This window comes from Vibrio sp. NC2, assembly GCF_025195005.1.
Taxonomy (GTDB): Bacteria; Pseudomonadota; Gammaproteobacteria; order Enterobacterales; family Vibrionaceae; genus Vibrio; species Vibrio splendidus.
In genome coordinates, this window is record NZ_JANVFC010000010.1 from 115,343 (window position 1) to 171,595 (window position 56,253).

Below are 56,253 nucleotides of genomic sequence, written 5' to 3' on the forward strand. Positions count from 1 at the left end.
TGCTGCTAACCCGTCTGCAATTAAGCGACCAGAGCAAGAGACACAACAAGAGAAGACAAGAAAAGAGAAACGAGCATTCATGTGACTAAGCATGAATGTTCCTGGCTTTTTCACTTGCTCTTTTCTCTACCACTTCGCCTCATCACTTTGGTCCGACTATAGCTCAATCTCTCGTTATTATTTACAGCACTCCATCTAGTGATAAAACAATCACCAATAGTCATTGAAAATAATAAATATTTAACTTGCGCATAACCTTTCCATAAAATACTGTAAGCAAACGTTTCCGTTGCGAGTCAGATCCCAGTTATCCGCTTGTAAGCTACTGATCACGCAAATAAGAGAAACGAGATTCCCAAATACGTTGTTGAGTCATATTGTTTTGCTTTGGTGCCTGCCTATGAAAATTAAAACCTCCCTTTTTAGCCTTGCTTGTTTATCCATTATTTCGTTATTGGTTGTCGTCTCATTCACTGAAATGGCAAACCTAAAGCTGATCAAACTTGAGAAAACCCTGATCAAGGTGAAGTCGCTTGAAGTTTCGATGCTTCAACTAAATCGAACGGAACTAGAGTTTCTGATCAGCCACGACAAAGCCCTCAAGCCTGAATTCGCCAAAGAGTATTCACACTTCCAACAGTTGATGAATAGCTTTTCTGTTTTACTCAAAGAGTCAGACATTGCTGTACCAGAGTTAGACAAGCTGACACGAGAAGTAAAACAATACGACAAAGATTTTTCCTTGATGGTAGACGAGATAGAACGCAACCCTGCAAAGGTCAGTGAGCTGAAATCAGAAATGAAAATGCTGTTTGAAGATATCATCTCGATATTTACCGGCGTTGAAGGTCGTTTAGAACAACAGGTCGAATCGATTCAACAAACCATCACTACGTTTATTGTGAGTTCCGTAATCGCCGTCACTGGATTACTGATTGCACTGTCCTTTGGGATCTCATCGCGTGTCGCTAAGAAGATAGCCTCGTTAAACGCAACCATGTTGCACGTATCCCAACAACGTGACTTTACCGTTAAAGCGGAAGACAGCGGTTCAGATGAAATTGCGGATATTGCCAAGTCATTTAACACCGTATTAGAAGATATTCGTCAACTTGTTGGTCAAGTACAAGGGTCGATCCAAGAGCTCGGCAACATTTCGAACCAGTTGCAACACGACGGCATAAAAGTGGAAAGCGCTTTAAACAAGCAGCAACGACAAACAGAAAATATTGCGACCGCGATAAATCAAATGGGCAGCAATATCCAAAGTGTTGCGACCAATAGTGAAAATGCATCAGCAAATGCACAAACCAGCTTCTCCACGGCAAATGATGGCCTGAACGATGTGGCCTTCACCAGAGACACAATCAATACGCTTTCAACTGACTTAGTGAGTGCGAGTGAAGAAGTGAATCGCCTTTCTGTGCACTCAGAAAAGATCAATACCGTACTAGAAGTGATTAAAGACATTGCTGAACAAACCAACCTACTCGCTTTGAACGCCGCTATTGAAGCAGCGCGCGCTGGAGAGCAAGGTCGTGGTTTTGCGGTCGTCGCCGATGAAGTGAGAACCTTGGCTGGCAGAACACAGCTTTCAACCGAAGAGATCTCAACCATTATTCAAGGGGTTCAAGATCAAACCCAAATGGTGGTTAACACGATTCAAAATTGTTGTGAAAAAGGTAACAGCAGTGTGGACTCTTGTGAGAAGGCACATTCAAGAATCACATCGGTTATCGCAGACATGGAAACCATTCTAAATAACAGTTTAGAAGTCTCCAATGCTATGAAGGAGCAAAGTGAAGTGACGTCAGAGATCATCGAAAACGTAGATGCCATTAAACAGTTGACACTGACGAATGTAACGAGCGCTTCAAAAAACGCCGCTTCTGCAACTTCAGTAGTAGAACAAACAGACTCACTTGAACGCGCTGTCATCAACCTAAAAGCCTAGCTCTTAATCCGCGGCTTACACGCTTATTGCGCTTCAAACGACACTCTACTCAAATTTCAGATAAAAAAACGCTCATGTTGCCTGTATCAACATGAGCGCAAGGGTAGATCTTCGACTACCGTCTCCTACCTTTCTAAACGAAAGCAGAAGTTATAATTAGAATAGTTGGGAGCAATAATCAAAATGCTTTCGCAAGCACTTCAACGATTTCTTCTTTGTCGCTAATAAGAACAGCGGGTAACCATTCGAACCCTGTTCATTCCTATCAAGTTCATATCTATATAGCAGGCTATGTCACTGCCTTGCCTACTACATTTCAAACCATCTCTGGTCGAGCTCTATAACACCTAAAACAAATGCCTAGCGGTTTAAAGTATTTTTGCTTCTAGCCATTTTTCCTTTCTAACCATTTAGCCTTTAAATCGTTCTTACTTATCCGCTTCGCAGCGTCAGTGCATGTAATCAACACAGCAAAGTTATGTGTTGCTACAGAAAGTTAGTAAATAATAATGTATTACAAATAAAAATGACATCTAAAGATTCAATTTTTTGCTGTAGCGCACATTTATTGATGAACAAAACCCTTAAAAATCATTATCAACAGACAAACAAAACAATAAAAATCATACACTTACAAAGACAGGCTGACTTTGTAACCCTTTGTAAATAGTGGTTTTGTCCTCACAACACGATCCAATTCACAGATCATGAGCCTTCAAATCGTTAGCATATTTGTATTATCTTAACTCAAAATAAAAGGCGTAAATATGAAAGCCCCTCGACTCCTACATCTTGCTGCTTGTATTGGTGCTATCACCTTTGGTTCTCAGGCTATAGCCGCTGAATTCGTTTTCTTAGACGAAGCAACATTAGAAGCGAACCGTACTCTTCTTCAATCAGACAATGCTTCTGAATCAATGAAAGACGCGTACACAAAGCTTATTGAAGAAGCCGACCTAGCAATGAACGATGGTCCTTTTAGCGTTGCTGATAAAGGAATGGTTCCGCCAAGTGGCAGCAAGAACGATTACATGAGCATTAGCCCATACTGGTGGCCTGATGAATCAAAAGAAGATGGGCTTCCATGGATTCGCCATGACGGAAAAACAAACCCAGCATCAAAAACTGACGAAACTGACTCAAAACGTATTGGCCACTTCACCCGTTCTGTTCGTGCATTAGCGGTCGCCTACTATTTTAGCCAAGACGAAAAATATGCTCAGCAAGGTATCGAATACATAAGAACTTGGTTCTTCAACGAAGACACCAAGATGAACCCGAACGTGAACTACGGACAAGGTGTTCCTGGTGTAGCAGAAGGTCGCCGCGGTGGAATCATCGATACAAGAACGCTGACTGATCGCATGTTAGATTCAATCGCTATTTTGTCTCAATCACCTACCTGGTCAGAGTCTGACGAAACACAAATCACCCAATGGTACAGCGAATACTTGGATTGGTTGATCATCGATGATTTATCTGGCGGTCCTAAAGGCGAAGCTTACGCAGAAAACAACCACGGTACTTGGTACGACTATCAAGTTGCAGGTGTTTCTTACTTTATTGGTAACGAAACGCTTGCTAAGCAAATGGTTCAAAAAGGCAAGATGCGTATCGACACTCAATTCGAAAAAGACGGCTCTCAGCCTCATGAAATCGAGCGCACGCGTGCTTACCACTACCACTATTTCAGCCTAGATCCATTGATCGGTATGGCTCAGATCGGTGACAAGGTCGGTATCGATCTTTGGAACTACACCAATAAGAAAGGCGGTTCTTTAGACACAGGTATTCAGCTAATGGCTGATTACAACGACCTATCGAAAGAGTGGCCATACACACAGAAAGACGAACGTCGTCGCGTTGAACGTATGACTCCGCTTTACCTGAAAGCTGGCGTAGCTATGGAAAACCCTGAATGGGTAAAACTAGCAACAGAGACCGATTTCAGCGAATTCACAGTCAAGAAGCAGCTAGCTGAAGTGTGGGCTCAACGAGACGTAGAACTACTTTACCCAAAACTATAATCCCAAATACAACAAAGGGCTCAACGTTGGTCCTTTAGTAACCCCTTTTTATTTAGATACAGTGGAAACAATAACAATGATAAAAACGAATAAAGTAACACTTGCAGTATTAGCGACTCTTTTCGCAGGCAGCGTGTCTGCCGCATCACTCGACGCGCGCCAAGAGTACAAACATGGCTCAGAAGACTGGGCAAGTCGTATCAAGATGAGCGGTTCTGTCGATAACCACTTCTTCGGCGCTGAAATGAAGCAAAAAGGTAAGCCTTTCTCTGAGTGGGAAGCGGCAGACAACGAGTTCGAATACGGTTACAAATTCAAGCTTAACGAGCACTGGTTAATTCAACCAAGTATGCCAGTAACGTTTGGTTCTGATAGCGTAACCTACAAACCGCAAGTACGTGTTCAATACTCTTTCGAATCAGGCCTAAAGGCGAAACTTCGCTACCGTCACGAGTTCCGTGACTACACATCTGACTCTTCAAACGAGAATAAGAACCGCAGTAAAGTTACAGGTAACATCGATTACAACTGGAATGCATGGCAGTTCGGCTTTGAAGCTAACTACGCAGAAGACTTCATTGACAACGAGTGGACTGGCGGCGGTGGTGCTGACAACGAGTGGGATTACAACTTTAAAGTGGGCTACAAAGAGGCTGACTGGAGCTGGCGTCCATACGTTGAGTTAGGTAACGTTCAAGACAGCCGTGACCGTCAATTACGTAGCCGTGTAGGTATTACTTACAGCTTCTAATCGATAGCTATATAAATAATCTAAGATAATTACTGTCCTAATTTTCTAAGACCTAAACAAAAGCCAGCTTAATCGCTGGCTTTTCTTCTTTCAAATCAATTCATTTAAATAAGAGCCGAGTACTTAACGCTCCTCACCCTAGTGACTGATCCGATAGAGAAATGCAACGGTCACGTCATCGTTAGGCACAACTCGCTTCTGCTGAGCTAAAAACAATTCCGCAGTTGATACTGCATCAGCAAGCGCATTATGATTGTTGTATTCAGGAAGCCCGTATCTTTCGCGAGTGCCTGCTAGAGTCAAATCCACTTCTTCATGATTGCTGATCGCTTTCTCCATACTCTTTTCGATACACAATGTGTCTAGCCAAAGCAGAGGAATCGCTCGTAAACCGTAACAGCGAAGAAGATATTGGCTAATGAACCTCTCTTCTACCATGCACGCGTGCGCGACAATAATCTTGCCTTTCGCTGCTTCGAAGAACGTCAGCATCGCATCATGAATAGAAGCGCCCTCTTCTAACATTTGCGGCGTAATATGGTTGATCACGGCGGTTTCGGCGTTGATCTGCGAATCGTTATCCAGGTAAATATGCTTGGCGGACGCTAAGTCTATTCGCCCCTTGACCACATCGACCCAACCCATGGACAAAATCAGATCTTGTTCGCTGTCTAGACCCGTGGTCTCAAGATCCAACACGATATAGTCACTGTCTTTGGCCAAGTCCGTCATTTCAGGGCAAGGCTGATCTACGAGATCATGTAACGCTTCTGGCAACTTAACCGTTCCCAGATATTGCTTACGTTTACGTTTAATTCGCTCAAGCGGATGAAAGTAATTTAAAAACGATTTCATTAGCGCGCTCCGAAACGAATTTTCGCCGCTTCTTGAAGGTCAGCAATGATTCTAAAGGCATCTTTCAAGTGTTTACGTTCAAAGCTACCAAAGCTATCTGGATTGATATTGTTGTCGGGCACATCTCCGTTCTTCAACGCTTCAAGTTGATGACCGAATCGGAAAGAGAGAATGAACTGGTAAGCACCTAGAATGTTTTTGAATGCGTCGTCGCTCAGCATGCCTTTTTCATTGGCTGCCGCAAAGCGTTCATCAGTGGCCGACAAGTCACACTCCACTGCGAGACCATAAATACGCGCTAAATCAATAATCAAGTTGATGGCGTATTTCTTCACGTTCAAGGTTTTCTTGTTCTCACCCGATTTCTCTAACACCAAGCTGTTGAAGATACCCAAAGGTGGATTGGTATTGACCGCATCTTTCACGAGCGTACTTAGGAACTCACGGTTGCCGCGAATATTGGTATGCAGCTCATCACGAAGAATGCCTTCGAACTCACTGTTGCCATAAATAGTACGGATCTCTAGAAACACACTGATGTTGAGTAGGCGTTCATACTCAGGGTTGGCAACCCACTTTTTATAGTAGTGCTTCCAAACATTGAGTGGCTGACACCATTTTGGCGTCGCTGCCATGAATTTACCTGGGCACAACGGGTAATCGCAGCTTGCCAATCCGTTGGTCACCATCATCGCTAAGTGTTTGAAGTAAATACGGTCACTGTCTGTCGCATCATCAGCCAGTACAATCGCGCTGTCTTGATCCGACAACATGTGCACTTCATTACGCGCGTGCGATCCGGCTACGATCCAAGAGAAATCACACGGTGGTGGGCCTAATTTATCTATCGCTATTTGAATCAATCGACGAGTGTAGGCATCCATAATCATGGTCATTACCTTACCGACGGTTTCCGGTGCAACCTTGCCTTCCACCAGCGCTTCAAAAATAGCTTGTCGCTCTGGGGTAAACGAAGACATGGTTTTCACACTGCCCGCGTATTTGATTTTCTCGATTAAGAAGATCGCTTGGACACGGTGGTTTTGAACTAAGTGAGACGTGGTGAGGAGACCAACGACCTTATTCTCTTTCACAACGGGCAAGTTACGGATATTGAATTGCATCATGATAGATGCAGCATGCAGCACTAAATCATCCGGTTTCACTGTGAGTGGAGAGTGTGTCATTACCTCTGAGATCAGGCTATCAGTGCTGACACCGTGAGCGATCACTCGCTTAGTCATGTCACGGTCGGTAATCAAACCAACAATGGTTTCACCCTCATAGATCACCGCACATGGTGAGCGTTGATGAAGCATTTCCACCGCTACCGATTGGATGGTTTGCTCAGACTTAACAATGGCTACCTGCCCGCTTGCCACTTCCTCAACTTTACGAATGAATAGGCCTTTCTCTTTATTTGACCACACCACATCCAATGCCGACTTCAAACGAACCTGAGCCTGTGAAGCAAAGTGTTCTGCGCAACTTGGAAAAGCTTTGAAAAGCGTTTGAAGTGCCGAGTGTGGAATCACATAAAGCAAGGTGTTCTCAATTGCGATGGCTCTATAGCCTTTCTCATCGTTAACTTCAGAATCTAAGAATGTAAAACCGAACAAGTCTTCGCTACCTAAACGTGCGCGAAGCACACCGTCCGATTTTCGTTGCTCCATAGAGCCAGTTCGAATGATGTAAAGCGACTTTTCTTTGCCCGATTCACACAGATCAACCACATCACCTTTGCCGAGGTAAGTGATCTGAACATTAGAGGCAAGTTCGCGCAGCGCTTCTTTAGGGATCTTATCGAATGGGTCTATCTGACCGATAAACTGAAGAATATTTGGTAATAAAGACTGAGGCATAATCACACTCACAATAATTTGATTAGTATTATTATATAACTAACAAGGCTGGTTGCTAGTGGTTTTAACAAAACAGCAAAGAATAGGTCAAATATTGGACATCAGTCAGGTTTCCATCAAATTTAGATACAAAAAAAGCACGTATTAAACGTGCTTTTCTGGTGTACCTTTGAGTTCCAATGAACCAGTTCCAACAAAGATTCAAAGTGAAAATCTTTTTAAAACAATTAACTAGCGATTGGTAACCTGTGGTTCGTTTCTAGCAAGTGACTCGCTGACGCTTGACGCGCTTTATCACTGTTCCCCGCCATGATTGCTTCATAAATTTGGCGGTGTTCTTCAATGCAGGTACTTCCCTCTTCAGAAGAGTGAGAAATAAAGTTAACAAACATAGTCGTTAAGATATTGCCGAATGGTAGGTAAAAGTCGTTCCCTGTCGCGTTGAAGATTAGGCTATGGAACTTCATATCAATATCTAGCCAACGCTCTTTATCAAGAATCTCTTCGCTAGATATCTCCACCATTTTTTGGAAAATTTCTGATAATTCAATTCGTTGATCCGCAGTTGCAAATTTAGCGGCCAACGCACAAGCTTCAGGTTCGATGGCACGACGCAAGCCTAAAAACTGATGGCAGAATTGGTCGGTGTCAGCTAAACCGTCCATCCATTCGATCAATTGTGGATCTAAGAAGTTCCAGAACGCGCGGTCAACAACACGAGTACCAATCTTAGGGCGAGATTCTAATAGGCCTTTTGAAGTAAGAAGCTTAACCGCTTCTCTTAATGCTGTTCTACTGATACCAAATTGCTCACACAGAGCCATTTCACCAGGGATAATAGAACCTTGAGGCAAATTGCCCGACAAAATACCACGAGCGATTTCACGTGCAACTTGCACATGAAGGCTTCGCTTAGAGCCTGAAATAGAATTGAAATGACCAGCCATGTGTCTACTTACTTATTAGATATGTATTATTTAATTCGTACTATAACACTGATTTATATCTCTACCAACTCAGTATCAGAATAACGTGAGGTCACTACCAATATAGCCTAGAGCATTATTTTGACAATCATGTAAGTATTAAGCTCATCAAACCAAATATACCCATTTATTCATACAAATAGTTCTTATTTACACATTTTTTGTATGCGTGAACTCACAAAACCACTCTTACTCTCACTATTTATGTCGGTAATGATCAGTTTTTAGATGAACACTCTTGAATATAGCAAGTGTTATTGTATGATTTATTGACGCAAATAATCTACAATATAGGCGACTCTGATGTTTAACGATTTAAAAGGCAAACGCATTTTAATTACTGGCTCTACTGCTGGTATGGGCTTAGCTACTGCACGCATTTTTGCAAAGTACGGCGCAAAGATTGGCATCAATAGTCGTGCTTTCAGCCCAAAAGTCGATGACGTTCTCACCGAACTCACCGCATTGGGTGGCGATGTTGCGTTTTTTCCTGCAAACCTAATGGACACATTAGAGTGCGAAAGGTTAGTCAAAGAGTTCACCGACCATTTTGGCGGCATGGATGTGTTGATTAACAACGCAGGTGGCCTTGGTGGGCGTGCAAGTCTAGAAAATATCGATGACGAGTTTTATGAGCGTGTGATGAACCTAAATGTTCGATCCGCGCTGATGACAACTAAGTTCTCTATCCCGCACTTGCGTGCATCTGCTGCTCTATCGGGGCAAACATCGTGTGTGATTAGCACGGGCTCTATTGCCGCTCGCGAAGGCGGTGGTGTGGGTGCTGGCGTATATGCCGCATCTAAAGCGTGGTTACACGACATTCACCGCAATTGGGTGAAAGAGTTCGCGCAAGACAATATCCGTTTCAACATTGTTTCACCGGGCACTATCGACACCGCATTTCACGATGGCAAAAGCGACGATCTGAAAGCGACCATCGCTAACAACATTCCAATGGGGCGCTTTGGCAATATTGATGAAGTTGCCCCTTCATTTGCTTTCTTTGCATCGCACGCTTGCAGCGGGTACATCACAGGGCAAATCCTAGATGTTAACGGCGGACAAATAACGCCCTAGCTAGCTGACTAATATAAGCTCACGAAGTTATATAGAATCGTTAAGTTATATAAAGTCGTTAAGACCGTCACACTAAATAAGGTCATCAGACCCAAATAGATGAGGGAAAACCTCACACTATATTAGACGTATACACTGACACTAAGCGCCAGATTCGTCTGGCTTTTTTTGTTTTCAAAGTTTCAATTTCAGGTGGTTTAAATGTCAATATTTACATTGGTGGAAGATTCAAGCCGCCGAATTCATGTTCAAGTCGCGAGACAAATTGCTCGCAAAATCTTGTCTGGCGAGTTGAAAGAAAATCAGAAGTTACCTAGCGAAATGGAGTTGTGCGAGATCTTTGGAGTCAGCAGAACTGCCCTTCGAGAGTCCACTAAGCTGCTTTCAGCAAAAGGGTTGATTGAATCAAAGCCTAAAGTGGGCACTCGTATCAAACCAAGAACGCAATGGCACTTTTTAGATCCTCAATTACTGTATTGGATCCAAGATTTAGAAGACACCAAACCCTTTTTATCTCAATTCTTAGGCTTAAGAAAAGCGATTGACCCAGAAGCGTGTGCGCTTGCAGCATCCAACGCTACGGTAGAGCAACGCAAAGAGCTTTCGATCCTTTTCCAAAAGATGACCATTGCCGCAAACGGCTTTGATTATCAAGAGTGGACAACCAACGATCATCTGTTTCACCAAACGATTTTCTTATCGACGGGTAACCAGTTTTACATTCCGTTCGCGAACATTCTTTCGACAATTTTCAAACAGTTTATCGACCACTCTGCCGAAGGCGGTCGCTTCTGTTTAGAAGAGCACAAAGCGATATACGATGCGATTATGTCAGGCAATGCGAATCAGGCTCGAATAGCCTCTCAAGCTTTACTTGATGATGAAAACCAAAAGCTGTCTAGGGTTGAATTAGCCATCGCATAACCAAGATTGACCAGACTGACTCGTGTATCCCAATACACGAGTCAGTCTGTTTTAGCGCCCATTTTTAACCATCCATTACCGTAGTGTTTCATCTTTAAATGTTGAACTCGGGTCCTCTCAGAGAAAACTTACGGTTACACACATAAGGTGTTGTTTGTGTCTACACAATCGTATGTAAGGAAAAATTTCTCTCTCGCCTGGCCCCTAGCCCTAAACGGTATATTGATGCAGTCGATGTTGATGATCGATACGCTGCTGGTTTCTCCTCTTGGTGAAATACCTTTGGCTGCCATGGGAATTGCGACCACTATGGTTGCCTTTGTACTCGGTATTCAAATGGCGCTGGCAAACGGCACTCAGCTAGTATTGAGCCGCGCCGTGGGTTCTGGCATTACCGCTTCATTATCCAAAGCGTTTTGGGCAGGTCTGTTCATCAACTTAGGTATCGCGACAATATTTTGGTTTCTGCTCACCTTTTTAGAACAGCCTTTAATTCAAGCCTTAACCGACGATAAAGCCCTTTACTTAGAAATCAGCCACTACCTTGATATCTCAAAGTATCTCGTCATTTTCACAGCATTAACGCAAGTAATTATCGCCCTATTTAATGCATTAGGAAGAACCAAGATACCGTTTAAAGGGTATTTGATTGAATTGCCGATCAACGCTGTACTTTCTTATGGACTCATTCACGGCTTTTCAAATTTCGAAGGTATTGGTGTTCAAGGCGCCGCGCTAGGCAGTGTTATTGCTATCACCCTTCGCCTTGTGTATCTGGTTCTTTGCGTGTATTTAAGCTCGGCAATTTCACTCAAATTAGACGCCCAGCGATCTGAGTTCATGACAAACGTTCGTCGTCACTTTATCGAGATATTCCCTGTCGCAGCAAATGTAACCATGCTATTGATTGGCGCAACGATTTATCAGTTACTGTATTCGCAACTTAACATCAACGCGTATGTTGCGATTACTTTAGTGATGCCTTGGATCAGGGCTGTCTCTCAATTTATTACTGCTTGGGCTCACTCTTCCGCGATTACTATCAGCCAAGCAATTGGCTCTAAAAAGATGGATGACCTAGTCAAAAACGTCGATACCAGTATTGATATTGCGGTCGTCATTTCTTTTGTGTGTGCAATCTTGTTCGCAGCCTTAAGCCTGGTCATTGGTGACATTTACCCGAACTTGGATGAGTCTACCTATCAAGCATTGGCCGTTATCGCCCCACTCTACATCTTCTTGCCGATTGTCCGTGGCTACAACACGGTTCATGGGAATGTATTAAGAGCACTAGGAAAAACGACCGCAGTCTTCAAAATCAACTTTACTGGTCAATGGGTAATTTCAATTCCATTGTGTGCATTGATCATCTTTGGATTAGACGGTTCTATCTTTTGGGCTTTCGCTATCCAACCATTCGAAGAAGTCGTTAAAGCTTTCCCATTCCGTCATTTGGCTCGAAAGTCTCTTAAAGAGTTTGATGCCGATAAAGCCAAAGAGTTGATGTATGACTAAACTCCGTATCGAGTTGCCGTCCTAAAATCTTCCTACGCTTTCTGAATACAACCTTGTCTTTTGACAAGGTTGTATTGTTTTAGCTGTACCTTTCATTAGTAGGCTTCACGTACACCCTCATAGATACCAAGGTCACATTAATACCAAGGTCACATTAACACCAAGGTCATCTTAAGACTCATATAAAACAAAAAGACCACTCAACATTCGGTTAAGTGGTCTTCGAAAATATTCCTTAAGGACTGCGTCTAGCTAGCCTATTGGTTATGCTATGTGCTATTTACCGTTCAACTTAAGCGCTGAGAAAGTCACACTGTTGTAATCGCCGTTCTTTTTATCGATAGCGAAATCGCCAGTACCGCCACAACCAGGCCCCCATACAGGGTGAGAATCGCTCACGCTACATTGGCCGTATGCGCCCGCTTTGTAGTAAAAATCATCTTCAGCATAGCCCGTTGGTGAATCAAGTTCATCGATGCCCTTACTCAGGTCGATTTCATACTTAACGGTATCGTGACGCTCGGTTTCAAACGTTAGGTACATCATGGTGCCTTTCACTTCCACTTTGTAGCTAAACTCTTCACCAAGAGCAATACCCGCTTCACCCGGCTCTGCAGGGTTTTCCCACGTGTTACCCCACACTGGATAAGCGATATCGGCACGGTTAGGATCTTTTTTCTCTAGGTTACGTTCATAGTTCCAGAATACTGAACCCATTTCTTGGTCAGGAAACTTCTTATAGAAGATCTTTAGTGGTTCATTACCATGCCCATAACCGGTTCCAGCTTTGATTAGCTCGTTGTGTTTTTTAGCATGAATCTGACCAACCACAACAGAATGAGCTGGGTATTTTTCTGGGAACTTAGCGTTAACTGAGACGTGATTCACTTTTAATGTCGCTTCTAATGTTCCGCCAACAGCACTGTATTCACTAGCCGCTGGGTGACTCGACAGTGCCCACTGGTTTCCTTTATCAGCCGTATCGATAGAGAAATCTGCGCCTCTTGGCATTTGTCGTAATTCAGAACGCGCATTCTTCGAGTTTTTCGTCGTAATCGCTTGGTTCTGCACTTCAAATACAAGGTTGCCGTCTTTATCAAGATGGAAGAAATCACTATGTGAGTAGCTCATCATGGCTACCCCTTCTATTTCATCAACGCGACCATCTTCATTAATATCTGAAGGTATGGTTATTTTCCAATTATGCATATCGAATTTATCGGCAGGTACGGGGTAAGAAACACCGTTATTTGCGAAAGTAACCATTGGCACAGTCGCTAATAACGCCACTGCTAATATGTTTTTCTTAAACATGACTCATCCTTTATTGTTAACAGATACTGAGTACACTCTCAGCACAGAAACTACTTTTGAACACGAATTAGTACTAAATATTTTCTCTTCGACTTAAATAAACCAACCAATAAATAGAATTTACATTTCGCCATCTTTTAACTTTTACCAAACATTTGGCGGTGGTTTATATCTATATTCCTCAACATGCTCCGCTATGTTTAAACCACAATAACTAGAACATCGATATGAAATCGTGAGAACATCCTTATATTTGTATTATTTTAACACATACATCAGCATGGGCTTACAAGGTTTGTTAATATGAGAAGTGAGTCATGATTGATTTGATTGGTAAGCCTTAAATTGGGATATTCATAACATTTAGCTATATAAACAGGCCATTATTCGGAACTTTTGATAGATCTCACAGAAATTTAACCCAAGAATAAATATCATATTTGTCATACATTAATTTAATACCATGTAAGGTATTGGTTTGTGAGCCAGGGGTACATTGGATGTATCCAGAATAAAAAATAATAGTGAGACAAAGGTATGAATTCTGTTACAAAAATTGCTGCTGCTGTTGCATGTACTCTTTTAGCGGGCACAGCTGCCAGTGCATCTCTTGATTATCGTTACGAGTATCGTGCTGCGACGGATTATACAAAGACTAATGGTGATACGGCTCACGTAGACGCTCGCCATCAACACCGAGTTAAGTTAGGTGAAAGCTTTAAGCTGTCAGACAAGTGGAAGCACTCTACTGGCCTAGAAGTTAAATTTCACACTGATGATTCATACTATGATGAAGATTCAGGTTCTGTTAAATCAGCGAACAGTAGAAGCTTCTATGATGGCAATTGGTACATCTATGGTATGGAGATTGATAACACAGCGACATACAAAATAGACAACAATTGGTATCTGCAAATGGGTATGCCTATTGCTTGGGATTGGGATGAGCCTAATGCTAACGATGGCGACTGGAAGATGAAGAAGGTTACGTTCAAACCTCAGTTCCGCGTTGGTTATAAAGCAGACATGGGTTTAACGACTGCAATTCGTTACCGTCATGAATATGCTGATTTCCGCAACTACACACAATTTGGTGACAAAGATTCTGAAACTGGCGAACGTCTAGAATCAGCTCAAAAGTCTAAAGTTACACTGACGGGTTCTTACAAAATTGAATCTCTACCTAAGCTTGGCCTTTCTTACGAAGCAAACTATGTGAAATCTTTGGATAACGTACTTCTTTATAATAGTGATGACTGGGAATGGGATGCTGGCCTAAAGGTAAACTACAAGTTCGGTTCTTGGAAACCTTTTGCTGAAATCTGGTCTTCTGATATCAGCTCATCTTCAAAAGATCGTGAAGCTAAATACCGTGTAGGTATTGCTTACTCATTCTAATAATAAAATAGTCAAACTATAAAATAGCCCTCTCCTCTTGTAATTTATTGGGGCATATTTTAATTACTTTATTTTAAATAATAGGATGTTCTAATCAGAATTAGCTTCATCCTAATAAATATTTAACGACTATTCATTATCTATTTCTTATGTGATTTACATATGGATTTAATATCATAAAGAGAATATTTTATGCAGATTTCTAAAGTCGCTACAGCTGTCGCTCTTTCGACAGGTTTATTATTCGGTTGTAACAGTGATGGTTTACCTATTCCGACGGATGGTTCTACCGATCCAGCAACACCAACTTCAGCATTATTAAATGGTTATTGGGAGTTTTCTGATACGGCTGTATTCTCGACAGCTTATTCATCATCAAGTGATGGTGGTTTACCCAACGTTTATCGATTTTCTGCCGATGGCTCGACGTTGTATTTCTATACCGACGATTCAAGTAATGCAGTATCCAACACCGAATACGAAAGATTTGAAACCACTTATACAGAAACAGTTGAAGATGATACTTCAGGCCAAGTAGCCTTTACCTTGTTCAATGATGATGGTTCTGTCAGCACAATCTCAGTAGATGGTAACTACGCAGTTTCTGATGGTGGTGTTTCAATCACCGATACCAATGTCCCTCTATCAGGTACGGACTACGCTGATGATACTAGTGTCACAGGCCCTGCAGACAATGCCGATGAATCCTCAGGAGTGAACAATGCCGCTCAACTTTTGGACACCTTAACAAGTGACACCGGTGAATTAAGACTTAAAATCACGGATTCAAGTTCTACAGTTGGTAATACTATTTCTTCAGGCAAGCTTACTGCCGATTTAACTTACCGAATTAATGAAGACAGCGATGAAGTCGATGTTGGTCAAAACAACGCTTATATCTCTCTATATTCTACGAACAGCGAAAACAAGGTGAGTAATACTTATCACCATGGTGACATTGCTATAGGTGGTGGCCAAATCCAGGCGCGAGATAACACCGGTTCATTGGGTTCAGTTGGTACTTATGAAACTGATGAAAATGGTATATTTACAGCTGATGTTGAGGTCGTTTGGACTGCAGATTCTCATACTTTTACAATTAATGGAACTAACTATGTTGGCGACATAGCTGACGCTTCTTCTGGTGAAGTTCAAGTAATTGCTCTGAGATTAGGAACTAATGGTGATACGACACCTTATGAACTTATTATTGATAATCTAGAAATTTACTCTTTTGATGACACTACTGGTCAGTATGTTAAAGAGTTTAATGATAATTTTAACGACTACTCTGTCGGCATGAGCCTAAAAACAGCACCTTATAACAGCAGTACATCAGAAGCATCTGTAGTGAGCTTAACGGGTGAAGAGCCCGAAACTCCTGACCCAGTAGACAATAAAGTCGCCGCTATTACTGATACTGATACAGGCGACACTGGAGAATTGCGCTACAAGTTTGATTCAGGTATGACAACAGGTACGCATAAAGTTTCTATGTACTATGATGCTGCTGAAAGTGAATCTGCGTATGTCTCTCTTTTTGATACAAAGAATTCAACATCATCCTTAATTGGTGAGTTCAAAATTGATGAAGGGAAAATCACCCTTCGCGGAGAAGCTACTCAAGTAACTACATTTACTCCTGGTTCATGGATTGACCTAGAGATGTCTTGGGACACATCAAGCTTAGATGCTGCAGGCACTTACACCGTTAAGGTAAATGGTACTGAGTATGGCCCTTACACGTCACAAAACACCACACCTGGTGTGGAAGTTACCGCGACAACCATTAAGTTTTCATCGAACAGTGGCACAGCAGATACAACATTGTTCGTCGATGATTACATAGTTTACTCTGACACAGCAGGAACGACTGAAATCTTTTCTGATGACTACGAGAGCTACAGCATTGGCGCAGATTTAAGTGCATCGCCATACAACTCAAGTACATTCTCTACGGTTGTTGCAGAAGACCCTCTAAACGCTGAGTAGTAAGTTAACTTAAGACTCTGTCAAAAATGCCGTCCTTGTGACGGCATTTTTATTCCATTCAACTTACCTAAATCGTTCATTTGTCAGAAGCTAACTCGCAGACGCCCACCTATTAGCTTACTTGGATGTACATACTTAACACTCACTACAAATTCAGCTTATATAAACTCGTTAATATCTGTCGAATCAATGATGCATTAATATTTCATCAAAACAGCATGTTAATTTTTTAAAACCAACACTATTAGCTGAAGAGGCAAATAGAGCTCTGTATTACCCATTTAATGCCTCAAGTTCAATTTCTACCCTGATCTATCATCGTTAACCCATTCTCTAGCATTTGAAACATCCGCAGCCTGTAAATTCGACTTTGAAAATAGAGAAGCATTGGTGCATATTGATACCAATTCATCTTCTGGTTTAATCACACCAAAAACCAACCTTAGACACTCTTAGACACTCTTAGACACTATCCCTAGATTGGTTAACCCTGTCTTACGAATACAGGTCTATGAGCGAATGAAAGACTATACGTTAGATATTAGATTAGGGGGATTGGAAAGAGGATGTTGAAAGCAGAAGTCAAGGTCAGCCACCAGCTTTTAATCTATATGTTTATCTTTAATAACTGATGGTTTCTGCCTAAACAACAGGCACAAAAAAGCCTCCGAACTCTGAGAGTTGGAGGCTTGGGTTTATAAGGTTAGATTACTTTTGGTATTGATCGTGCGATACATCTAGCTGGTAGAAAGTCGCTTGTGAGTAATCGTCTAGGTCGCCGCTGATGTTTTGGTTGTAAACACCGGCCTTGAAGTACATGTACTTGCCGCCTGCGTCGTAGCCGCTGTTGCTCATATCAACCACTTGTACAACATCGTCTTTGCCTTCACGCATTAGCGTTACAGTCATCGTGTTGCCTTTAACGTCAATACGGTAGCTGAACACTTCGCCAAGCGCGATACCATCGTCACCCACTTCAGCCGTCATGTCGCCCACTAGAGGGTAGAAGTCCTCTTTAGTTGCGTCTTGGCTTTCATGTGCGAAGTAAACAGCACCCGTTTCTTGGTTTGGCAGTTTACGGTAGTACAAACGAATTGGTTCATCGTTTTGATCGTGAATCTGACCAATGATAAAGCGACCTACTTCATTCGCATTACCCGTCGTTGTTGCATGGTCGATTTTCAACGTCGCTTCTAGAACGCCGTCAATACCCGCTGCCGACTCTAAGTCAGATTCAGGAGCGCTTGAGAATACCCAGTTATTCTTGTTAACACCTTTAGTGCTAATAGACTGATCACCACGACGCATCATTTCACGAAGCTCTGTACGCGCGTACTTAGTGTTTTTAGATGTACGTACACCTTTCACGTAAGCTTTGAATACTAGGCCGCCGTCATCAGCTGTGTAGAAGATTTCAGGGTGTTGGTAACCGTTTGCAAGATTCCACTCAGAAACGTCATCAGGTTTGCCATTTTTGTCATGGTCAAATGGTTGAGATAGGTACCAATGCGTCATGTCAAAGTTTTCGCTCGGTGCGTTACCAGCAACTGGTGTCGCTGGCAGGCCTGTAGGAACTGGCAGTGCACTGCGTGTGTCGCATTCAACGGTCGTCTCACAAGGGTAAACCGCTGCTACACCGAAGTTACCAGAGCGTAGATCTTTGCGCGCATCTTTACGTGCTTTTTCTGCCGCTTTCATTTCAGCAATAATCACGGCTTCTGCTGCTACCACGTCTGAAGTGATGATATGGCTAGCAGGACATGCGTTGATGCTACAGTTAACCGCCGCTAATCCAGTCACACTGTTCCAACCGTTTTTGGTGTTACCGTGACCAACGTATCTTACGAAGCGTGCTTGCACTGCTGGCTCAAATTGGAAACGCTCTAGGCCGATCGCTTTACCTGAGCTTAGTTGGTTTTCTAGTACCGTTGTCCAGCTTTCGCCATCAACACTCACTTGGATATCAAATTTAGATTGGCGCTGATTACCTTTACTGAAAGATGCCTGAACCGCGTCAAACTCTTGTACTGAACCATAGTCTAGCGTTGCCCACTCGCCGTCACCCGCAGATGACCAACGTGTAGTTAGGTCTTGGTCAACGAGACGATCAGGTCCGTTACCATCATGGCTACTAGCGGAAACAGCAACTGGCGTCAGAAGCGCTTCACCAGTTTCTTTGTTATTTGGAAAATCAGCAGTAGGCGTGCTCGTGCTCGCACAACCAACCGCAAGTAGAATAGAAGAAGCGAGTAAAGTTTTTAGAGTAATTTGTTTCATATTTAATCCATTATTATAATACAAAGACAGCGTTCGTAAGTGAAAGCTAAATCAGCAAACACGAGCTATAAGGCGATACACCTATCAGTATTTGCGATAACACGAAAATATTACGTAATCTTATAATACAAATAAAACACTTCGTTGGATAAATGAGACTAGGAACACTTTCCGATTTTTCCATACTTTAACTGGATCACATTTCCTATTGATAAAAGACGATATATGAAAATTTCGAATGCAAAATGGGCTATCAAGAGCAAAGAAACAGAGCTGTAATAATAAGTGTTTGTATCAATCTATGCAGAACATTTGTCCTTCCAAACACATCACTGTAAGTGTCCAAAAACAAAAAAGACCACATTGTAGGTATCAATATGGTCTTCTTCATTACCGACATGGCTAATCAAACATCAGAGAACTCAGTTATGCTCTGCTCTTAGAGAACTAAAGCTCACATCAAACACTTCACCCGCATAGTCGCTATCAGGCTTAAGTTGTGGGTAGATGCCCGCTTTAAAATAGAAAGCGATGTCTGTCGATGTCCAATCTGACGTCAACGAGACCGTGTCCCCATTTTTATCTGAGTAATCCTTTCCCCACGGGATTAGGTGAGAGACAGTATTAGTTCCATCTAAATCATGAGTCGCCAAATAGACACCGTCTTGATTGGCGCGAATCGTATACCGCCACTCTTCGTTAGCTGAGTATGTGCCTAATTCGACACTGAACGGGTCACAATGGTTACAATCTTGGTTGTTGCGTTCAAAATCGGAGTTCAGTATCACTCTTACTGGCTTACTCTCTCCTTCCCATAACAACTTCACCAATGCTTGATTGATCTTCCAACCATGGACTTGTCCAAGTACCACTTTTGGATCTTGATTGTTGATGTTCGGGTAATCTTCAACTCGCAAAGTTGCGGTGAGCTGATGGTTAGTTTTATTGGTTCTTGTATCGTCCAAATACCAACTTGTATCTTCATCGCTGGTGCTACAATCCGGTTGAGCACTGCTTTGATACAACTCCCTGAGCTCAGAGCGAATATAGCTAGAGTTTTGTGTGCTAGTGCCATAACCCATATCTGCTCTAAAGTGCATTCTTCCTTCATCGGTATTGAAATAAGAAAGGTCAATATCGCTATGATAGACATCGCTATCATTAGCGAGAAGGTCTTTACTCGATTCACAGCGCTCAGGTTCTAGTTCAGCCGCACTGTCACCCCCACTTCCATACCAAGTGTCTTTACTCGCAGGAATCGTCAACTTCCAATCATTAGTATCCCAATCGTTTGAGCCGTTGACCTGTGTGGTCGTGTATCGCAGTGCCTGAAAGTGAGCCGTGGCTTCACCATTTTCAAATTGATTATAGATACCCGCTTTAAAGTAACTCAGTAGGTGCTGCCAGTAGGTGATGTCTTCGTCGACTTTAACTTCATCGTTCACTTTGATCGAAAGGGTGTTTTCATAAACAGAAAGATCAAACTTAGTGAAGCTATCAAGATCCGCCTCTCCTAAATCATAACGATTATATGAAGTGGCGTAACAATCCGAAGAGTCAGCAGCGCTACTACAGTCAATGGCATTATTTTTCATGACTGCCCAGTAGTGACCTGTGAGGCCATCTCGTTCTTGCTCCCAAACCACACGCAATAGCGGATGAGGGATATAACCCGTACCACTCTCGTCTGTACCTTTATTGTGGATCTGTAGCACGGTCACTTCATCGTAATCAGCCGGTGAACTTGCCATCGAATGTTCGATATCGGGCAAGCTTATTTCTGCATACAAACTGCGTCTCACGCCTGCTTCATTGATATCGAAGTTTTCTCCTTCACGAACTTCAGAGCGCATCTTGTAGTTCGCCATTTTGAAGATCAGATTTTCCGTCTCTTCGTCAGCATAAAAATAATCACTGACATAACCATCGAAGTTACCATCTTTGACTTCAGAGGTTTTATTGCCCTCCTCTCCATTAGGATCAGATACCTGAAGATCTGAGCTGGAAAGAATGTTTTGATACTTGGTAATATCATAGGGAGCAACAACACCAGCGGGCATTCCTGGGTTATTGGTATCGGAAGGATCACTACTGTCACTGGAGCTGCTTCCACCGCAGCCGTACGTAAACGAAGCGAGTACTACGACGAAGATTGGCTTATTCACATTTATCTCACTTATCCATAAGAATAGAGTGACAATGTATATTTGTACTATTTTATGTCAATTATCTATTTATCAGAATGTGAGATGCGGCAAATGAAGTGGAATGAATGAGTATTGCGTAGAGTTAGACTCAAGAAAAACGCATAAAGGCCACTCTAAACTCGCAAGTTATTGAGTGGCTCTCAGATCAACAACTAAACTTAGTATGTTGATTTTTAAATATAAATATTAGAAAAGTTAAACCTTAAAGCTGCTCATCAAGTCACTAACGCTGCCGTTAAGTGTTTTGATTTCTGCTGATTCAATCAGCTGATCTTGGCTTAGCTTATTAAGCTCCTCAACAAAGCTTTCAATCTTATGCATGTTCTTAGCGATGCTCTGAATAAGGGCGTTTTGCTCAACAGACGAACCCGAAATGTCATTGTTAAAACGACTCACCGTTACCATCTGTTCCGTTAGCTTCGCTAACATATTTACCGCTTGAACCACTTGAGCACGCGTCATTTCACAGTTGCTTTTGGTCAACTCAATCGATTTAACCAAACCATCTGATTTAGACTGCAAGCCAGACAGCGCTTCATCAATTTCAGAAGTACTGATTTGAGTTCGGTTGGCTAACGCACGGACTTCATCAGCAACCACCGCGAAACCTCGACCATGTTCACCCGCTCTCGCCGCTTCAATTGACGCATTCAATGCCAGCAAATTAGTTTGTTCCGCAATTCCGCCAATCACAGACACGATAGACTGGATGCTCTGCGTTTCATTGGCCATTGAGCGAATATCATCTGAGGTGGTGCAGACTTGCTTCTCAAGATCACTGATATAGGTTTCCGTCACTGTGTTAATTTGTTTCGTCTCATCACTGAATACAGCAGCCTCTCTTGCTGCTTCTGCCGCCGACTGAGAATTCTTCTCTACTTCGTTTGATGCTTCAGACAAGCCGTTAATTGCAGAGACCACTTGAACCGTTTCATCAGTGTGAACTTTCAGTACATCGCTGGTTTCTTTACAACCTTCACGAATACTCAGTACCTTGGTATCGAGATCCGAGTTCTTGTATTTCACATCCTTAACCATCTCTTGTAAGCCGATAATGAACAAGTTGATGTCTTTGGCGATATGCCCTAAGTCATCATTCCCCTTCTCAGCAAGCCTTTGAGTCAAGTCTCCGTTACCTTGAGATAGGTCGTGAACGATTTTGCGCAGTGAAACAATTGGGCGGTAAAAGCGATTCAGAAGTAAAATCATCAATATCACCGAGCCAAGTACACAAGCCACAATAAGGATGCGCGCACTCGACATCACGCCATTCAACTGATTGAGCGCGAGTTCAGGGTCAATACTGGAGATCATGAACCACCCTTTCTGGCTGCCAATATCCACTTTCTTGGCCATCAAGATTCTCTGGTTACCATCAATCACACCCTCAATGAATTGATCAGGCTGTTCAATGGCACTGTTGAGTTTCATTTGAGTGTCTGCAGAAGATATATTGGTTTGCGGAAGCACGTTTTCGATTGTTGAAGCGACCACCATCCCCTTTTCGTCGATGATAATGCCTTTGGCTTCGTAGATGCTGTCCAGCTGTTCAAGCTGCGTTTCCAAATCGTCAAAGCGTATATCGGCCATGATGACGCGATCTTGGTATGAGTACGTCACACCAATCATAGGCACTTGAGTACTCTTAGTGAAAAACAGGTCACTAAAAGATAAGCCTGATTTCAATTTGGCTTGTTGATACCAAGGTCGAGTGGTTGGATTGTACTTTTCTTTTATTCCAACACCGTTAGGGAAAGACTCTGAAGGGCGAGAGGTATAAGAACGGCCGTCGTCAAAACCCACTACAATCTTGTCTATGCCACCAAGCTTAGCCGCGTAATGCATGAGTGCTTCATTCGGCACTTGGTATGGGGATGTCATGAACTCTTGTGCAACAGAGTTAACGGTATCGATGGTGCGCTGAACGGTACTTTCTATTTGATTGATTTCTATCGTAAGCGAGTGATCAATCTCGTTATAAATCGTTTGGTTTACCTGTTCAGTGGCCAAATTAAGCGTAAACCAGTTCGTAAATGCTAAAGCACTAGAACTGACGATCGCTACCATTAAAATCAATTTTCCTTTAAACCCTAGAGACAATTTTGAATTCATAAAACTCATCATCCATATCAACCTATGTCTATTATTTTCATCCGAATGAAATGGTCATTTTTTACATTTTCGAAGATACGGAAAGCGAAACTTGTTCATGCCGATCCATCGTCACAACCATCAATTCAATTAATATTGTATGTTTAATTAGCCAAGCATTCTGTGAGCGATCTTGATATATTAAAACTGGCTAAAACCGCCCTGTGACATAGGTATCATTTATGAGTTTGGATTTTGTTCGAAGTTAAACATTGACGCATAACACATTCAAATATATCGATTTTTAGATAACTAGCTCATCAATTCTCCGATAACATCTTTTCGAAAACTCTTCTTATTTACCTCACCCAGCTGAGTGAAAAAATGAGTCTTAACTCACACTTCTACCAACTAACCATTCACTAAAGGCATTCAATCTCAAAATTTATTTGTAATACAATAAGCCTTAAGTTATGGTGTATTTGAATCATAACTTAAGTTCTTTCTGGATGCTTTTGTTCAATTCAAAGTGATAATTGAAGCAGCCGCTTTAAGGTCATTGAACGCGTTTAACGTAGAAACTGTCGGGGGATCTCGTTATTCGTTTTTTCACTTACTATTGCTCATTTGTTTGTCCAGACGGCTCGTCCGAACATGCCCATACAGTCACCAGCTGTGTGGGCTTTTTTTACTTTCTTTTCAGACCCGATACTCGAGCAGTGTTAAGCCATCACCAACAATCATGTAAGTGTGCTGGTTTTAAGCTTACGAGGAACTGTGGGTTAACGAATTGGTGCTATAAGGTTTTGAATTTGCCGTTAGAAATAGATATAGATATAGATATAGATATAGAAAAAAATAGGAATTGAGGCAGTAACAGAGTTAGACAAAGTTTTGATTAGGTGTAGCTGAGGAAATTGAAGTAGAAGTAGAAGTAGAAGTAGAAGTAGAAGATTTTAACGAGGGAACAAAGGTTGGATATGGCAGATAAAAACGAACCTCGCTGAGGTATCGCCGCCTAAAAGACAGGCAATACCCTAGCGAGGTCGTACGTCGATTACTTCTCTAGTTTAGCGAAGTAGTCGAAGATTACTGGTACGTCGTTGTTACCCATGCCAGCATCTACAGCAGCTTGTAGGCTTGTTGCAGTACCTTGAGCGATTAGAGACTCAGTACCTAGCTCTTCACAAAGAGCAAGGAAGTAACCAAGGTCTTTGTTTGCGTTAGCAACAGAGAAACCTAGCTTCTCTTCGCCGTCTACTGCGTAGAACTTACAGAATTGCATGAACGGAGAGTTAGATGGACCTGCAGACATGATGTCAAACAGTTGTTGGCCATCAACACCAGCGCGTTGAGCAACAGCGAAAGCTTGAGACATAGTCGCAACAGTCGTCATACCCATGAAGTTGTTTACAAGCTTAGTCACGTGACCAGAACCTAGAGCGCCTAGGTGGAATACGTTTTCGCCTTGCTCTTCAAGAACAGGTTTAACTTTGTTGAAAGTTTCCATGTCGCCAGCAGCCATGATGTTCAGAAGACCATCTTTAGCGTGTGCAGGAGTACGACCTAGAGGTGCGTCGATCATGCCCGCGCCTTTTTCAGCAAGAGCTGCGCCGATTTTCTTAGTAGAAGCAGGGATAGAAGTACCGAAGTCTACTAGTACTGCGCCTTCTTTGATGCCCGCTAGAACGCCGTCTTCGCCGTAAACGATTTTTTCAACAACAGCAGAAGTTGTCAGACAAAACTGAACGATGTCACTTGCAGCAGCTAGTTCTTTAGCAGAAGTGAATGCAGTTGCGTTGCCGCGATCTGTTACGCGAGCAACAGCTTCAGCGCTTAGATCCATTACGTTTACGTGGTAGCCGCGCTTTTGTAGGTTTTCAACCATGTTGCCGCCCATAAGACCTAGGCCAATGAAACCGATTACAGGTTTAGTCATGTTTAAACTCCAAATATAGTATTGTATGATTATATGCTCATTATAATAACGACGTCTTTCTCGTTACGCAATAGTTTTAGGGCATTGATTTGATGGTTAGACGCAAGTTGTGACGGGGGTTCACTTTACGAGAAAATATGGGTCACGCTTTATACTTACAGGAACTATTTACCACTTTAAAAACCGTCTATTGATGAAATAACATACGTTAAATGTCATACGATTAGTAAGAACAAGCTACGCCTTTACCTATGTATAGTTCATTACCTATGTATAGTTCACTACTCCCTTACTCAGCCAGTGATTAGGCTGTTCACGGAAAAGTAAGTCATAACAATTTCTAGGAAACAGGCGTTGGTGCCCTGTTCTTCTAACGGAGCGATACATGCGAGTCTCTTATACAACTCCTGCACATTTCATTCAGCATAGTGGCTAAGTACATGCCCGGTCTTTGTGTGTATCAGCATCCAGATTTAGCCCTGAGCCACTGACTTGGCATCGAGAAGCTATTTATCACTGGCCAATTAAGTGTTCTTTCAACCTGATCGGTTTGCCAACGTTGTCAACTAATACAACTTAACTGACTTATCCAACTCCAACTTAATTGGCTAGACAAACAAAAAAACTCCGAGCTTTCACTCGGAGTTTTTAGTATCTAACTTCTGTTACTTCAGCGGATTACAGTTCGATTGAAACCGTTTCGCCGTCAACATTTAGCAGTAGCGTGTTGCCTTCAAGCTTGTGAGACACTTCAACTTGCTCGCCTTCGTTTTTATTAGGAACGAGAAGCGTCAGGATGTTGTGCTCTTTCGATGGCTTGAATTCCACTTCCACGTGACGGTGGATCTCAAGATCTTTAAACTCGTATGGGTCAACTTCGCCAAAGCCTTCAACGTTCTTAACTGAAGTGATGTTATCAGCAGACTCGTTGATGAAGTTTACGTCTAGGTGTGCAACTTCGCCGCGGATAGTGAAAGACTTGTCTGCCACTTCGTTTGCGAAAGTTGTGTGCATTAGCCAAGTCATGTCTTTCTCTTCAGAAAGCGTTGCCTTGTCTTGCATTACGAATACTTTACCTTGAACGAACCAGACTTTACGCTTGTAAGATTCAATTTCAGGAACGAAGTACTTGTAAGATGCCGTTGCATCACCTTCAACCATCTTCACATCAGATTCAGTGTCGAAGTCAGAGATAGTGCCGCCCGCTTCGATACAGAAGCGATCTTGGTGGTTTTCGTAGCCTGTGTTCTTGTTCTCGCCGTACTGACCTTTACCACCGAATAGTGGAAGGTTTTTAGAGAACGTTTGACGACGCCATTTCGTGTGCATGTCTACACCGAAACCACCGTAGTAACCTGTCACTGATGCTAGCGTTTCACCGAATGCGTGCAACGTAAATGCGTTTTGGTCACCGTGAGAGTGGCTGATTGAGCCAAACGGAGAACATTTGAATACCATGTGAATATGGTTATCACGCTCAGTCATCTTGTTGTGGAATGCAGCCCAACCCGTGATTGGGAATACTTTCAACAGTGGATCGTTCGATGGTGCTTTCTCTTCAGGTGCATCCCAAAGGAAGTTAAAACGAAGATCGTCGTAGCCGAAGTCCCACCAACCAAAGTTGTAGAATTTGGTGTGTGCTTCAGTATCACGGCCTTTCAGTTGGTTGTAGTACCAAACGTACTCAGGCTTCTGGTTAACACCTGCGTAGTGCTTGATGTTGTAAGCCAGTTTTAAACCTGGGAAATCACCGATTGAAGACTGGTCACAGAAGCTTGCGCGCTTAGAGTGAACAGGCATGCAGTAAAGCGGGAAATCACCTGTGTTTTCGTAGAATGTTTTGTTAAACATGTCTACACCACAGTATGCTTTCAATAGGTCGAATGCTTCGCCTAGGAATGCAGTTTGCGTGTTCCAGTAATCAGGACCTTCAGCCCAACCGCCGTCTACACCGCCCCATGGTGGGTAATGTACTGCGTAGTATTCTAGCGCGTATGCAATGTACTCGCCTGCTTTCGGGTGATCGTGGTAAAGCGCGATACACGTTGGGATGATAGCAGAAGAGATAGAACGAACACCGTGGCTGTTTAGTGGGTTGTTCAATAGATCAACCGTCACTTTCAGGTGGTGCATGATTTCGTCTAGACGCTCAATCAAAGCATCTTGAACTTGCTGGCGTTCTTCATCTGTGAAGTAGCCGTGTAGCCAGTCGTAACCCCAAGCCATAGCAGCAATAACACGGAAAGCCGCTTCATCGTTATAGCCACGAGAAGTCACGCCTTCTGGATCGTACGTAGACAGTTTTAGAGTCCAAGCTTTTGCTTTCGCAATTAGCGCTTCGTCTTCTTTCACAACACCAGCAATCGCTAGGTTACGTGTCGCGTTCAGTGCCATTTGGCAATCAACGTACATTTGACGCCAATAAGGACGCCATAGAGAAGCTTTACCTACCGTCTCAGCTGGGTACGCTTGAGGCTCTTCGAAAGGAGCAGTCTCAAGGAACTTAACGGTAGAGTTGTTGTAGAAATCATCAAACATACAGTGAGCTTGATCAGCTTTCACTTTTGCTTTGAATTCTTCTAACTGATCAGCTTGAACAAGAAGACGCGGACGTGCTTCGCTCAAGGTGTCTAGGAATGATAGGTCGAAGTCACGTGTTTGAACTTCGATAGGAAGTAGGTCTACAAGATTACCTGCTGAAGTATCGTTTTCCAGCTTCATCTTCCTGATTGCATCAAGAGATTTTTGGTCGCTCATTCTAACTCACTTATTTTTCAAGTTGATTGAAAGGAATTAGCAATAATATACGTCTTATTGTAGGACAATTGAATATATTTCGATTCGATTGAACCACTTTGTACAGTTTTCGTGATTTAGGTCAGATATCTTTCACCTGACGGTTTTCCGGTTCCGCAGAATAAAAAAATGCGACGCCCTTTCGAGTCGTCGCATTCTATTATAAACGTTTTCTATGTATTAGCTTTCGGTTACTGCTTTCGCTTGCTTGCCGCCATCATCGACCGCTTTCACAAGTAGAACACCAACACCACCAACAATCACACCACAAAGGATGAAGACTAAACGTCCCCACATTGGGTTCGTCAGAACAGCCATCAACATGATACCAACACCCGCTACCGCAATCAGTTTACCAAGCATTTGACGTTGTTTGTTATCCAACACTTTTTGCTCTGCCGATTCTGCTACTAATGGTGTATCTAAGTTGCCAAAGAACTTATCAACATCCGCTTGACGTTCTTTTGATAGAGGCTTGTAGAACATCGTAGATAGTACGAAGAAGCCACCGGTTAGCGTGATGTGAGCAATCAGACCAATCGCAACTTTAACATCAGACCATTCACGTCCTGTTAGAGTATCAAGACCAAACGCCGCTGCTACCATCTCCGCGTTGATAACAAAACCAACCACATAAGATACGATACCACCAACAACTAGCGTTCCCCAACCAGCCCAGTCCGGAGTCTTCTTGATGAAGAAACCAAGGAATGCAGGAATCGTCATAGGGAAACCGATTAACGCACCTACGTACATCATTGTATCAAACAGGCTCAAACCTTTTAATGAGTTGATGAACTGTGCGATTAGGATAATAGCGAAACCAAATACCGCTGAAGTAATTTTAGATACGGTTACTAGCTCTTTCTCTGATGCTTGACCTTTACGAACGATTGTTTCGTAGAAGTTCTTAACAAAAATACCTGAGTTACGGTTTAGACCTGAGTCCATTGAAGACATTGTCGCTGCAAACATCGCGGCAACTAATAGACCAACCATACCTGCTGGCATGTACTCTTGTACGAAGTATAGGTAAGCAAAGTCGCCCGCTTTTTTACCTGCATTAGGGTAAGCCGCTGATAAATCAACACCTTGGCCTGCAATGAACCAAGAAGGCATGAACCAAATAAACACACCACACAACATCAACACACAAGCAAGCAATGCAGCTTTCTTAGCATTCTTTGAATCTTTTGCTGCTAGGTAACGGTATGAGTTAAGCATGTTGTTCGTGATTGAGAACTGCTTAACGAAGATGAAGAATGCCCAAATCGTAAAGATGCTTAGGTAGTTGATGTTGTTGCCCCAAAGGAACGAACCACCATCTTGTACTGGGAAGTTGTTAACAATCTCACCAACACCGCCACCTTGAACAACCGCTACAACCGCACAAGTTACCGTTACCGCCATGATGATAACCATCTGCATGAAGTCAGATGCGATTACCGCCCATGAACCACCTGTTACCGACATTGCCAATACCACTAGGCCAGTCACCCAGATAGTCATGTTCATGTCGAAACCGAAGATACCCGAAGCGATGATTGCCAATGCGTTTAACCACACACCCGCAGATACCACTGAGTTCGGCATTGAAGACCAAGTGAATACTTGTTCGTTGGTTGCACCAAAACGCATACGAATCGCTTCGATTACCGTAACAACGCGAAGTTGACGGAATTTCGGCGCGAAGTACGCGTAGTTCATGAAGTAACCAAATGCGTTGGCTACGAAGATGACCGCTACAGCGAAACCATCGTTATACGCTTTACCTGCTGCACCGGTGAATGTCCATGCACTAAACTGGGTCATAAAGGCGGTTGCACCAACCATCCACCACAACATGTTACCGCCCCCGCGGAAGTAGTCACTCGTAGTGCTTGTAAATGTTCTAAACATCCAACCTATCGCAATCAAGAATAGGAAATAAATGCCGACAATAATCGTGTTGAGTTCCATCGTGTATCCTTTGTCCGTTTTAATTTGTTACGAGGACTATAGGAAATTCGACTCCTTATTTGTAGTACAATAATCCAAATAAGTGATGGTGATCTTATTTTGATTGATTAAGTTAATTATATATATGACATAGGATGGAATATGGCTAATCCATTAAGGAAATTGTTAGGGTTTTAGGTGAAAACTCAAAAGATCAAACACTAAAAATAAACTTCACCTTAAAAACAACAACTTAAAATAAAAGTAAGACTTTGCACACTTATTAACAAATACAACCAAACACATATAAACATAAAGACCTCAAAAATAATAAAAGAGAATCCGTGACCAAACCCACATCATTCATCACACAATAAACCAGTGTTTTTTACGAAATCGAGCGGGTAATATCATTAGAATTCAATTTAAATATCTAAATATTAAATCCACGAACCCTGTTTGTTTAATCCCAGATTTAGAATACTTAGAGGTGAAAAATCCCGGCTGTCGCATAACTACTTGTCTGATACGGGCAGTCTGAAAATGTGTTTAGAACGATGCTTGGGGATTGTTACGTAGACGTTAAAAATAAGGCGGGTTGTAACGTGGAAGAATAGCTTAACAGACGTAGCAAAAAGACTGACCCAAAATAGTGCTACAGATGGTGCAACAAGCGGTCTAAAAACCCAAAAAGGCATGCACTAGGCATACCTTTTTAAGTCGTTTATCTGAACGTGAGGCTGTTCATCTCAATGTGAGATGGCTCAGATGCACTTTAAATCGTTTCTATTACGCAGTAGCCAAACGGTGGTTAGCATCTTGCAAGTGAGCTGCAGACACAACTCTCGCCTTGTCACAATCACCGGCCATGATAGCTTCATAGATTCTACGGTGTTCATTGATGCATGTGCTTCCCTCTTCAGAAGAATGCACGATGAAGTTAACAAACATCGTAGTCAAAATATTACCGAACGGTAGATAGAAGTCGTTACCTGTCGCATTGAAGATCAAGCTATGGAAACGAGTATCAATGTCTGTCCAACGTTCTTGGTCAAACACTTCAGCTTCATCCACTTCGACCATTTTTTGGAAGATCTCTGAAAGCTCAATACGTTGTTCAGCCGTCGCAAATTTGGCTGCCAGTGCACACGCTTCAGGTTCAATCGCACGGCGAAGACCTAAGAACTGTGAACAGAATTGGTCTACGTCGGTTAGGCCGTCCATCCATTCAATCAGTTGTGGATCAAGGAAGTTCCAGTATGCGCGGTCTACTACACGAGTACCGATTTTCGGGCGGGACTCTAATAGACCTTTAGAGGTCAATAGTTTAACTGCTTCGCGAAGTGCCGTTCGGCTGATACCAAACTGTTCACACAACGCCATTTCACCAGGAATAATAGAACCTTGCGGCAGATCACCAGACAAAATTCCACGAGCGATTTCGCGTGCTACTTGCACGTGCAGGCTACGCTTCGAGCCCGAAATTGAATTAAAAGTGCTAGCCATAAGTTCGCTTATTTATATGTTATGTTTATGTATTATTTAAGGAGCACTATAACAGTATTTCAACCTACAGCCAATTGAGTAAAATCAAAGCGGATAGTACCTATTAATTTATGCAATTAATCAAACACTTAGAAAGCATCTAATTTCTCTTAGCTAGAAACACTGTGTTACACCACTAACAAAACCCTCGCCGAGCATGTAGGTTCGTCATTCTCGTTTTCTCTGCTCGCTTCCAAAAACATCACTCAATTGGGCTAAAATAATGGAACCGAAAAACGGTTAGTTTATTCACTACACAAGTTAACCTAGTTCAAATTAATAGGTTCAAGTCGTCTACGTACTGCAAATTCAGACATAAGCTCTGTAGCTCCCAACGCTAATTCAATTCCATCAGAACCGCACTTCGTTGACCACAGTCCCTACCCCTTCAATCGTGACACTCACTTGGTCCTTGTCGGACAAAGCATAGGTTCTTCCCGGCGTTCCCATGAAAACAAGATCGCCCGGTTTGAGGGTAAAATAATGGCTCAAATAGCTCACAACTTTTCTTGGCTTGTGGATCATGAACGAAGTATTTTCTTGTTGAACCACTTTACCGTTAACACGAGTGGTTAACTCAACATTGTTGTAATCAATGCCGCGCACAATTGTGTTGCCAACCGGGCCAAAGCCATCTGAAGCTTTCGCTCGAAGCCATTGTAAATCCGTGCCTTGCCAGCTTCTTTCTGTAATATCATTGCCCACCGTGACACCAAAGATCGCTTGTTCGGCTTCTTCTTCACTGGCTTGACTGAGCTCTTTCCCAATCACAACCACCAGCTCGCCTTCAAAGTGAACATTTCTTGCTTTTGGTGGCACTTGAATCACTTCGCCTGTGAGAATCAAAGAGGAAGGAAGTTTAAGAAACATCGGCGGTGGTGCATCGGCAGGTGAAGCTAAGTGGCTAGCGAAGTTCATCCCGACGGCGAATACCTTCTCTGGTTGTGTTGGCAGTAGCACTTCAACCGAATCCAGTGGAATCGAAGCCTTCGCGACTGAATATTCGCCAAAGATGTCGCCACGAATTGGCAGCACTACGCCTTTATCTAACTTTCCATAACTGATCTTGTCTTGATATTGATAACGCACGAACTCCCCAGTTTCGACACTGCTATCAGACTCTTCATTTGCTAAAACAGCGTTAGCAAAAACAGAGGTAGAACAAGAGACCGCTAGTATTAATACCAACCCTTTCATTAACTTCATGATTCACTCCCTAACCGTTTATTCCTATCAGTTACTGTAGTCTAAACACAGGTGAGCATTAGCTATTTTCCTTCGCTTGGGTTAACTCTTTGTTCCTTATCCCTTCTAGTAAGCAGTTCAATTCTGTTTCCTACACGCATAAAAAAACCGAGCAACTCACAGTGAGTTACTCGGTTTGACTTATTCCCGATGTATTCAGTCGTTGTTGGTATCAACGAACGATTTTGCAATCACGACTGAATTCAATGTGATGCTTCGTTCCCGCAAAGCACCACATCAACACAAGCCATCGTTAAATAACTTGCGTGTCAATCATTTACAGTTGAGCAAATGATCCTTCCCACGAGTATGTCTCACCCGCGAACTCAACAGTGTGAGTTGCTTGCTGCGTGTCTTCAGCTTGGTTTGAGATACCGTAGTGGTAAGTGTTACCAGAAGTAGTCTGAATGCGAACAACAGTCCCGACACTGTTATGGCCCACAACAGACACTGATTTAACTAGACCACGAGCGCCTACAGAGGCTTCGATAGACTCGTTAAAGTAACCATGCGTTTCTAGTACAGAAGCAAACACGTGGTTTTGACCAGACTGACGTAAGATGAACGCAGGCTCACTCTTAAGGTTGAAGTCTGGATCGTTAGCACCAGTGCGAGCAAAAATCACTTCGCTGCCCGCATTCGCGCTAGTTACTAGGCTGTAGTAGCTGCTGTCATGTAGCCAGCTTACTAGAGAGCCTTCTTCATTCACTTTGCCTGAAGCCACGTTCCATAAGTGCTGGTAACCGTTGTCTTCACCTAGCGGCTTAAGCGTTTTTTCCATGTTGTAATCAAAGTCAGTACGGATGATCTGACCAGAGTGGTGAACGGGTAGGTCGTACTGGTGCTCAGCGTCCGCTTCGATGCGGTATACGTCGATTACAAGTGGCTTCTCGAACTCAGGAAGTTCAGCAAGAATCACGCTGCGTTGCATGTCTACGCCTGTGTAGTACTCAGGAATTGTGCCGCTCATGCCTTGCAGTGACTGATTGTCTGCTACGAAGAAGTGCTTCTGACCAAACTTAGACTCAGCCAGTGCTGTGTTGAAGTTGTTCTGCGTTTTCTGATCAACCGTTACTGTGTTGTGAGCAACTGTCTGCTTACAGTAAGACTTGTTCTCTGGGATGTAACGACCGCCAAACTTAGGCTCAACGTTTACCCAGCGACCGAAGCCGTAATCGTGCAGCACTTCGTGGCCACGGTTGAATACGCTTAGGTGCAGGCCATCGTAGTGACCGTGGTCTAGAGCAGAGTGGTACTGGTGATCAGAACCGTGTTGACCAAACCAGATCAACGCCATCGTGTCGTCATCTTGCTCGTCACGGTGACGAAGGATGCTTACGCCGCCTTTTTCGCCTTCAGGACCGTCGGTTACAAACAGGCTACCCCAGTTGAATGCTTTGATGTCGTCTGCTGAATCAACCGCGTCAGACAATGTTTTACCTGAAGCATGAACCCAAACGTTTTGTTGGTGGTTAGCCATACCAAGCAGAGTTTCAGTCTGCTCGTAACGGTGGTAACACACAGACGTTGCCATGATAACGCCTTCATCGTTGATAGAAATTGTCTTCGATGAATCGTTCAGAGCTGGCAATGTACCGTCTGGGAATGCCGTTTTGAATACAGAGTAAGACGTTGTCTTGATCACTGAATCGTTGAATTCATAGATACCAACTTCAGGCTGACGACGTTCAATCGCCTCTGCAAACAGGTAGATTGGACGTAGCGAGAAACGGTGGTAGTAAGGACCTTCCATGTAGTAGCCGTCTGGCGAGAACAGTTGGTCAAGTTGCGCTAAGAAACCGCCGCTTACTTTGTCTAGTTTCAGGCCGTAAAGCGCTTTGTCTACAGATTCTTGGTCGTTGATTGCGTAACCACAGATACCTACCGCTGCCACTGCCCATAAGCCGTGGTTGTGTACGATATCGAAGTCGTGTGCGTAAGTAACAACGAACATTTCGATCATCTGCTTAAGAAGATCGTCTTCGATCAGACGCTTTTGCTCTTCAGAGATAGTGTGGTAGATGCAGCTGTACGCACAAGAAGCGTAAAGCATCCACATGTTCTCGTTCAACGTTTGGTGGAACAGCTTACCTGGAGGGTTAGAGTCACGGCTTACGTTGCTTTCAAGTGTTGGGTATACCGTCGCGTACGCTGTTAGCATATCAACGATGTAATCACGGTATTTTGTTTCCTCAGTGATAAGGAACAAACGACCTGCTAGATCCATATGGATGTAGTTTTGCTTGTGACGGTTGTGCTCGTAACCGCCGCCTTCACCGTGACCTGGTACTTCAATGCCAACTTCCGCCATGTAAGCGTCAGTTTGTTTAATGTCGCGAGTCAGTGCGTTACCTAATAGGCTATCCTTGCCAAGTTCTTTACGAAGTTCAGCTGCTTCATCAAAGTTAAGTAAAAGTGGTTGATAGCTCATTATTATTTCCCCTGCTCTGCAGTGCTAAGTTCTTCTGAATTCGTTTCTTGTAAAGTTGTCTCTACTGAGTAGAAGCCTTTCCAGCTGTATACTTTGCCATTCAGTTCTACTTTGTGTTCAGTGCTGTCAGTCGCGCCAAGTTGGTTGCTGATCATCACTGTCACGTTTGATTTCTCTGTGGTGATCTCAACTACCGAACCGATATTGGTGTGAGCCACGACTTTGATGTCTTTCACAACACCACGTGCATTGACAGATTGCTCGAATTCTTCGTTGAAATAACCGTGCGTTTCAACAACAGAAGCAAACAGTGTTGTTTCGCCTTTGCTGCGTAGAATGAACGCAGGCTCTGAACGTAGATTGAAACTTGGGTCGTTAGCACCAGTGCGAGTAAAGATAACTTCAGCATTATCGTTAGACGTTGCACCTAGCCATGTGTAGTAGGTGTTGTTTTGTAGCCAGCTTACAATTGCTGTTCCCTTCACTTCACCGCTTGCGACGTTCCATAGGTGTTGGTAACCGAAATCGTCACCTAGCGTGTTCAGCTCTTTGTTTGCTTGGTATTCAAAGTTAGTGCGAACAATCTGACCTTGATATTGGTGTGAGTAGTCGTATTGATGCTCGCCTTCGCCGCCTTTCTCAGAATCTAAGCGGTATAGGTCTAACAATAACGGAGATTCTATCTCTTCAAGGTTTAGCATGAACACGCTGCGTTGCATGTCAAAGCCTTGGTAGTGATCGTTAGCAAATGCACTCATGCCGTTGATTTGCTCGTCTTCTACTTTGAAGAAGTGTGGTAAACCGTGTACAGCGTCTGCACGTTCAACGTCAAAGTTGTTCTGACATTTTTCATCAATCGTGACTGCGTTGTGAGCAATCGTTTGACGAGCGTAAGATTTGTTTTCGTCTAGGTAGCGGCCGCCGAATTTAGGCTCCACGTTAACCCAACGACAGAAGCCGTATTCGCGTAGCACTTCTTGACCGCGGTTGAAGAAAGAAATACCCAGCGTATCAAAGTTGCCGTGACCCATGCCGTGTTGGCCGTAGTTCATCACAAGTTGAGAAACGTCGCCTTTCTTATCCTGCATGCGGATAAAGCCTTGCGCGCCGTTGTGACCTTGAGGGCCTTCATTCAATTCAACACTCGGCCAGAAAGGCATGCCGATTTCTTTCTCCGCAGAAGCGGCTTCGTAGGCTTTAGATAGCTCAAGACCACATGGGTGCATCCATACTGCGTCTTGAATCTTCGCCATACCCAGAATATTTTGGTCTACGCCGTTTTCAGAAGAGTAATGCTTGCTGTAAACACTTACCGCAACCTGAACACCCATGTCAGTGATACCCATGGTACGAGAAGCATCATTCAGAGCTGGGAACTCACCGTTCGGGTAAGCCGTCGCAAGCATCGCTTGTACTGTGTTACCAATCACGCCGCCTTTGTAGTTGTAGATATCAACTTCAGGCATATGACGGTGAATCACTTCAGCAAACACACACGTTGGACGAATCGCGTAACGGTGGTAGTAAGGACCTTCCATGTAGTAGCCAGAAGGTGCAAATAACTGAGAAACTTGCGCTAGGAAACCGCCAGTATCATTACGGTCAATGCCGTACACTGACATTTCTAGGTATTCACGTTTGCCTAAAGCAAGACCACAAATACCCACAGCGGCTACAGCCCAAATACCGTGATTGTGAATACGGTCGAAGTCGTGTGCGTATTTAACGGTGAACATTTCTAGCATGGGTTCAAAAATGCGAGACTCAATGTTGTCACGCTGCTCTTGTGTCAGTGTTGAAGCAACACAAGAGTAAGCTAAGCTTGAGAACATTAACCAACAGTGTTCGTTCAGGATTTGGTGGAACAAACGACCTGTAGGGTTGGTGTTTTTCTGTACGTGGTAATCAAACGTTAGATATTTGTCTGCGTACTCTTCTAGTAATTCAGTAACAAAGTCAGCGTATTTTTGCTCTTTAGTGATCAAGAACATGCGACCAGCTAGGTTCATGTACGTGTAATTTTGCTTGTGGCGGTTATGTTCGTAACCCCCAGCTTCACCATGACCCGGGACATCAATAGGTAAACGCATGAATGCTTCTAGGTCTTTCGCGTTCGCTGCAATGGTTTTGCCCATTAAGCTAGAACGGCCCACTTCAAGATGAAGCTGTTCGATTTCAGCTTCAGTCAACAATACTGGTTTAGTCGTCATATTCTTTGTCACCCTCAATAAAGAGTTTATCTGCTTAAACTTTGATTAAATTTTCAAACTCCATATAAAGTAATACAATATGAGCTTTAATTATACCTATTCGTCGCCAAATGATGAGTAGAGTCACATAATTCACCGTAAGCCATTGATGCAGTTAACTAATGCCAGATACCAAGCATTTCTTAAGTTGTTGATTCATTTACGCTATATAAACTATCGCTTGATCAATATCACACAAATTTAGATATATTGTATTACAATTAGGCTCATTCCCTTATGATGGATGCAAGTTAAGTAACACTTAAAAGATTTAAACAGATTAGGAGATACACAATGAACTCTTTCTTTATCCTAGATGAAAACCCATGGGAAGAACTTGGTGGCGGCATTAAGCGTAAAATCGTTGCTTACACTGACGATCTAATGGCAGTACACCTATGCTTTGATAAGGGCGCGATTGGCCACCCTCATACTCACGAAATTCACGACCAAATCGGTTATGTTGTTCGTGGTAGCTTCGAAGCTGAAATCGACGGCGAGAAGAAAGTGCTTAAAGAAGGCGATGCTTACTTCGCTCGTAAACACATGATGCACGGTGCGGTTGCACTAGAACAAGACAGCATCCTTCTTGATATCTTCAACCCTGCGCGTGAAGATTTCCTAAAATAATAACTAGCGCAACCTCAGTTGCTAAGGTAAGCATATGAAATCATTAAACATCGCGGTCATTGGCGAGTGCATGGTTGAGCTACAAAAGAAACAAGACGGGCTTAAGCAAAGTTTTGGTGGCGATACGCTGAATACTGCACTTTACTTATCTCGCTTAACAAAAGAGCAAGATATCAACACGAGCTACGTAACTGCACTCGGCACTGACCCATTCAGTACCGACATGTTAAAAAATTGGCAAGCGGAAGGTATCGACACGAGCTTAATAGCTCAGCTGGATCACAAACAACCAGGGCTTTACTACATCGAGACCGATGAAACTGGTGAACGCAGTTTCCACTACTGGCGTAGTGATGCTGCAGCGAAGTTCATGTTTGATCAGGAAGACACGCCTGCTCTTCTTGATAAGCTGTTCTCTTTTGACGCGGTTTACTTAAGTGGTATTACGCTGGCAATCTTGACAGAAAATGGTCGCACGCAGCTATTCAACTTCTTAGACAAATTCAAAGCTCAAGGCGGCCAAGTATTCTTCGACAATAACTACCGACCTAAACTTTGGGAAAGCCAACAAGAAGCGATTTCTTGGTACTTGAAAATGCTTAAGTACACAGATACGGCTCTGCTGACGTTTGATGATGAGCAAGAGCTATACGGCGACGAAAGCATTGAACAATGTATTACACGTACGTCTGAGTCTGGTGTGAAAGAGATCGTCATTAAACGTGGCGCGAAAGACTGCTTAGTGGTTGAAAGCCAAAGCGCTCAATACGTTGCACCCAACCCTGTAGACAACATCGTTGATACGACTGCCGCTGGCGACTCGTTCAGTGCCGGCTTCTTGGCCAAGCGCTTGAGCGGCGGTAGTGCTCGTGATGCTGCATTTGCAGGTCATATTGTGGCAGGAACCGTGATTCAGCATCCAGGTGCTATCATTCCTCTAGAAGCGACGCCTGATCTGTCTCTATAATTACGCACTTTAACTATTAATCAAGGGTTTGCTTAGTTGAAAGCAGGCCCACATTTAACGTGAGAAAGAATTCATGACGACATTAAATGAACAACTAGCAAACCTAAAAGTAATTCCTGTAATCGCGATCAACCGTGCTGAAGACGCTATCCCTCTAGGTAAAGCGTTGGTTGAAAATGGCATGCCATGTGCAGAAATTACACTACGTACAGAATGTGCAATCGAAGCGATTCGCATCATGCGTAAAGAATTCCCAGACATGCTAATCGGTTCAGGTACTGTACTGACTAACGAGCAAGTTGACGCATCTATCGAAGCTGGCGTTGATTTCATCGTAAGCCCAGGTTTTAACCCACGTACTGTTCAATACTGTATCGACAAAGGTGTTGCAATCGTACCGGGTGTTAACAACCCAAGCCTAGTTGAGCAAGCAATGGAAATGGGTCTTCGCACGTTGAAGTTCTTCCCTGCTGAGCCTTCAGGCGGTACTGGTATGCTTAAAGCACTAACAGCCGTTTACCCTGTTAAATTCATGCCTACTGGTGGCGTAAGCTTGAAGAATGTTGATGAATACCTATCGATCCCTTCTGTTCTTGCGTGTGGCGGTACTTGGATGGTTCCAACTAACCTTATCGATGAAGGTAAGTGGGACGAACTAGGCAAGCTTGTTCGTGACGCAGTTGATCACGTTAACGCTTAATCTGTTTTAGATTTGGTGATAAAGCCTCACTTCGGTGGGGCTTTTTGTTATCTGACGTTTATTGCGCTGACTAACCGTAAAACACGCTCAATCAACGTTCTGTTTCCCCATACCCTATCGCCGTTCTCCCTATGGCCTCGTACAGCTCCGTGACTAAGACAGGCAAGAACGAGTGATGTAAGGCTTTCAAGCGACCTCAGTATGCATCTAGCGAAGGGTTACTGGTGCTCCCTACCGCTTATCCAGCTCCTTATCCATCCCTTTATCCGACAATATTCCTTTTCAATACGTCGTCAAACATTTCTCATAGCATGCACTGAAGACCACAATAGACAAAGTGAGCCGAAAGAGTGTCCCGTCGTCCAGTTTAACGACGACTCAGTGACAAACATTCCAAATACGCGTCTCTCTAGCACGAAAAAATTAATCAATAGCATGGAAAGGCTACAGAACCGCAGACAAACACAAAATAGCGAGGTGAAAACAATGAGCTACACTTGAAATCCTAATACAAGAATTTCCAGAATAGAGTTTCAAATTAACGTGAATGGCGTCGCACAACACACCAATTTGTAGCACATTTGTTACGGTTATAATTAAAATCTTATAGATAAAGTAAAGTAAGCGCTTTTGCTTATATTGTAATACATATAAACATTTAACCCTCACTTTATTTTATATCTAAAACAAAATACGCAACCAATTAAAACCAATTAAAACAATGACTTGATTAGTTACTTACCAATACCTAAAAAATCAATGCGACCTAGATCATACTAAAGACATATTGTAGTACAAATAAATCTTTGAACGCGTTAATCTAAGCCCAGTTAATTATGATATTTAAAAGGCTGAAAAGATGACTATCGATACTTTTGTTGTTCTCGCCTACTTCTTCTTTTTAATCGCGATTGGTTGGATGTTCCGTAAGTTCACCACCTCTACCAGCGATTACTTCAGAGGGGGCGGCAAAATGTTGTGGTGGATGGTTGGTGCAACTGCCTTCATGACACAGTTTTCAGCATGGACGTTTACAGGTGCCGCAGGACGCGCGTTCAATGACGGTTTCGTTATTGTAATCCTATTCTTAGCCAATGCTTTTGGCTACTTCATGAACTATATGTACTTCGCTCCAAAGTTCCGCCAACTTCGTGTGGTAACGGCGATCGAAGCTATTCGTCAGCGCTTTGGTAAAACGTCTGAACAGTTCTTCACATGGGCAGGTATGCCTGACAGCCTTATCTCTGCGGGTATCTGGCTAAATGGTCTAGCTATCTTCGTAGCAGCGGTATTCAACATCCCAATGGAAGCAACCATTGTGGTAACGGGTATGGTTCTAGTATTGATGGCAGTAACAGGCGGCTCTTGGGCGGTTGTTGCTTCTGACTTCATGCAAATGCTTGTTATCATGGCGGTTACGATTACTTGTGCGGTTGCAGCTTATTTCCACGGTGGTGGCCTAACTAACATCGTTGCAAATTTCGACGGCGACTTCATGTTAGGTAATAACCTTAACTACATGAGCATCTTCGTACTTTGGGTTGTGTTCATTTTCGTGAAGCAGTTCGGTGTAATGAACAACAGCATCAATGCTTACCGTTACCTATGTGCAAAAGACAGTGAAAACGCACGTAAAGCGGCAGGCCTAGCATGTATCCTTATGGTTGTTGGCCCACTAATCTGGTTCCTACCACCTTGGTACGTTAGTGCATTCATGCCTGACTTTGCATTGCAGTACGCTTCAATGGGTGACAAAGCGGGTGATGCAGCTTACCTAGCATTCGTACAGAACGTAATGCCAGCAGGTATGGTTGGTCTTCTTATGTCAGCAATGTTCGCTGCGACAATGTCTTCTATGGATTCAGGTCTGAACCGTAACGCTGGCATCTTTGTAATGAACTTCTACAGCCCTATTCTTCGCCAAAACGCGACTCAGAAAGAGCTGGTTATCGTAAGTAAGCTAACCACTATCATGATGGGTATCATCATCATCGCGATTGGTTTGTTCATCAACTCACTACGCCACTTGAGCTTGTTCGATATCGTAATGAACGTGGGTGCATTAATTGGCTTCCCAATGCTGATTCCTGTACTACTAGGTATGTGGATTCGTAAGACTCCTGACTGGTCTGGTTGGTCTACACTAATCGTTGGTGGCTTCGTTTCTTACATCTTCGGTATCTCTCTTCAAGCAGAAGACATCGAGCACCTATTTGGTATGGAAACAGCGCTTACTGGCCGTGAATGGAGCGACTTGAAAGTTGGTCTTAGCTTAGCTGCTCACGTAGTGTTTACTGGTGGTTACTTCATCCTAACTTCTCGCTTCTACAAAGGCCTATCGCCTGAACGTGAGAAAGAAGTTGACCAACTATTCACTAACTGGAATACACCGCTAGTCGCGGAAGGTGAAGAGCAACAAAACCTAGATACTAAACAACGTTCAATGCTTGGTAAGCTTATCAGCACAGCAGGTTTCGGTATCCTAGCAATGGCTCTGATTCCAAACGAACCAACAGGACGCTTGTTGTTCCTACTATGTGGTTCGATGGTACTCACCGTTGGTATCCTACTGGTTAACGCATCTAAAGCTCCGGCTAAGATGAACAACGAGTCAGTTGCTAAATAGCTAAACAGCTAAACAGCTAACAAGTTAAACCAATAATGAAGCCCATGTTATTCGATAACATGGGCTTTTTGTTTGTCTACGGTTTATCAAAATGGAATATGAAACACATCTTTATCAATGTTCACAAATCAATAAAGTTACCTATCTCCTGCCCTCGTTTTATCTTCTTTTACAACCTTTCCAATGGTTTGATCTCTTTCTCTGATTGTTTCTGTTACTTTGAATAACAACACAAACACAACAGATAATTACAATGAAAAAAACATCACTATTACTTGCTTCCATTACTCTGGCACTTTCTGGTGTAGTACAAGCTGACCAGCTAGAAGACATTCAAAAATCAGGTACACTTCGCGTCGGTACTACAGGCGACTACAAACCTTTTTCTTACTTCGACGGCAAAACCTACTCTGGTTATGACATTGACGTAGCCAAACATGTTGCAGAGCAGTTGGGCGTTGAATTACAGATTGTTCGTACCACATGGAAAGATCTACTGACCGATCTAGACAGCGATAAATACGACATCGCGATGGGCGGTATCACGCGTAAAATGCAGCGTCAGTTAAACGCAGAACAAACTCAAGGCTACATGACCTTTGGCAAGTGTTTCTTGGTTGCGAAAGGCAAAGCAGAACAATACAACAGCATTGAGAAAGTGAACCTTTCATCTGTGCGTGTTGGCGTTAATATCGGCGGGACTAATGAGATTTTTGCGGATGCTAACTTGCAAGACGCGAGCTTTACGCGTTACGAGAACAACCTAGACGTTCCGCAAGCCGTTGCGGAAGGTAAAGTTGATGTAATGGTGACAGAAACTCCTGAAGGTCTGTTCTATCAAGTGACGGACGAACGTCTTGAAGCGGCACGCTGCGAAACACCGTTTACCAACAGTCAATTCGGTTACCTGATACCAAAAGGTGAACAACGCTTGTTGAACACAGTGAACTTCATTATGGATGAGATGAAATTGAAAGGCGTCGAAGAAGAGTTCCTGATCCACAACTCTCTTAAGTAACTCTTTACGATTTATACAGTGACAAAAAAGAGGCCAGCAATGCTGGCCTCTTTCGTTATGGTTAAATGGTTCGCTTTTAGTTTAATCGTTAGATTCTAATAGCTAGCCTCCAATTTAGCGTTAACCGTGAGTGATGACATTTTGTTGCACTAACGCATCCAAAATATCCGAAGGCATGGTGCCACTTAAGGTTAGCTGAGGAGCAAGGTCTTCAACCACAATCACCTGTTCCGTAGTGCCTAAACCATCAGACTTGATCGTAAGCTCAATATCATCCCCTTCCACTTTCGCGTCTATCTGTTGTAGTAACGCCGTCATGTCTGGAGATGTATTCTTCAGCTCTGGCAATACTTCGCGCAAGTCGATCTGGTCACCTTCAGATAGGCTGAAATCGGTAATGGTGTCTTCAACGCCATCTTCGATATTAAGCCATACGAACGAATCCATACCATCGCCACCGGTTAGAATATCTGAACCGCCACCGCCAATCAGTGTGTCGTTACCGTCACCACCAACAAGCGTATCATCACCCGCGCCACCTTCCAGTCGGTCATTTCCAGAGCCCGCAGTTAGGTCAGTCGCATTCGCGCCAGCCAATAGCTGAACATCGTCAGTTTCCGAAGCCAGGTTAATATCAACCGCGTCAGACACAATGTTCAGGTTAAGGTCTATTGAAGTTGATGTCGCCGTATCGTTGTTGTCAGTCTCTTCAGAAACCGCCTCAACTTTAAGCGTGTAACTACCCGGAGTTTGAGAAAGCCCTACTGCCTGCAAGCTATCGATCGCATCTGCCGTTGCCACCCAAACACCGCCACCGAGATCGGTCACAGAGCCGACATCACTGGTGATTTGAGCGCCAGCAGGAACATCACTAATATGCAGCGTTAGCTCCTCTGTAATGTCCGTTAAGGCGGCGATAATTCCAACCAAAGGAATGCCACTCGCACTGACTGACTGGCTCGCGGTAATGTTTCTCACATAATTAGACGCAGTATCAATCGACAAGGTTGGCGCATTTGCCACTGGCGTAACCGCGATGTTGTAAACCACAGGTGCTGTCTCTATCGCAATACCAGAAGGGTTTCCGCTGTCTTTGGCGACAACTTCTAACCCAATGCTATTGGTTGGAGACAGGCTCGCATCAAGGTAAACACCATTTGGACTAGTCGGCGTATCAATCAGCGCATTCAGGTCACTCAGAGCACCGACTAAGGTGACTGAACCAGTATTGTTACCGTTGACCATCACTGTCGTCACTGCAGGAAGTGATACGTTCAATGTACCGTAATCCACCGTCAGCGTGACTGTCATGAGATCATCGGAAAATGTATCAACATAATCAGGGTCACTGACATTGATACCACTCAATAGCTGACCAGCATCCTCGTCAACAACCGTAGTGACACTGTCACCATTAACAACAGGCGTATCGTTCACTCCATCGACAATCGCGGTGATCTCTGCAGTATCCGTTAAGAAGTCATTGGCGCCATTGGTTGTACCATCATCCTCGACGGTATAAGTGAACTTAACATCACCGTTGTATTCGTTGGCTGCGGTAAATACCCAGTATGGGCCAGTAATCGCAGCGTCATCAGCACCGCCCACGTTCTCAAAGCGTTGTAATTGGCCTTGGCCTTCATCGAGCACCAGATTAGTCACGGTAATCGTGTCGTTTTCTGGGTCACTCGTTGCGCCAATCAAGTCTTCCTCTTTGATGATCAACTGACCTTCTTCTAGGATGGTGCCTAAATCGATGTCCGTTGCCACAGGCTGATCATTCACATCTGTTACCACAACACTGATTTCGCCGGTATCTGTTAAGAAATCATCAGCGCCGTTGGTTGTACCATCATCCTCAACGGTATAGGTGAACTTAACGTTACCGTTGTATTCATCAGCAGCCGTAAATATCCAGTACGGGCCAGTAATCATAGCGTCATCAGCGCCGCCGACGTTCTCGAAGCGCTGTAATTGGCCCTGACCTTGATCGAGCACCAAACTGTTCACAGTAATCGTATCGTTTTCCGGATCAGTGGTTGCGGAAATCAGGTCTTCCTCTTTAATGACCAGCTGTCCTTCTTCAAGCATGGTGCCCAAATCAATGTCCGATGCCACTGGCTGGTCGTTGACTTCTGTCACCACAAGGCTGATTTCAGCGCTATCGGTTTTAAAATCATCCGCACTATTGGTTGTACCATCATCGATAATGGAGTAATTGAATTTAACGTCGCCGTTGAAATCATTATCTGCAATGAATATCCAGAACGGCCCCGTAATCCCAGCGTCATCAGCACCACCAGCATTTTCAAAGCGCGTTAGCTGACCTTGCCCTTGAGTAAGAGTTACGCCGGTTACCGTGAGGTTATGGTTTTCTAGATCAGAACTCGCTGCAATCAAGTCATCTTCAACAATCACGATTTGACCATCTTCCGCAATCGAGCCTAAATCGACATCAGTCGCGACCGGAGCGTCATTCACTTCCGTCACCTTAATAGTGAAGGTAGCTTGATTGGTTTGAGCGGTATTTGGATCACCCGCGTCAATCAAGCCGTTATTACCACCATCATCGAGCGTTGCATTGATTGTGACTAAACCACTCTGGTTGAGGTAGTTCTGGTCTGGGTCTGGTTTGAAAGTCACCGCTCCATTGGTCAACGCGGTATTGATGTCAGCTTCTTTACCGGTAATCACCAACGAACCGTCTGGCTGCAATACAAACGTCACGTCAGGTGAGCTGGTAAACTCAAACACGCCTTGCGCTCCTGGCAGTGTTTGATCCACTTGTAACGTAAGAACATACGGCGCATCTGGGTTATCAAAGTTAGCGTCAACATCGTAGATACTGAAGTTGTCGATAGCGATGCTAATATCTTCCGGCGTTTCAATGTTGGTCACATTCACAAATGTCGGTTGATCGTTGATAGGATCAATCACTAAATCAACATCGAAGCTGGTTGGCGTACCTAAGTATTCGGTGTTATCAGCATCTGTATCCACAGAACGAACGGTAATCTGCAGTGGACCATTGATACCTAGAGCATTACCCGCATCACTATTATGTTCGCCAGAGTTAAATACGATCTTATCTAGCGACTGAGCTGGAACATCTAGAGTCCAGAGCTGTGTAATTGGGTCATAACTACCCAAGGTGGTTCCGTCAGGGTAGTAGATAGATGCATCTTGAGGAACGCCTGCCACTTCGACTCGAAGGGTTTCAGGTGCATTTTCAGTAAACGTCCCACTTCCTGTTGCAGACAGTTCTTTGTCCAAAATCGTCGCATTGATTTCGATATCAATATTTTGGCCTTCATTGCCTGTCACAGAGTCGGTCGGGTTAGTATCGACATCATCACCCACAGGGAGTACGTGGACTTCAAAGCTCGGCAACGTGCCTGCATTCGTAGGAACACCTAGCAAAGACTCTTGAGTAAAGACTTCGACACCAAACTCAAAGGTACCACTGAAATCTTTCGGCGGTAGAACAGAGATCTCACTTAGATCAAATGACGTTGACACGCTAGGCGGTAATTGGACACTCCAGACTCCCCCACCATTATTCTTCACAGTAAAGTCTGAATTGTTGTCGACTCTGAATTGGAAACCATCCGGCACGTCAGTAAATTTAATCGAAACAAAGGATTCTGAACCATCTAAATCCGTCAAACCAATTGAGATCGGGCTAGTTCCAGACAACGAGATTTCTTGATCTTCGCTACCCGTAATTTCGATAACATCAGGGTCACTACCTGGCCCTGTGACGAGAACATCATCCACGACAGGGACGACGTCGAAACTCACCGACGTTGAAAAAGATTCGCTTGTAGCATCTTCAGTTGTGCTAGAACCTCCCTCATTAAACGTCGCGGTGTCTAAAATATTCCCGCTCACAGTAACGCTAACAGTACTGACATCAACACCATTTACATCATCGTAAGTCGGGAAGTTCTCTTTCGGTCTAAACAGCACACCAGACAAGGCTCCATTCTCAATTTCCGTCTCAGTGAAAGATATTGATGTGCCTAAAGCCGTTCCAGTATCACTGTAAAATTCACCATTACTTGTGTCATTTAAGGTTAGAGTAATATCGGTGAAGCGCTCATTGCCGCCTTCAACACCATTAACTTGGTCTGCAACCGAACCCGAGAAATCAAGCACAATATAGGTGTCTTCATAACCCACAGCTTCAGCCCCCGGTTGGCCATCGATATCAACTGGGTCCAACGAGTCATCTAAAGAACCCGCGATATCGACAGAAATAGTTGGCGCTAAGTCAGTTACTGCGGAGACTTTAATAATGGCGCTGGTATCAAGTACGTTCTCATCACCCGATATCAGGTCTTTGGTGATCACCTTAAATGGCAAGTCAAAGTCACCTGAATAATTTGCAGGTAAATTCAATACCAAATCAGAAAAGTCTGGCACTACACCTTGTACCAAAGTGGACTGATACACATATTCGCCGTTAACGAAGTCAATCTCACCGCTGCCCCCAATGCTTATATTTATGATCGTTTGGTCAGAACCTCCTGGGTTAACAACCACGGTATCATCAATAACGATGGTAATTTGATCATTAAATGCATCGCCACCACTGAAACTAATAATACTTTCAAGAGCATCACCCAGCATGAGTTGAGTGTCTTCAATTGCGTCGATAGTTTGATCTGGTGTCGCAGTTATATCCGCTGCTATTTCGCCACCACCACTGATCTCTTCTGGGAAGGTCAAAATAACGTTACCCTCTCGTGGAACAATCGCAGAATTCTGGTCACCTAATTCGTCCCCCAAGTCTTCAACTTGAGTAAACACCGTCATCTTAATGCTGCTAGTGTTAGTCGAGATACCATCATCATATGGCGCTGTTAGATCTAAGCCTTCTGGTGCGCTAATCGTAAATGCATCTTCATCTGTGACTACCCAACGGCCATCCCCCTCATACACAGCACCAGTCACGAGCAGTTGACTCAACACCTCTTCTGGTAACGCGCCATCAGACGTAGTAGTCAACTGAACCACGACCTCGTTAACGACTTCATTAATAGCAAATTCAGGAGAGACATCTTCTTCTTTATAACGGATAACGTACTCACCATCCAAGGTTTCAACACCGCCACCATCTACGGCTTCGTTATCGCTATTGGTCGTAAATTTGATAACACCTGCGGCATCAGAGGTAATCGTTGCCAATTCTCCACTGCCATCTTCATTGGAGAAAACGATAAAGTTATCGTCAACTCCATCTCCATCTGGATCTTCAGGTTCCACAACAGGCACAACTTGTACTGTGATGGTGCCTGTAATTGCTGGATTAGCAACTACCCGGCCGCCCTCACCAACAATAGCGTCGTCGGTGTACTCGAAATCTCTCTCCTCCATCTCCACGACAGTTGTCAGCGTAAAGTCTACACTCGAGTTTTCTGGTGGTGTCATTTGGATAAAGTTATTCGCCAAAGCAATCTGAGTAAATTGCTCCGGTGTTTGACTAGCGTCTTTAGGAGTAATAGTTAACGTACCTGCACCATCGTTTACAACAGTAACATCACCATTTACAGTAGGTGTGACACCCGATGGAATACCGGAAATCGTAATCGAAGTGAAATGCTCATCAGAATCAATATAGTCTGCACCTTCGGGGTGCCAATCAATGTTGATAGCCGTATCTTCATCACCGTTAGTCGTGTTGACATAAGTTGCTGATGTATCGATTCGAGGTATAACAAGCACTCGAACCTCTTGATCGAAGGACAGTGTATGACCATCATTCTCAGTCACAATCACTTTACCTTGAATATGAATATTCTCGGTTGAAGAATCGACAGGTCTGATGCGGATCCCTGAGGTTTTACCTGCCTCAGTAATATTCGCTTCGTAGATAGGTTTGGATAAGTCAGGACTACCGCCCGGTCCAGTTTCGTAACCAACAAAGTTAAGATCAATAACCGTACCGTCGCCATCTTCGAGAATCACACCATCAGGAATACCTGAAAGGATTACAGTAATGGCTTCAGATCCATCTCCAGTTAGAGGAGAATCTGTTGGGTCATCAGGTTTACGTTCGCCAGACAATACAGTGAAGTCAAGCAGAGCAAAGCTATCGCCATTTTGACTCTCTTCAATGGTAGTTTGAACACCGCTTGTCGCGCCATCTGTAAACGTTGTCCAATCTGTGCCATTCGTTCCACCATAAGGAACATCAGCAACACCTTTAACCTCGACGTTGACCGTTTTTGTACCCAGTATTTCTTCATCGACTTGTTGAGGATTTATTGATAAGTCCGCGGTGTCTTTGACCACACCTGTAACGTCAAAAGTGAAGTTTTCATTACTGTGTTTAGTAGGAACAACTTCCACGTTAGCCAAATCGGAATACGCGATTTCTTGGTAATTGGTACCACTAACTGTAGGCACCACATCAGTTGTACCTAAAAAGTAAAGTACGGCGCCTTCTGTAATATTACTGATACGAACAAACAGTTCTTCAGAGCCATCGGTATCCACCGACCCAGTCATGGTAATGACTTCGTCTAACGTGAATGCGTCTTTGTTGTCTAAAGACCCGACGTAATCTGGATCATCGATATTGTCTTCGTTGATCTGAATTCGACTAACACTGAATGTGCCAGGGTCCGCATCTGCGGTCACATCAATAACAATACTTTGTTCCACAGAACGAGCCGTCGTCTTATCGTTTGCTCCACCGTTGGCTGAATCATCGTATGGGTTAAGCGTCTCTTCCGTAATTGCCGTCGCGTTGAACTCAATCTGCCCTGAGAAATTATCAATAGGGTTAACTACGGTGCTATTGATATCAGCAGATGCGATGATATAAACACCATTAACGGGCGTTAGCACATTGCCATTTTGATCAAGTAACTCAAACTTCCCGTCGCCTTGAACTGCTTCAAGTTCGTAGGTAATCGTCTCAGTATTACTGTTATCTTGCGACTCTGCGTTCAGCTGCAACGTGACATTGTCTTCATCTTCGTTGACTTGATACTGATACGTGCTACTGGTGTCATCCCAAGTCGCAATATCCGCTACAGCTTCAATCTCAATTCTGAAGTTTGAATTAACGGTGTGATCCGTACTGCCATTTTTCTCAATTTCAAGCTCATAGCGAACTCGCCCACCAGTTTCATCCGAACTAGCGTGTTGGTCAGGAACAAAGAACAGGTTGTCTATCGTCGCGATAGTTTGTCTTGGTTCACTCGGGTTTGGAGCGAAGCTTTGTTCGAGTTCAGGAGAGCCAAATATAATGCTCCCATTTGACTCAGGCACTAATTCAATGTAGTCAGCACCATCAAAGTAATAAAAAGTACCTTGGTGACTATCACCTCCGTTCGGGCTTTTAATCGTCAACTGCCCAATAGATTCAGCGTTATCTTGGTCATACAGACTAACTTGCAGCGCAACTTGCGCTGGCGCATTCGGCAAACCATTTTGGTTATCTTGAACATTCTCAAGAGTCGGCTCATCACCTGTTGCGTAAGGTATCGTTGAATCTCTACCCGCGTCCTCGAAGGTCGTCACTTTCAGCGCGATTCTTGTAGAGTCCCTATCAGTAATCGTGATATCTAACGGTGTTTCAGAGGTGTCTAAATCACCATCTGTCGCAATCACGTTAATCGAGAAGTCGATAGTGTCATCACCGTCATGATCTAGATAGCCGTTAGCTCTGAATTCAACCTCACCATTTGAGTTGATGCGTAGACGGCCAAGTTCACGAGTATCAGCACCGCCATTTGTTTGCTCGTAGACTCGAACTTGTTGGCTACCACTGTTTAAATCGAAGCCGCTACTGTATGGCCCATTGTTTCCGCTACGGAAAACAATATCTGCACCATTATTTGAGATACCCTCAATTCGACTCAGTACCGCACCATCAGCCCCCACATCCGTCGCATTAGCAAACATGTCGACTTTAGAGTTGTTGTAACCCTGCCCTTCAAGACGAGTAATCGATTGAGTTGTCACCAACGGAACATCATCAGTAACCGTGATTTTTAAATCGATCGCGTTTGATTGGTCTTGATCAAAATCTTCTGCAACAACAGAGAAATTAAGGTCAATCGCATTTTCATCTGCACCATCAGGGTGTTTAAGTGGTTTAAACAATTCAAATTGGTAGCTATTATCCGAGGTATCGAAAATAATCTCGAACACCGCTTCATTACTCGTTGCAGTTTGAGCAACGTAAGTAAATGTTGTGCCGTTTTGTGAAACAGCTAGCCACTCTAAGCTTTCTCCATCAGAGGTTAAGCCAGTCAGAACCAAATCTTCATCAACCAGCTCATACAGCACAACGCCATCCGCACCTTCATCAACAGTGAACAGTCCATTGATAATGGTATCTTCAGATTGATCGGAACCAATCCCAGTAAGATCGTCTTCATCAACAACCGTTTCACCCGTCGGCGCCGTCATTACGGGCGCATCATCTAGCACCTCGATTGGTAATACATATTGGTTAGAATCGTCGCCATCACCATCAACAGCAACAACATCAAACGGTATTGTGAGTGTATCGAGGTTGCTCGGTGTCGTAGCGTGATTGAGAGGGCCAAGCAAGGTAAACGTGTAAGCACCATCATCAGTCAGCACTAATGTGAAGATTGGCGTTCCGCCTGGGTCAGTTGCGCCTTGGTAGGTGGTCGTGTTAGCAGCACCTGTGATCTCAGTGATCTTAATACCTTCACTGCCCGACGATAGCGTTGCTTCCAAAGTTGATATATTACGTAGTTCGTAAACCTCGACTTGGTCTGCACCTTCTGTGGTTACAAACGAACCTGTCGCTTGTACCAGAGCGCCCAAATCATCTTCATCAACCACAAACGTACTCGCGACAGTGGTGTCAGTAATGGTTGGTACATCATCGGTAATCGTCACCGTCAGAGGCTTCACCGCTGAGTCAGTGTTGTCTTTATCGACTGCGATCACTGGCAAGGTGAAGATTTGATCATTGTTACCTTGTACAGGCAGGTGATCTAACTCTTCCAACAAGGTGAATGTGTACTCTCCTAGAACCACGCTGCTAAAGGTGATGGTGAAGATATCCGTTTGGACACCGCCGCTTTCAACGTAACCAATATAATTATCGCTGTTTAGAGGATCTTCTTTTAACTGAACCACCAAACCATCCGCTTTCAGATCGCCTGATGTGTTGAATTGAGCCGGATCAATACGGAAGTGGCTCACATCATCACTTCCTGCTGTGAAAGTAATGGTTTCAGTTTGGCTAACAGGTAAACCCGGTGAAGAACCATCAATCAGATTTGCTTCAGCCAACGCGACAGTCGGTACGGTGTCGATAGTTGGTGGCGCGCCATCGGCAATAGTTAACGTCACTGTAGACGTCACGATATCGCCGTCTTTATCTTCAGATGTCACCGTAATGGTCTTGACGATATCGCCACTAGAGTGGTCTAGATTGCGGTTAGGTTCAAAACGTACATCCCCTTCGAGATTGATAAACAAGGAACCTTCAGTGAACACAAATTCTTGCTCACCCGTGTCGGTTTGTACCAAGGCTGTTTCAGCTTGATTGTCATACACAAACTTAGTGATTGTCGCGCCATCTGCACTTTGCGCAGGCATCACATCAAATGTCGTTGTGGTTGGTGTTCCCGTGGTTGGCTCAGTAATGTTGAGCGCACCTGACTGCATCAGCTGAACATCATCAGTAATAGTGACAGTCAGTGGTTTAGACGCTGAAATATCACCATCGGTATCTTCTGCGTAAACAGAAAGATCAAAGCTCAGATCGTTATTTCCCAAACCATCAACATGGTCTAAACGTTCAAGTAGAGTAAACGTATATTGACTCGGATTCGTATCATCAAAATCTAGAGTGAAGATAACTTTCTCAACACCCGAACTATCCGTCGTGAATGCTATGTAGTCGCCAGAGTTTGCAGGGTCTTCACGCAAACTCAGTGACAAACCATCCGACTTCAACGCGCCGTTGGTATTGAAGAGCCCTACTTCCACCACTATTTCAGCAATATCATCACTGCTTGCAAGTGAAGTAATGGTTTGAGTCATACTCACGGGATTTACGCTAGGCGTCGAACCATCCGCAAGTAAGCTTTCTGACAATGCCACACCCGGCACAACGTCGATTGTTGGCCCATCACCATCAACAATGGTGAGCGTAACCGTCGACGAAAAGATATCGTTATCAAAGTCTGAAGACGTGAACACAATTGATTTAACAATGTCGCCCGCAGAGTGATCAAGGTTTCTATTTGGCTCAAACCTTACATCACCATCTAGTGTCACAAACAGTGAACCTTCAGTGAAAACAAACTCTTGTTCACCACTGATGTTCTGATTCAGAGTAATTGGAGAACCACCGTCATACGTGAACTGCGTAATGTTCGCGCCGTCTGCACTTGGTATTGGCATCACATCAACGGTAGTTGTTGTTGGAGTACCAGAATTTGGCTCGGTAATGGTTAAGAAGCCATCTTGCATTTGCTGGATGTCATCTTCTATCGTAACCACCACATCGCGCTTTGTTGACTCAGAATCATCTGTATCAACAGCATAGATAGGTAAGCGGAAAGTAAGGTCGTTGTTGAGCACGCCATCAAGGTGATCAAGCGCCTCAATCAAGGTAAATGTAAACTGAGCTTTGTTTGCACTATCAAAGCTAATGGTAAATACATCGGTAACGTTACCCATACCATCATCGGTATAACCAATGTAGTCACCAGCAGAAGAAGGATCTTCTTTTAGTTGAACAACAAGACCACTTGATTTCAACAGATCGCCAGGATTGAATTCGTTGGTCGCAATTCTAAAGTGACTAAAATCATCACTTCCTTCGGTGTAAGTGATTGTGTGAGTCGAACTTACCGGAGAACCAGTTGGCGTCGAGCCATCCGCTAGGTTGACTTCCGATAAGTTAACATCTGGAACCACATTGATAACTGGATCGATACCGTCTTTAATCGTCAAAGTGACATCCGCGGTATCTGTATCGTTATCAAAATCACTGGTGGTGACGACAATCGTTCTTACAATGTCGCCAGATGAATGGTCTAGATCTCGGCTCGGTTCAAAACGAACTTCCCCTTCAATGGTGATGTACAGCAAGCCATCGGTTACGGTAAAGACTTGTTCTGTAGAGATGCTTGGGTCTAACGTTACAGCTGTGCCACCATCGTAAGTAAACTGTGTCACTTTCGCGCCATCAGCACTCTGCGTTGGCATAACATCAATGATTGGCGTCGTTGGTGGCGTACCCGATGCCAAATCAGCTAATGAAGGCTCAGTGATACTCAATGTACCATCTTGAACACCTTGTACGTCATCGGTAATCGCAACCGTCATTGGCGACATTGCAGAATCATCACCATCCGCATCAACCGCTAACACAGGGACATCGAAGCTTAGTATATTGTTTTGTAATCCATCGACATGATCTAATGCCTCAAGCAGTGTCAACGTGTATTGCCCTAAATTGCTCGTCGAAAAGCTGATCGTGAAGACGTTGGTTTCTACGTTAGAACCATCTTTAACGAAGCCAATGTAATTACCAGAATTAGCTGGTTGCTCTTTTATTTCGACATCTAGACCGTTCGATTTCAAAGCCCCTGAAGTATTGAACTGCGTAGGGTCAATTCTGAAATGGCTTACGTCGTCACTACCCGCTGTATAGGTAATGGTTTGTGTCATTGTCACTGGATTACCGGTTGGCACAGAGCCATCGGCCAGATCCACTTCAGATAACGTAATTCCGGGAACAAGGTCGATAGTAGGAAGGTCACCATCAACAATCTTCAGTGTCACTGTCGATGTGACAATATCGCCATCGAGGTCAACAGATGTCACCTCAATAGACTTAGTAATGTCACCAGCAGCATGGTTTTGATTGCGCACCGGTTCGAAACGTATCTCACCTTCCGTCGTAATGAATACCGAACCTTCCGTGAAGACGAACTCTTGTTCACCATTCACATTCAAATCAAGACTTTCTGCAGTCTTACCATCGAAAACAAATGAAGTGACTTTGGCTCCATCAGCACTTTGGTTTGGCATCACATCAAAGGTATTTGATGTTTCAACACTTGCTGCAGGCTCACGACTGGTGATTGTGCCGTCTTGCATCAACTGCACATCGTCGCCAATGGTCACGCCAAGCTGAGAGACTAACGAGTCATCGCCATCACTATCCACCGCATACACAGGTAGATTAAAGCTTAAATCGTTGTTGCCACGCGCATCTTGATGATCCAGAGCTTCGATTAAAGTAAATGTGTATTCACCTAAGGTTCCGGAGTTAAAGTCCAACGTAAATACTGTTGTCTCAACATTAGACGAACTGGTGGTAAAGCCAATGTACTGACCAGAGCCTTGAGGTTCTTCGCGCAGTTCGACCGCTAAGCCATTCGATTTAAGTGCATCGTTAGTATTGAACTCGGTTGGTTCCAGACGGAAGCGAACCACATCATCACTTTGATTGGTAAAAGTAATCGTCTCCGTTTGACTAACCGCACTACCACTTGGCGCAGAACCATCAGCTAGGTTTGTTTCTGAAAGCGTAACACTTGGTACCGCATCGATAGTTGGAATATCACCATCGGTAATGGTCAGCGTAACGGTTGAAGTCACAGGATCGTTATCAAAATCACTTGAAGTAACCACTATCGACTTCACGATGTCTTCGCTGGCAGAGTGGTCAAGGTCACGATTTGGTTCAAAGCGCACTTGACCTTGAAGAGTGATGAATAGCTCACCTTCGGTGAAACTAAACTGCTGCTCACCTACGATGCTTTGATCGAGTGTTTTGACAATACCGCCAAATGAGAATTCAGTGATCGTCGCACCATCGGCACTCTGATTTGGCATCACATCAATGGTGTTGGTTGTGATTGTGCCGTCTGCAAGATTTGGCTCGATAATATCTAACGTACCATCTTGCATGATTTG

The 56,253-nt window shown here is 43.7% G+C and carries 28 protein-coding genes; 13 read left to right on the forward strand and 15 right to left on the reverse strand.

Annotation, left to right across the window (positions count from 1 at the left end; all coding sequences use genetic code 11):
* The first annotated feature begins 400 nt into the window (after positions 1-400).
* The 3 genes from NX845_RS14500 (at position 401) to NX845_RS14510 (ending at position 4,732) form a co-directional block, all read left to right on the forward strand.
* Positions 401-1,954 (forward strand): methyl-accepting chemotaxis protein, encoded by a 1,554-nt coding sequence (locus NX845_RS14500; RefSeq protein WP_260256956.1) that lies wholly within the window; start codon positions 401-403, stop codon positions 1,952-1,954.
* 767 nt (positions 1,955-2,721) lie between these two features.
* Positions 2,722-3,981, forward strand: a complete 1,260-nt coding sequence (locus NX845_RS14505; RefSeq protein WP_102450741.1) for an alginate lyase family protein — start codon at positions 2,722-2,724, stop codon at positions 3,979-3,981.
* Positions 3,982-4,057: 76 nt separating this feature from the next.
* The gene (locus NX845_RS14510) at positions 4,058-4,732 is read left to right on the forward strand and encodes an oligogalacturonate-specific porin KdgM family protein (RefSeq protein WP_065682232.1); all 675 of its coding nucleotides are present in this window, start codon (positions 4,058-4,060) and stop codon (positions 4,730-4,732) included.
* A gap of 138 nt (positions 4,733-4,870) precedes the next feature.
* Here NX845_RS14510 and NX845_RS14515 read toward each other — a convergent pair whose 3' ends face one another.
* The 3 genes from NX845_RS14515 to NX845_RS14525 form a co-directional block, all read right to left on the reverse strand.
* The gene (locus NX845_RS14515) at positions 4,871-5,587 is read right to left on the reverse strand and encodes a 3'-5' exonuclease (RefSeq protein WP_017077162.1); all 717 of its coding nucleotides are present in this window, start codon (positions 5,585-5,587) and stop codon (positions 4,871-4,873) included.
* Positions 5,587-7,449 carry a DUF294 nucleotidyltransferase-like domain-containing protein gene (locus NX845_RS14520; protein ID WP_004733532.1) on the reverse strand — a complete coding sequence of 621 codons (1,863 nt, stop codon included), beginning with the start codon at positions 7,447-7,449 and terminating at the stop codon, positions 5,587-5,589. The genes NX845_RS14515 and NX845_RS14520 overlap by 1 nt, the downstream gene beginning before the upstream one ends.
* Positions 7,450-7,676: 227 nt before the next feature.
* Complete coding sequence (locus tag NX845_RS14525; protein WP_004733531.1) at positions 7,677-8,396, reverse strand: FadR/GntR family transcriptional regulator; 720 nt, start codon at positions 8,394-8,396, stop codon at positions 7,677-7,679.
* Positions 8,397-8,738: 342 nt separating this feature from the next.
* On the opposite strand from NX845_RS14525, the gene NX845_RS14530 reads away from it, so the two are divergent.
* The 3 genes from NX845_RS14530 to NX845_RS14540 all read left to right on the forward strand — a co-directional run bounded on the left by NX845_RS14530 (position 8,739) and on the right by NX845_RS14540 (position 11,954).
* Positions 8,739-9,515 (forward strand): SDR family NAD(P)-dependent oxidoreductase, encoded by a 777-nt coding sequence (locus NX845_RS14530; protein WP_004733530.1) that lies wholly within the window; start codon positions 8,739-8,741, stop codon positions 9,513-9,515.
* A 201-nt stretch (positions 9,516-9,716) separates the two neighbouring features.
* Entirely contained in the window at positions 9,717-10,439 is a 723-nt protein-coding gene (locus NX845_RS14535) for a FadR/GntR family transcriptional regulator (protein WP_004733529.1), read from the forward strand.
* 147 nt (positions 10,440-10,586) lie between these two features.
* Positions 10,587-11,954 carry an MATE family efflux transporter gene (locus NX845_RS14540; protein WP_083994925.1) on the forward strand — a complete coding sequence of 456 codons (1,368 nt, stop codon included), beginning with the start codon at positions 10,587-10,589 and terminating at the stop codon, positions 11,952-11,954.
* A gap of 276 nt (positions 11,955-12,230) precedes the next feature.
* Here the strand turns inward: NX845_RS14540 and NX845_RS14545 are convergent, their stop codons facing one another.
* On the reverse strand, positions 12,231-13,268 hold the full coding sequence (locus NX845_RS14545) for a polysaccharide lyase family 7 protein (protein ID WP_017063622.1): 1,038 nt from the start codon (positions 13,266-13,268) through the stop codon (positions 12,231-12,233).
* Between the two features lie 537 nt (positions 13,269-13,805).
* Between NX845_RS14545 and NX845_RS14550 the strand changes: the two genes are divergently transcribed.
* A complete protein-coding gene (locus NX845_RS14550; RefSeq protein ID WP_017095148.1) occupies positions 13,806-14,666 on the forward strand; it encodes an oligogalacturonate-specific porin KdgM family protein in 861 nt (286 codons plus the stop codon).
* Between the two features lie 192 nt (positions 14,667-14,858).
* On the forward strand, positions 14,859-16,658 hold the full coding sequence (locus tag NX845_RS14555; RefSeq protein WP_065682234.1) for a hypothetical protein: 1,800 nt from the start codon (positions 14,859-14,861) through the stop codon (positions 16,656-16,658).
* A 708-nt stretch (positions 16,659-17,366) separates the two neighbouring features.
* Here the strand turns inward: NX845_RS14555 and NX845_RS14560 are convergent.
* The 10 genes from NX845_RS14560 to NX845_RS14605 form a co-directional block, all read right to left on the reverse strand.
* Positions 17,367-18,935: a polysaccharide lyase family 7 protein gene (locus NX845_RS14560; protein WP_065682235.1), complete on the reverse strand. Its 1,569-nt coding sequence runs from the start codon at positions 18,933-18,935 to the stop codon at positions 17,367-17,369.
* 422 nt (positions 18,936-19,357) lie between these two features.
* The gene (locus NX845_RS14565; RefSeq protein ID WP_017095151.1) at positions 19,358-21,100 is read right to left on the reverse strand and encodes a polysaccharide lyase family 7 protein; all 1,743 of its coding nucleotides are present in this window, start codon (positions 21,098-21,100) and stop codon (positions 19,358-19,360) included.
* A gap of 237 nt (positions 21,101-21,337) precedes the next feature.
* Positions 21,338-23,209, reverse strand: a complete 1,872-nt coding sequence (locus NX845_RS14570) for a methyl-accepting chemotaxis protein (RefSeq protein WP_260256961.1) — start codon at positions 23,207-23,209, stop codon at positions 21,338-21,340.
* Positions 23,210-24,290: 1,081 nt separating this feature from the next.
* Positions 24,291-25,172: an NAD(P)-dependent oxidoreductase gene (locus NX845_RS14575; protein ID WP_004733521.1), complete on the reverse strand. Its 882-nt coding sequence runs from the start codon at positions 25,170-25,172 to the stop codon at positions 24,291-24,293.
* Positions 25,173-25,850: 678 nt separating this feature from the next.
* Positions 25,851-27,929 (reverse strand): DUF4962 domain-containing protein, encoded by a 2,079-nt coding sequence (locus tag NX845_RS14580; protein ID WP_017077170.1) that lies wholly within the window; start codon positions 27,927-27,929, stop codon positions 25,851-25,853.
* Between the two features lie 219 nt (positions 27,930-28,148).
* Positions 28,149-29,927, reverse strand: a complete 1,779-nt coding sequence (locus NX845_RS14585) for a sodium:solute symporter family transporter (protein ID WP_017095154.1) — start codon at positions 29,925-29,927, stop codon at positions 28,149-28,151.
* A 768-nt stretch (positions 29,928-30,695) separates the two neighbouring features.
* Positions 30,696-31,412 (reverse strand): FadR/GntR family transcriptional regulator, encoded by a 717-nt coding sequence (locus NX845_RS14590; protein ID WP_017095155.1) that lies wholly within the window; start codon positions 31,410-31,412, stop codon positions 30,696-30,698.
* A gap of 390 nt (positions 31,413-31,802) precedes the next feature.
* Positions 31,803-32,657, reverse strand: coding sequence for a fumarylacetoacetate hydrolase family protein (locus NX845_RS14595; protein WP_102456178.1), 855 nt, complete (start codon positions 32,655-32,657; stop codon positions 31,803-31,805).
* Between the two features lie 316 nt (positions 32,658-32,973).
* A complete protein-coding gene (locus tag NX845_RS14600) occupies positions 32,974-35,127 on the reverse strand; it encodes a heparinase II/III family protein (RefSeq protein ID WP_260256958.1) in 2,154 nt (717 codons plus the stop codon).
* A 2-nt stretch (positions 35,128-35,129) separates the two neighbouring features.
* On the reverse strand, positions 35,130-37,337 hold the full coding sequence (locus NX845_RS14605) for a heparinase II/III family protein (RefSeq protein ID WP_108156557.1): 2,208 nt from the start codon (positions 37,335-37,337) through the stop codon (positions 35,130-35,132).
* Positions 37,338-37,670: 333 nt separating this feature from the next.
* Between NX845_RS14605 and NX845_RS14610 the strand changes: the two genes are divergently transcribed.
* The 5 genes from NX845_RS14610 (at position 37,671) to NX845_RS14630 (ending at position 43,317) form a co-directional block, all read left to right on the forward strand.
* Positions 37,671-38,006: a cupin domain-containing protein gene (locus tag NX845_RS14610; protein ID WP_004733502.1), complete on the forward strand. Its 336-nt coding sequence runs from the start codon at positions 37,671-37,673 to the stop codon at positions 38,004-38,006.
* A gap of 34 nt (positions 38,007-38,040) precedes the next feature.
* On the forward strand, positions 38,041-38,973 hold the full coding sequence (locus NX845_RS14615; RefSeq protein WP_017077178.1) for a sugar kinase: 933 nt from the start codon (positions 38,041-38,043) through the stop codon (positions 38,971-38,973).
* A gap of 73 nt (positions 38,974-39,046) precedes the next feature.
* The gene (locus NX845_RS14620; RefSeq protein WP_017069898.1) at positions 39,047-39,673 is read left to right on the forward strand and encodes a bifunctional 4-hydroxy-2-oxoglutarate aldolase/2-dehydro-3-deoxy-phosphogluconate aldolase; all 627 of its coding nucleotides are present in this window, start codon (positions 39,047-39,049) and stop codon (positions 39,671-39,673) included.
* An 859-nt stretch (positions 39,674-40,532) separates the two neighbouring features.
* The gene (locus NX845_RS14625) at positions 40,533-42,299 is read left to right on the forward strand and encodes a sodium:solute symporter family transporter (RefSeq protein WP_017077180.1); all 1,767 of its coding nucleotides are present in this window, start codon (positions 40,533-40,535) and stop codon (positions 42,297-42,299) included.
* A 253-nt stretch (positions 42,300-42,552) separates the two neighbouring features.
* On the forward strand, positions 42,553-43,317 hold the full coding sequence (locus tag NX845_RS14630; protein WP_017095159.1) for a transporter substrate-binding domain-containing protein: 765 nt from the start codon (positions 42,553-42,555) through the stop codon (positions 43,315-43,317).
* 120 nt (positions 43,318-43,437) lie between these two features.
* Here the strand turns inward: NX845_RS14630 and NX845_RS14635 are convergent.
* Positions 43,438-56,253 (reverse strand): cadherin-like domain-containing protein (locus NX845_RS14635; RefSeq protein ID WP_260256959.1); only part of this gene is annotated, 12,816 nt, incomplete at its 5' end.

Bases quoted from the DNA above. Each gene is read 5' to 3' on its own strand.
- NX845_RS14500 (WP_260256956.1), top strand. From the start codon at position 401: ATGAAAATTAAAACCTCCCTTTTTAGCCTTGCTTGTTTATCCATTATT.
- NX845_RS14505 (WP_102450741.1), top strand. From the start codon at position 2,722: ATGAAAGCCCCTCGACTCCTACATCTTGCTGCTTGTATTGGTGCTATC.
- NX845_RS14510 (WP_065682232.1), top strand. From the start codon at position 4,058: ATGATAAAAACGAATAAAGTAACACTTGCAGTATTAGCGACTCTTTTC.
- NX845_RS14515 (WP_017077162.1), bottom strand. From the start codon at position 5,587: ATGAAATCGTTTTTAAATTACTTTCATCCGCTTGAGCGAATTAAACGT.
- NX845_RS14520 (WP_004733532.1), bottom strand. From the start codon at position 7,449: ATGCCTCAGTCTTTATTACCAAATATTCTTCAGTTTATCGGTCAGATA.
- NX845_RS14525 (WP_004733531.1), bottom strand. From the start codon at position 8,396: ATGGCTGGTCATTTCAATTCTATTTCAGGCTCTAAGCGAAGCCTTCAT.
- NX845_RS14530 (WP_004733530.1), top strand. From the start codon at position 8,739: ATGTTTAACGATTTAAAAGGCAAACGCATTTTAATTACTGGCTCTACT.
- NX845_RS14535 (WP_004733529.1), top strand. From the start codon at position 9,717: ATGTCAATATTTACATTGGTGGAAGATTCAAGCCGCCGAATTCATGTT.
- NX845_RS14545 (WP_017063622.1), bottom strand. From the start codon at position 13,268: ATGTTTAAGAAAAACATATTAGCAGTGGCGTTATTAGCGACTGTGCCA.
- NX845_RS14550 (WP_017095148.1), top strand. From the start codon at position 13,806: ATGAATTCTGTTACAAAAATTGCTGCTGCTGTTGCATGTACTCTTTTA.
- NX845_RS14555 (WP_065682234.1), top strand. From the start codon at position 14,859: ATGCAGATTTCTAAAGTCGCTACAGCTGTCGCTCTTTCGACAGGTTTA.
- NX845_RS14560 (WP_065682235.1), bottom strand. From the start codon at position 18,935: ATGAAACAAATTACTCTAAAAACTTTACTCGCTTCTTCTATTCTACTT.
- NX845_RS14570 (WP_260256961.1), bottom strand. From the start codon at position 23,209: ATGGTAGCGATCGTCAGTTCTAGTGCTTTAGCATTTACGAACTGGTTT.
- NX845_RS14575 (WP_004733521.1), bottom strand. From the start codon at position 25,172: ATGACTAAACCTGTAATCGGTTTCATTGGCCTAGGTCTTATGGGCGGC.
- NX845_RS14580 (WP_017077170.1), bottom strand. From the start codon at position 27,929: ATGAGCGACCAAAAATCTCTTGATGCAATCAGGAAGATGAAGCTGGAA.
- NX845_RS14585 (WP_017095154.1), bottom strand. From the start codon at position 29,927: ATGGAACTCAACACGATTATTGTCGGCATTTATTTCCTATTCTTGATT.
- NX845_RS14590 (WP_017095155.1), bottom strand. From the start codon at position 31,412: ATGGCTAGCACTTTTAATTCAATTTCGGGCTCGAAGCGTAGCCTGCAC.
- NX845_RS14595 (WP_102456178.1), bottom strand. From the start codon at position 32,657: ATGAAGTTAATGAAAGGGTTGGTATTAATACTAGCGGTCTCTTGTTCT.
- NX845_RS14600 (WP_260256958.1), bottom strand. From the start codon at position 35,127: ATGAGCTATCAACCACTTTTACTTAACTTTGATGAAGCAGCTGAACTT.
- NX845_RS14605 (WP_108156557.1), bottom strand. From the start codon at position 37,337: ATGACGACTAAACCAGTATTGTTGACTGAAGCTGAAATCGAACAGCTT.
- NX845_RS14610 (WP_004733502.1), top strand. From the start codon at position 37,671: ATGAACTCTTTCTTTATCCTAGATGAAAACCCATGGGAAGAACTTGGT.
- NX845_RS14615 (WP_017077178.1), top strand. From the start codon at position 38,041: ATGAAATCATTAAACATCGCGGTCATTGGCGAGTGCATGGTTGAGCTA.
- NX845_RS14620 (WP_017069898.1), top strand. From the start codon at position 39,047: ATGACGACATTAAATGAACAACTAGCAAACCTAAAAGTAATTCCTGTA.
- NX845_RS14625 (WP_017077180.1), top strand. From the start codon at position 40,533: ATGACTATCGATACTTTTGTTGTTCTCGCCTACTTCTTCTTTTTAATC.
- NX845_RS14630 (WP_017095159.1), top strand. From the start codon at position 42,553: ATGAAAAAAACATCACTATTACTTGCTTCCATTACTCTGGCACTTTCT.